The sequence below is a fragment of the Ferrimonas gelatinilytica genome, from assembly GCF_039544205.1.
Taxonomy (GTDB): Bacteria; Pseudomonadota; Gammaproteobacteria; order Enterobacterales; family Shewanellaceae; genus Ferrimonas; species Ferrimonas gelatinilytica.
In genome coordinates this window covers 1-55,103 of record NZ_BAABLF010000012.1, presented here as the reverse complement: position 1 = coordinate 55,103, position 55,103 = coordinate 1, and the positions used below count along the sequence as shown (strand labels likewise).

Genomic DNA, 55,103 nt, shown 5'->3' with positions numbered 1-55,103 from the left:
GGCCGGTTTCCTTTCACTGGCCGGAATAAATATTTGCTTTAAAAAGGAAGCGGTACTGTGGATCCCATTCAGGCGATCGTCCTGGCCATTATCCAGGGCCTGACCGAATTTTTACCTATCTCCAGCTCAGCCCACCTGATCCTCCCTGCCCAGTTGTTGGGTTGGCAGGACCAGGGCCTGGCCTTTGATCTCATCACCCACGCCGGCACCCTGGCGGCGGTGATCATCTATTTCCGCCGTGATGTGGCCCTGCTGCTGGGCAACTGGTTTGGTTCTTTGGTCGGGCGGCACAACGAGCACAGCCGCATGGCGTGGCTGATCGTCCTGGCAACCATTCCGGCTGGCCTGGCCGGACTGTTCTTCAACGAGATCATCTCCACCCAGTTGCGCAGCACCACGGTGATCGCCTGTACCACCCTGATCTTCGGGCTGCTGCTCTGGTTTGCCGATGCCACTGCCTCCGAGCGCCGTGATTTTGCCCAGGTAACCTGGCAGATCGCACTGCTGATCGGTTGTGCCCAGGCGCTGGCGCTGATCCCCGGTACCTCCCGCTCCGGTGCGACCATCACCGCGGCCCTGCTGCTCGGGATGACCCGATTGAGTGCAGCGCGCTTCTCCTTCCTGCTCTCGATTCCGATTACCCTGGCCGCCAGTGGTTACGAGTCCCTGAGTCTGTGGCAGTCGCCCCAGCCTGTGGACACGACCCCGCTGCTGCTGGGCTTTGTGGTTGCCTTCATCTCCGCTTACGCCTGTATCCACCTGTTCCTGAAAGCGATTGGCCGCATGGGGCTGATGCCTTTCGTGATCTACCGTTTGGCGCTGGCGGCGGTGCTATTTGCCTTCTTCGTCTGAAGCGCTGGATAGCTTCAGCCAGAGACAGAGCAAGAAACGGCAGCCCGAATGGGCTGCCGTTTTGCTTTGGGTCCGATAAGGGTCACTGCCTTTCGGTGGCTTCGGCCTTGAGCACCTGCAGCCGCTCAAGGCGCCTTTGTGTCAGCGCTTCACGGATCTGGGCTCCCTGGTGTCCCTCAGCAATCACCGCTTTGACGTCGATTCGGTTCGCCTCAGCCAGGGCGCGTGATAGGTAGTCTTCGGCGGGGTAGGGGTCCTTGCTGCGGCCCGGACGGCCGATGGCGTCCAAGCGGCAGGCGGTTAGAAGCTGCTGGAAACGGGCCGGTTTGCGCCAGGCATCACAACGGTCAAATAGCGCCAGCAGGGTGGAGGGTTTCAACTCCAGGGCGCGGTGCACCTTGAGGTGCTGCTCACACACATGAAGGGCCAAGTCGCGCCACTCGTTCGGAACCTTCAGACGCCGGCAGAGTTGCTGCAGTGGCTCAACGCCGGCCTGCTCATGCCCGATATGGCGGGGCCACTGTGCCTCGGGCGTCAGTGCCTTACCCAGATCATGGGTGAGCACGGCGAAGCGCACCGGTCCCTCCGCTTGCTCCGTCGCCGCCTGCTGCAGCGCCAGCAGGGTGTGTTGCCAGGCATCCAAACCGCCGTGGTAAGCCTCGGGTTGCGGAACACCGCGCAGCGCCTCCAGCTCGGGAAACAGCACCGCAAAGGCACCACACTGGGCCAGCACCTCGAAATACTGCTGCGGGCTGGCTTCCCCTAGAGCCCGCTCGGTCTCCTGCCATACCCGCTCGGCGGTGAGGTGGCTCAGTTCCCCACTGGTACTGAGCTGGGTCATCAACGCCAGGGTCTCCCCTGCGATGGTAAAGCCGAGGGAGTGGAAGCGAGCGCAGAAGCGGGCGATACGCAGCACACGAAGCGGATCTTCCACGAAGGCGGGTGAGACATGGCGAAGGGTTCGATCCTGGAGATCCGCCAGGCCGTTATGGGGGTCGTGGAGGGTACCGGCTTCATCCATCGCCATGGCATTGATGGTGAGATCCCGGCGTACCAGATCCTCCTCCAGGGTGACCGTCGGTGCGGCATCAAAATCAAAACCGCCGTAGCCGACGCCGGATTTTCGCTCGGTGCGGGCCAGGGCGTACTCCTCGCCACTCTCCGGATGGAGAAAGACCGGGAAACTCTTACCCACCTGCCGGTAACCGGCGGCCTTCATTTCGTCGACGCTGGCCCCGACCACCAAGTGGTCACGGTCTTTGACCGGTAAGCCCAGAAGTTGATCGCGGACCGCCCCCCCCACCAGATACGTTTTCACTCAGACCTCTGAATTGCGGTTATCGATAACCGTCCGAGTATACCGTGATTTTGACAAGGGCCGGGTATGACCGTACCTTTTAGAGCATCCTACCATTCCCTAAGATCGCCATGTACAAAGGGTTTTATGGGCTGAATGACAGCCCCTTCTCCATCGCCCCCAATCCTGCGTTCCTCTTTCTCAGCGCACGCCACCGAGAGGCTTTGGCACACCTGACCTATGGCCTGGGCGAGAACGGGGGGTTCGTGCTATTGACCGGTGAGGTTGGGACAGGCAAAACCACGGTCTCACGCACCCTGCTGTCCCAGTTGCCCGCCGATACTGATGTGGCCTTTATCCTCAATCCGGCGCTGACGGAGCTGGAGTTGCTGGCGACCCTCTGCGATGAGCTCAAGATCCAGTACGATGAGCCGCCGACCCTGAAGCAGTTGACTGATAAGATCAGTGCCTACCTGTTGGCCAACCATCAGGCCGGTCGCAAGACCCTGATGGTGATCGATGAGGCCCAGCACCTAAAGGCGGATGTCCTCGAGCAGCTGCGGTTGCTTACCAACCTGGAGACCGATACCAGAAAGCTGCTGCAGGTGATCCTGATCGGTCAGCCGGAACTGCAGGCACTGCTCCGGCGTCAGGAGCTGCGTCAGCTGGCTCAGCGGATCACCGCGCGCTACCACCTGCTGCCACTGGGGCCGAGCGATGTGGCAGCCTATGTCAGCCACCGTCTGCATATCGCCGGACGGTCGCAACCGCTCTTTAAAGCTTCTGCCATCAAGGCACTGCACAAGGCCAGTGGCGGCGTTCCCCGGGTGATCAACCTGATCTGTGAACGGGCGCTGATGGGGGGCTATGCCGCCCAGCGGCCGATGCTGGGCGCCAGGGAGGTCGAGCAGGCGGCTGCCGAAGTGCTGGACCGCCCACAGGTTTCGCGCCGGCCCTGGGGATGGTGGGCGGCGACGGCGGCCTCGGCCCTGTTGGGGTTCACCCTGGTACAGGCCAGCTGGTCGACACCGCCGCCGGTGCCCCAGCGCAGCGTTGCCCAGATCCAGCTGGCGGATCTGCCCGGCGACGAGTTGCAGGCGATGCAGGCGCTGTTTTTCCACCGGGGCCTGCCGGTGCCCGCGGAGCAACCCTGTCAATACGCCCAGAGTCAGCAATTGGCTTGCCTGCATGGGGATGCCAGCTGGCAGCAACTGCTGCAGTGGGATCGTCCCGCAGTGATTGGCCTGCTGGATGAAAAGAACCATCGGCGTTACGCCGCCCTGCTTGGGCATCGGGATGGTCGCTGGTTACTGCAGATGGGGGAGCAGCAGTTTTGGCTTGATCAGGACGCCTTTCTTCATCGCTTCAATGGACGTTACACCCTGTTGTGGCAGCCGCCACAGGGCCTTCCGGCGCTGATCGGCCCCAATGCCCCCCTGACACAGATCCAGTGGCTGGAGAATCGATTGGCACCGCTGCAAAATCGCAGGCCCCGGTTGATGCAGGGATTCGATCTGGCCCTGGATCAGGCGGTAAGGGAGTTCCAGCAGTCCCAGGGGCTGCGCACAGACGGTTTGGCAGGACGCCAGACCCTGGAATGGTTGAGCTTCCTTGGCCGACAGGAAGGGCCACGCTTGTCTGAGACAGTGAATAAGCCGGCCCGGCTCGGGACAGATATCGGGCCCGAAGCCGGGTCCATCGGAGGGAGAGATTAATGTCGTTACTACTGGATGCGGTCACCCGTCATCGCCACGGGGAAGCCCTGAAAGAGGGGCTGGAGCCGGCGATGCTGGCCGCGTTGCCCCAGCCTCGCTCATCGCGACGTTTTCGCGGGATTTGGTTGGCGCCCTTCGTTGGGGGAGTGCTTGGGGCGGGCCTGGCGGCCGCCCTGGGGAACTTGCCACAACCGAGTCTCCCTTCGGCTCCGGACACGCCCTCATCTTCGATTGAGCTGGCACAGCGCGTTGCGATGCCACTGCCGGTGAGCCTGCCCTCCGATATCGCCGAGGAGAGCGGCAGCGCCGATGAGGTGCCCCTAGCGGGGCTACCGGTGGCCGTGATCCCGCCGCCCTCCGCGCACGTGGCCAAGGCGAGGCCCCAAACTGCGGCACCGGATAGGCTGGAGGAAGCCGTCGTGAGTCCGCCGGACCTGGTCCAGGCGTTCGAGGCGGTGTTGGCGGATCTTGGCGGAGAGGTCCTTCCGGAGTCGCTCGACAGGCCTGCGGCGGCCGAGGTGGCGGTGACGGGTACGGAGCCGCCCCCTCTGGATCCGGAGCTGCAGCGTCGATTGGCGCAGGTGCAACGGGAACTTGCCGAAGCTAAGGGGCAGCCACAGCCCCCCGCCCCCATGCCGGACAACAGCAGCGTGCCCAAACTGGGACAGATGCCTTGGTCGTTCCAGAAGCGCCTGCCGGACCTGACCGTCACCGCCCACGTTTATGCGACCAAGCGGGAAGATCGTTGGCTCAGGGCAAACGGCCGGGAGTTGCAGGAGGGGGATGAGGCGGCGAACGGATTGACGGTGGTGGAGATCCTGCCGAGCGAGATCGTGCTGGAGATGGATCAGCAGCGCTTTAGGATCCCGGCACTGGGTAGCCTCTGACGCTCAGCGAAGGGGGCCGTTCAGCACGGCGCCCTGTTGCAGTGCACGGTGCGCAAAATGCCAATCCCAGAAACGACAAAACCCACCGAGAGGTGGGTTTTGTCTTATGTGGTCGGTGTGAGAGGATTTGAACCTCCGACCCCTTCGTCCCGAACGAAGTGCGCTACCAAGCTGCGCTACACACCGAGATGATGTTTCCCAGCCCGGCAAGGCTGCAGAAGAGATGTGGTCGGTGTGAGAGGATTTGAACCTCCGACCCCTTCGTCCCGAACGAAGTGCGCTACCAAGCTGCGCTACACACCGATAAAGGTGGTCGGTGAAGAGGGATTCGAACCCCCGACCCTCTGGTCCCAAACCAGATGCGCTACCAAGCTGCGCTATTCACCGACAAGTTCTGTTATTCGGTCCCGTAACAGGCGGGTCGCCTCTGGTCCACTCATCCCAAGAATCAGGATGCGCTACCAAGCTGCGCCATTGACCGACAATGCAGAGCCTTTTAGGGCACACCAGCGGCGGCTCCATTCACTCTGCAACGGCGGCATAGTTTATCGATTTTACGTTGCTGCGCAAGGCTTAGTTTGGGGAATTTGACCAAGCGCCGCTTTTCTCACCGCCGCGAGAGGGAGAGGGCCAGTATATAGCCTAACTGAATAAGTGCATGGCAAAGGCTATTTAGTTAGGAATAAGCGTGGCGCTATGCTGGGATTCTGGTCAATAAAGGAGCCATTTAGTGTCCAAACTCTCTCTATCCGATGTGGTGAACCTGCCTACCACGGCGGCTGAGCCGGTGGTCCTGGTGGGCGCCGGCCCGGGCGATCCGGGGTTGTTGACCCTACATGCCTACAGTGCCCTGCAACAGGCGGACGTGGTGCTGCACGATGCGCTGGTCAGCGAGGCGATCCTGGCTCTGCTGCCTGAGCGGGTGGAACGGATCCCGGTGGGTAAGCGGTGTGGCACCCATAGCATGGACCAGCGGGAGATCGAGCGTGTGATGGTGGCCAAGGCGGTCAGCGGCCGTCGCGTGGTGCGCCTGAAAGGGGGCGACGCGATGATGTTCGCCCGAGTTGGAGAGGAGATGATGGCGCTCAAAAGGGCCGGGGTTCCCTATCGAGTGGTGCCCGGCGTGACGGCTGCCAGCGCCTGCAGTGCCTACGGGGCGATGCCCCTGACCCACAGGGCGCATTCGCAGGGGGTTACCTTGATCACGGGGCGTGGAAAGGGAGGCGCGGAGATAGAGGATTGGCGGCCCTACGTGGCGTGCGGCCACACCCTGGTTATCTACATGGGACAAAAGCGGGCGGCGTCCATCCGGGATGGCCTTCTGCAGGCAGGAATGTCACCTGACTACCCAGTGGCGATCGTGGGTCAGGCCAGCCAGCCGGGCCAGCAGCGTCTCATCGGCACTTTGTCCAACCTGGCGGAACTGGCGGCCAGTGAAACGCTCCCCTCTCCTGCCGCCATTGTCGTCGGAGAGGTGGTGGGACTGGCCCCGGAGTTGGATTGGTTCGAGCCTGGGGACCCAGACTGCCTGGATGAGATTCGCAGGGCGGTGGTATAACGGAGACCAGGAAGGGGGGAGCGAGTGAGGATCACTCCGCACTGGCTGCCGGCGTCTCTGGGGTCTCTGTGGTGGGGGACTCCACCAGCCATTTCAGTTTCGACAGGCCCTGCTCGAAAGGGTCGCCGATCATCGTCCCCGTCAACAGGGCCAGGAAGGGCCCCACTATGGGGGAGTCGATCTCCCCCTCCATCTGCCAATACACCCGCGTTTGCTCTGGGGCTACCCGTTGAAATCCCACTTGTGCCGGATAGACTTTGGCACTGTTGCCGTAGCGGATCTCGTAGCGGATCCCGAAGCGGGGATCCGAGGCCACGATCGTCATCTGTCCCCCTCCACTGTCATCCTCCCAACTCTGCTGGGCGCCGATCCCGCTGGCGGGCGTGCCAATAGTGAAGCGGGTGTTTGGGTCACTCCAGGGGGCCCAGAGGGGCCAGAGAAACAGCTCGTTGAGGTAGGGGTAGATCGATTCTGGCGGAGCGGCGATCTCGATTTCCCGATAAACGCGAAAGTCGCGGGGCAGGGCAAGGCCCAGAATCACCAGCACGGTGATTACTATGAGCAAGATTTTCAGCCCTTTGATCATCGGATGTCCCCTTCCATCGTAGAGCCTTGAGCTTAGCCGATAGGCTCCCAAATACCGCCGTGTCGGCGAGGGTAAGTGACGGCTGGCGTGGCAACCTCCAAAAAGGCTCAGCCTGGACAGGTTCGGAATCCCCGCTGCCAGGCGCAAAACCTTGGTGTGCGACTAAGCTTGGAGTATGCGCTGGATATGGTTTGCTATCGCCCTGCTCACGGGCTGTGCCACCTCTGTGCCGGTCGCTCCCCCGGCACTGTGGCATGACGAGGGCTTTGATCCGACGGTTTCGGTTCCGAGGCCGCAACAGGTATTTGAGCGCTCACCGGCCATGAACCAACTGGTGCAGACCCTGGCCCGATCCCACAACCCCCAACAGGCTCTGGCGGATTACCTCTTCGAGGAGGGGCGGCTGGAGTACGATAGCCGCTGGACGCGGAACGCTGCCGAGACCTTCGCGGCCGGGGCCGGCAACTGCATGTCACTGGTTTTGATGACCACCGCCCTGGCGGATGCGCTGGATCTGCAGGTGCAGTATCAACTGGTGGAGGCACCGCCGGTGTGGGATCGTCAAGGGGGACTCTACCTGATCAATGGTCACGTCAACCTGCGGCTCACCCCTCGTCGAAAAGCGGACCGGATCCTGCTCTCCAGTAACGCCACCACCATCGACTTCCTGCCTGGTAACCAACTGCGCGGATACGATATCCGAGTGCTCTCAACGTCGGAGCTGCTGGCACGCTACTACAACAACATGGCCGCGGAAGCGATGGTCGCCGAGGAGCGAGACCGGGCCTATGCGCTGCTGAAGATGGCTCACCAGCAACACCCGGATTACGCAGCGGTATGGAATACCCTGGGGGTGCTTTACCGGCGTCATGGCATGGAGCGGGAGGCGGAGCAGGTGTATCGCTATGCCATCCAACTGCCTGAGTCGGAGCTGGATGCACTGCACAACCTGGCCATTTTGCTCGCCAGCCAGGGGCGGTTGCAGGAGTGGCAGGCGGTGCATGCCCGGCTGGAGTTAAAGCGGATCCGCAATCCCTATTACTATTTCGACATGGGCGAGCAGGCGCTGCAGGCGGGCGAATTCGATGACGCGGTTCGGATGTTTCAGCGTGCTTTGGCGCTGGCGGAGTACCGTCACGAGTTTCACTTCGGTCTCTCGCGGGCCTATTACCGCAATGGCCAGCGCCGGCTCAGTGAACGCCACCTCAAGGAAGCGGAGAAACTGGCCCCATCAGATCAGAAAAAGCGCTACCAGCAGAAGCTGGTAGCGCTTCGTCGCCACTAGGAGACCGGGCGAGGCGTATCGACGTAGTGTTACTTCTGCTCGTAACGCTCTGCGGAGCTGAGGATCTCCGCCCGAGCCGCGGCGGCGTCATCCCAACCGTCCACCTGCACCCACTTCCCGCTTTCGAGCTCCTTGTAACGCTCGAAGAACTGCTTGATCTGCGCCTTGAGCAGCTCAGGCAGGTCGTTCACGTCCTGGATGTGGTCATACTCCTGGGACAGCTTGGTGTGGGGAACGGCGATCACCTTGGCATCCTCACCGGACTCGTCGGTCATCTTTAGCACCCCGACCGGGCGGCAGCGGATCACGGAACCGGGTTGCAGCGGGAAGGGGGTGGGAACCAGCACATCCACGGGATCGCCATCCAGGGAGAGGGTGTGGTTCACATAGCCGTAGTTGGCCGGGTAGAACATGGGGGACTTCATCAGGCGGTCCACGAACAGAGCGCCACTGTCCTTGTCCACTTCGTACTTGATGGGGTCGTGATTGGCGGGGATTTCGATGATGACGTAGATGTCATCCGGCAAGCTCTTGCCCGCAGGGACGTGATTCAAACTCATGCAGCCACTCCTTGATTTGAGCTGGAAGAAAGTGCCGCAAGTATACATGGCCCCTTATCCCGTGATAAGGGGCACGTTTTGCCGAAAAGTGGGCGCTTAGGCCTGGCTGTGGTAGCCGAGGCAGGCGGCCACTTCATCGCGGGAGCCGAGGATCACCGCGACCCGCTGGTGGATCGCTTCCGGCTGCAGGGTGAGGATCCGCTCGTAGCCGGTGGAAGCGCTGCCACCGGCCTGTTCCACCAGCATTGCCATGGGGTTGGCTTCATACATCAGGCGCAGTTTGTAGGGCTTGGCCGGGTTCTTGGTGTCGGTCGGGTAGGTGAAGATCCCGCCCCGGCACAGCACGCGGTGGACGTCGCCCACCATGGCGGCGATCCAGCGCATGTTGAAATTCTTACCCCGTGGTCCGGTGTCGCCCGCCAGCAGATCGGCGATGTAGCTCTGCATCGCCGGTTGCCAGAAGCGCTGGTTGGAGGCGTTGATGGCAAATTCGTTGGTTTCTGCGGGGATGGTCATAGCATCCTCCACCAGCAGAAACTCCCCGGTATCCGGATCCAGGCTGAACAGGCTGGTGCCCTCCCCGGTGGTCAGGGCCAACACCGTGGCCGGGCCGTAGAGGACATAACAGGCGGCCACCTGGTTGATCCCCGGCTGCATGAAGGCGGCTTCGCCCTTACGGTCCGACGCCGGCAGGACGGAGAAGATGGTGCCGACCAGGGAGTTGATGTCGATATTGGAGGAGCCATCGAGCGGGTCGAAGCTGACCAGGTAGTGGCCGTCGGCATGGGCGTCCACGGTGTGATCTTCCTCCTCAGAGGCCATCGCTTTGACCGAAGGCTCTGCCGCCAGCCGCTGCTTGATCAGGTCATTGGCGATCACATCGAGCTTCTTCTGGGTCTCTCCCTGCACGTTTTCCGTTTCGGTGGCGCCCAGTACCCCGGCCAGGGCACCGCGGCGCACCAGTTGGCTGATCTCGACGCCACACTGGGCCAGGGCTTGAAGCAGAGGTTGCAGTTGCGGGTCGACGCCGCGCTCGGTCAGGAATTGACTCAGGCTTTGCATATGAGGAGGGTCCTAAAGTGGTTCACAAGGGCGGGCTAATGATAGCGAAACCGCTGGGGAAAAGCAGCGCTCAAGCCTGGCCCTGAGGCAACTAATCGACTCATAACCATCTGAATTACAGCAGAGCAACAAAATTGGCTTGAAGTCTGACGCGATGTAGCATGGGTGAGTCTTGGAAAATTGGATGCCAATAAGGGAACAAGTCATGGATAAGACAATTTACAGTGCATTGCTGGCGGCGACGGCCCTGGTCGGTTGCGGGGGCTCTTCAGATGGGAGTGACAGTGGGAATCCGGGTCCGGCAGAAGGGGTGCTCCACGTCGAAACGACGAGCTACAACTATTGCGGTATCGAGTCGCCAATGGCCGGCGCCGAGGTGGTGATCCACCACTTAGATGGCCGGATTCTCTCGACGGCAAAAACCGATTCAGAGGGGCAGTTGAGCCTCTCCTGGCCGCAGGGCGGGGCGCATGTCAGTTTGATTGGCGAGGGGACGGACCAAGATGGTAGCGCGGGAACCCTGGTGCAAACCTTTGTGGACTGGCGCTCCGGTGACACCATCGAGCGCTATTTCCCCAACATGGCATCCAAGGCGGGGTGCCACTGTCGGGATGTCACCATCGAAGCCAATGACCTGGTTTCAAAGTACTGGGACAGTGAAATTCGGCTCACTTACCAAAATGGTATCTTCTCCCAAGCTCAGAGGCTGTCGGAGAGGCAGCAACTGAATCTCTGCCAGAGCGAAGGGCAGTGGCAGCCCATCGATCTGGTCCTGGATGGGGCAAACAGCACCGGTGAGGTACTGGCGACGCTCATCGAGGTGGATTGGGATAGCAACCCGACTTTGGTGCTGGCTCCCGAGGTGTTTGCCGATGCCTCTGGTGTTGGCGAGCGGGTCACCTTGACCGTCAATGTGCCGGACTACAACACCATGACCTTCGGGCTCACGGCCGACGGGGAGCGGGTCCATCGTTATTATGGCCGTACCTGGAAAGAGCCCTACTACTTCCCCGGGTCGAGCACACGCAGCCTGGTGTCCGCCTATTCGCATGACTACCTGGATGCTGCTGAGTTCGGGGGGGTCACCTATTTTCATTTGGAGCGGGAGCGAATCGAAGAGGGGGCTGCCACCATTGTTCTGCCGGAGGATCCCTCCCCGTTCCTGAACGAATCGGTCAAGCTGCTGCGGGGCATGACCGAAGATGCGGCGTCGAGTTACGATTTCAAGCACTTCAGTCCGGGAAAAAATTTGGCACTGGTGACCCTTTATGACCAGGCGGGTCCCACGATGTGGCAGGTGGAGGCTCCGCTGAAAGGGACGGTTCCGGCGTTGGAGCTGCCGGATGCGGTGATGCACTCGCTTGAGCAGCTCTCCGCCCCAATGCTGGAGGTATTCCTCTACGGCTACAACAATGGCTTGAATGCGCACGACTATCGCAGTGAGATCCGAAAGTCCGAGCCGAATGATCCCAGCTTCTTCGATCGCTACGAGTACCAGATCCTCCTGCTTCCCCTGTAAGGGGGGAGGCAGGAGTCTGAACTCTGCATCGGCTGTGATGCGGTCGTCCGGTGAGCTTCATCGACTCAATCGCTGATCCTAAATAGGCTCCCCTTTCGTGTAAGCCCAGAAGCCTCAGGCTTTGTTCCGGCTCTTAGGAACTCGGGCCGAGAGCCCAGTCCCTAAGAACTTGGTGCTCGACTGCACTAGGTTGTCCTCGCGAACGGTTGGGTAAAGCACAATTCAAAACAGTTCGTTAGACGAAAAACGGCCCTCGAAGGGCCGTTTTTTGTTGTCGGGCGATCAGCCCTTTTGGCGGGTGCGCCAGACGATGCTGCCCAGGGCGAAGGCCGCCAGGATAAAGCAGTACCAGGCGTAGCCCACCAGGGTAAAGGGTGAAAGGGCGAAGGTGGAGGCCAGCAGCAGCGCCTGGGCACCGTAGGGCAGCAGGCCCTGGATAATGCAGGCGAAGATGTCCAGGGTGGCGGCGGCGCGGCGCGGGGAGACACCATGCTGCTGTGCCAGCTCCTTGGCCACCGGGGCGGCGACGATGATCGCCACGGTGTTATTGGCGATGCAGGCGTTGGTGCTGGCCACCAGGGCGCCGATCCCAAGCTGGGTGCTGGCGGCGCTGCTGCGCTTACCCAGCAGGGCGGTGATCTTTTTGGTCAGCCAGGTGAGGCCCCCCTGTTGGGTCATCAGTGCAGCGAGGCCACCCACCAGCATCGACAGCAGGAAGATCTCCTGCATGTTGCTAAAGCCGGCGTAGATATCTTGGCCGAAGGTCATCAGGCTGTAGTCGGTACCTATCATGCCGGTCAGACCCGCCAGCAGGATACCGATGGTGAGGACCAAAAAGACATTCAGGCCCAGTACCGCCAGCACCAGGATGGTCAGGTAGGGCAGGACTTTGGTCAGCTCCAGCGTCTGCGGCGCCAGCTCAGCCTGCCCGGAACCGGCCAGGGTAAAGAGCAGCAGGGCCAGCAGGGCGGCGGGGGCAGCCAGGCGGATGTTCTCCCGGAACTTGTCCTTCATCTCGGCGCCCTGGGTGCGGGTGGCGGCGATGGTGGTGTCGGAGATGATGGAGAGGTTGTCACCGAAGATGGCGCCGGACAGCACCACACCGGCCATCAGGGCCGGCTCGATCCCCGCCTGCTGGGCGATTCCCAGTGCCACAGGGGCAACGGCGGCAATGGTGCCCATGGAGGTGCCCATGGAGGTGGCGATAAAGCCACAGATGAGAAACAGACCAGGCAGCAGCAGGGAGGCGGGGATCAGGGTGAGCCCCAGAGCCACGGTGGCGTCCACCCCGCCGGTGGCCTTGGCCACCGCCGCAAAGGCGCCCGCAAGGAGGTAGATCAGGCACATGGCAATGATGTTGTGGTTGCCGATCCCCTTCATGAAGGTCTCGATGGCGTCGTTCAGGCGCTGCTTGCTCAGGGCCAGAGCCAGGATGATGGCCGGCAGGATCGCCACCACAGGGGAGAGCTGGTAGAACGCAAACTCGGTACCCTGCAGCTGGAAATAGACGCCGGCACCCACGAACAGGGCGAGGTAGATCATCAGCGGCAGCAGTGCCAGGGCAGAGCTTCTGGTCACTGGGGTGGCGGTGGCCTGGATGGAACTCATGGTCGATTCTCTTTCAAAGGGAACGGGCATCTCCTTGCGCGTTTTTTGCCGTTGACGGGTCCTTTGTCACGGGGAGCGGCAATGTAGGTTTTTTCTGGCCGCCTGTCAATATGGACGTCTAAACGTCCTAACTTCCAGATCCACCGTGCAGGTGGCGACCGGGATCCGTTACAATACCGTTTTTATCGAGACGCACGGATTTTCTATGCATATCCACATTCTCGGGATCTGCGGCACCTTCATGGGGGGCATTGCGCTGTTGGCGCGCTCCGCGGGCCACCGGGTCACCGGTTCGGATCTCAATGTCTACCCACCGATGAGCACCCAGCTTGAGCAGCAGGGGATAGGACTGATCGAGGGTTACGATCCCGGTCAGCTGGATCCTGCGCCGGATCTGGTGGTGATAGGCAACGCCATGAGCCGGGGCAATCCCTGCGTCGAAGCGGTGCTGGACCGCGGCATCAGTTACACTTCTGGTCCCCAGTTCCTGGCGGATCACATCCTCAAGGAGCGGTGGGTGCTGGCGGTGTCCGGTACCCATGGCAAGACCACGACCGCCTCGATGCTGGCCTGGCTGCTGGAGGATAACCAGCTGGCCCCTGGGTTTCTGATCGGTGGCGTGCCGAGAGAGTTTGGGGTTTCCGCCCGCATGGGGGAGACGCCCTTCTTCGTGGTGGAGGCGGATGAATATGATAGCGCCTTTTTCGATAAGCGCTCCAAGTTCGTGCACTACCGCCCCCGGACTCTGGTGATCAACAATCTCGAGTTTGATCATGCCGATATCTTCGATTCCCTGGCCGATATCCAGCGCCAGTTCCACCACCTGATCCGCACGGTGCCTGCCAGCGGCCAGATCCTTTACCCGGACGGCGTCGATGCGGTGTCGGAAACCTTGGCGATGGGGTGCTGGAGTGAAGCCGTGCCGCTGGAGAGTGAAGCGGGCTGGCAGACCCGCAAGCTCAACGAGGAGGGCAGCCACTTCGAGGTTCTGTTCCAGGGCGAAGTGCAGGGGGAGGTCCGCTGGGACCTGATTGGCGATCACAACATCAGTAATGCCCTCGCGGCCCTGGCCGCTGCCCGACATGTCGGCGTCCGGCCGGCAGACGGCATCACTAGCCTGGCCCGCTTTGCCGGGCCCAAGCGACGTCTGGAGCTGCGTGGTGAGGTTGCCGGGATCCGCCTCTACGACGATTTCGCCCACCACCCGACCGCCATCGCCACCACCCTGGCGGGCTTGAGGGCGAAGCAGGGAAGCGGTCGTATCCTGGCGGTGCTGGAACCACGATCCAACACCATGAAGCAGGGGGTTCACAGCGACACCCTGGCGCCGTCTCTGGCACAGGCGGATGCCGCCTTTATGCTCAGGCCCGATGAACTGGCATGGGATCTGGCAGCGGCTATGGCCGAAGCGCCGATCCCGGTCACCCTGGCCTCAAATGTGGCCACGCTGGCGGAACTGGTCCTGGCGGCGGTAGAGCCCGGTGACGTGGTGGTGGTGATGAGCAACGGCGGTTTCGGTGGGATCCACGATCTGTTGCTGTCTCAGCTGGAGGCGACCTATGCCGCAGCGTGATGAAGCCATCACTTTGGCGATCACCGGGGCCTCTGGCGCCCCCTATGCTCTGCGCCTGCTGGCGTGTCTGTTACACTCCGGCCTCCGGGTTCACCTGATGATCTCCTCCGCCGCACGGGTGGTGTTTGCCGAGGAGGAGGGGCTGAAACTGCCTGCAGCACCGGAGGCTTGTGAGCGGATCCTGGCCCAGCGTTTCAGCGCTCGGGCGGAGCAGCTGAAGGTGTATGGCAAGACGGAATGGTTTTCGCCGGTGGCGTCCGGTTCCGGGGCCCCACGACGCATGGTGATCTGTCCCTGTTCAACAGGCACTCTGGCGGCGGTGGCTACCGGAATGAGCAATACTCTGATTGAACGCGCGGCGGACGTGGTGTTGAAGGAGCGTGGCCAACTGCTGCTGGTGCCGAGGGAGAGTCCCTACAACGCCATTCACCTGCAGCATATGCTGACGCTGACCCAGATGGGAGCCACCATCATGCCGGCGTCACCGGGGTTCTACCACGAACCAAAGCGTATCGAGGATCTGGTGGATTTCATGGTCGCCCGGATCCTGGATCACCTGAATATCGAACATCGGCTGATGGCCCGCTGGGGCTATGGCCAAAACTCCAAACCTGAACATAACCAAGGCTGAAAAGCAGATGACTGAATTGATGAAGCACACCCTGGAGGAGATGATCTCTCAGGATGAGATCAATGCCAAACTGGATGCGCTGGCAGAGGTGATCAACCGTGACTATGCCGACGTCGACAACCTGTTGCTGGTGGGTCTGCTCAAGGGCTCTGTAGTCTTTATGTCCGATCTGGCCCGTCGCCTGACCTGTGACGTCCGTATGGACTTCATGACCGCCTCCTCTTACGGCGGTGGCACCGAATCCTCCGGCGAGGTGAAGATCGTGATGGATCTGGCCAACAACATCCATGGCAGGCATGTGATGCTGGTGGAAGACATCATCGACACCGGCCGTACCCTGTCGAAAGTCCGGGAGCTGCTGATGACTCGCCATCCGGCCAGCATCAAGATCGTCACCTTCCTCGATAAGCCCTCCCGTCGCGTCGTGGATGTGCCGGTGGATTACGTTGGCATAGCGATCCCCGATGAGTTCGTGGTGGGCTACGGCCTGGATTACGCCGAGCGTTACCGTCAGCTGCCCTACATCGCCAAGGTGGTTCCGGCCTAAAGCCCGTCAAGCTGGTCTGAGCTTTACTCCCGGAACGGGGCGCCACTCTGGCGCCCCGTTTGGGTTTCAGGACCGAACCCTCCTTGCCGAACTCGGCATGCCGTATCGCCACTGGGCGCCAGGTTGCTGGATATCTGCTCAGTCGGATGTTTTTAGGGAAAAAGCGCTTTACCTTTAGGCCGGCTTCCTTATAATCCTCACTCGTTCGCTAGGGGCATAGCTCCAATTGGTAGAGCACCGGATTCCAAATCCGGGTGTTGGGGGTTCGAATCCCTCTGCCCCTGCCATCTCTAGCGAGAAAGCCCGCTGAATAAGCGGGCTTTTTTGTGTCTTTTTTCCGTTGATGGTGCGCTTTGGGCGGTAAAACTGTGGTGTTTTCTCTCCCCTATGAGGCTGTTTCGTCGCCGGTAAAGTCCAATCTTCCTTGCTGGCCACGATTTAAAGTCAAATAAAAAGCCGCTATTCAGCGGCTTAATAAAAGGCTTCTGGATGCTGGAACTCGTCCAGGATCCATGGCTTAGGAATTACTTCTCGGCATTTTGCATGAAGTCTTCGCTGAAGTCGGTTTCCCAGTACTTGTAACCCTGCACGGTTGCCTGTGCTGCGGCGCCCATCAGGTTAACTTGATAGGTTTTTACACCTTTGATGTCCACGGACTGATTGGCCGAGGCCTGGTCACCTTTCTCCTCATATTTCGCACTGGCTTCCGCCTGCGCCTGGCCCTCATAGCCGGCTTCTTTGAAGCGCTTGAGGGCATCGCGATTCATGAACGCCTGAACAAAAGCCACCTGCTTCCAGCCGATCCCGGCACCGGCACCGGCAGTGGCGAAGCGGTAGTAGGATTTGTGACCGCCGTCGGTCAGCAAGCAGACGCCACCTCCCGTGGAGAGGGCGAACAGGTAGCTGTTGCTGCCGGTGCAAACCACATGGCCGACCGATTGATTCACCGTGGTTCGGGCCGCTGGATGTTGCTCATAAATTTTTGCCAGCGCCGCCTGGGTCTCTTTCTCTGTATTGTTTTTTTTCGCTTCAGGGGTGTTCCCTGTGGCGCAAGCGGTTAATCCGAGTGTTGCCGCAACGGCTACAAGTGTTTTAAAACGCACGATTTTCAATGCCCCATATCTAAGATGCGGCGAATATAAGCAAAGTGCGTGGATTGGAAAAGCGGCAAGGGCAGGGTGGTGTGGTATTGCTACAGCCTGGCTCGATGCCGGCAACGAGCTGGTTACGGCTGTTACTCAAAACCAGTTTTTACCCCGTCTCTGGTAACACCGGGCAAGTTGCCCTGATGGACCTTCCTTCCGGCAACGGAAAGCTTTAGTCGGCGGTTTCAGCTGACAAAATCGTTCTTTGTCTGTGCTTCCGAGGCCCGCCCGGTTTAGGAGGGATAGAGGCAATATGGGTGGCCGCTACGCTTGGGTCTTGACTACCACCTGCTGATAGAAATCCTCCAGCAGCGGATTATAGGGGTGGGCCACGTCCATCCGTTTTAGGTAGTAGGGCAGGAGCGCTTTAGGGACAGTCAGCGGCAGTGACAGGGTATCCAGATCCATGCCGTTGTCCCTGGCGATCACCTCCTTCTGTCGCTGGCTGAGCCGCGGGTTTGGGATCAAGGTGCAGGTCACGCTCTGCTGCCACTCCCGATCGTCCGCTTTTCGGATCCGGGGGCGGCTGTCATCCAGCGAAGCCGGGCCGCGAAAGCGGCTGATCACGAAGTCCCGGAAGGCCTGGTTTTTCTCGCACCAGGCCCGGACATGCCAGCGAACGCCGTTGAACACCAGGGTGTGTGGATGGATTAGACGGGTGGGGTCATCCGCAGGCGCTACCGAACTGAGCGAGTCGTAGTGCACCTCCACCGCCAACCCCTCCCGGGCAGCCTGAACCAGAGTGCGGACCACCTGTGGATCCACATGGCGTGAGGGCACGTCCAGCACCTCGGTGCCTCCCAGTTTGAGGCTCAGGAACGACAACACCCCGCCAAGATCATCGTGTCGATCCAGCAGTTGCAGGTATTCATGAGCGTGCCCCTGACAAAACTGGGGGCGAAACTGATCGGTGGGCTTGTACCCTTTCAGGCTGCGGTCGTACTCGAGTCCGCCCCGGGCAAACGCCTTCAGGTAGTGGTTGATGTCCTTCGATGCCTGCTGACGACCGATGCCAAAGGCCTGGCAGAGGTGGTTGGTGGTCAATCGCCCCTCCCACTGCGCGATGATCTCAATCAGGCGAAAGCGCAGTTGGAGGTCCAGTTTGATATCGGTGTTGTGCATATCTGCTCGATCAGTGGACATGTTTATGTAGCCAGTAATGACATGTATACATTGGCTACATATGCTTTGTCTATCACCACGGAATCGAAGGAGCGCATCATGTTGACACCCCATGCACACCAGCGCATGCAGCAGCGGGCCATCCCAATGGCCTCCATCGAACTGCTGCTCGCCTTTGGGCAGTCCGATTTTCATCGGGGCCGTGAAGTGGTGTTCTTTGGCAAGGGAGCCTGGCAGAGGGCGAAACGCTGCATAAGTCGGATCCCAGAACGGTTTCGACGCCACTACCTGGTGCTTGATGGGGGCGAGGTGGTGACTGTCGGGCACCGCTACAGACACTTTAGGAGGGATCGCCGATGAAACTCGTCTGCAAAGTCGCGTTGCTGGGGCTGTGGGTGGTGCCCTCGCTCTGTGCCGTGGAGTGGCGGGTACCCGCGTACCGCTGCAGCTCCACCTCGCTCATCAAGGTGGGCGATGACACCGGGATACTGTTCAGTCTCTGCGGTCGTCCGAACTTTATTGAACAACTGGAGTACCCGGAGGGCGGCATCGCCCTTAGCCGCTACCACTTTCATCGCCGCAACGGTCAGGCGGTGATCATGGAGGTGCAGGGGGGGCGGGTGACGGCCATCTACCGGGTGCGGCGATAATGGAAAGGGAGAGGGAATCGTGATGGAACAACGGTATGACAAGGCACAAGGGGCGCTGCTGGGGCTGGCGCTCGGGGATGCGCTGGGCACCACTTTGGAGTTCCAGCCTAAGGACAGCTATGCGCATCTGACGGATCTGGTGGGCGGCGGGCCCTTCCGGTTAGCGCCCGGCCAGTGGACCGACGACACCGCCATGGCGCTCTGTTTAGCTCAGAGCCTGGTGGAAACCGGGCGCAACGATCTCGCCGACCAGATGCATCGTTATCTGCGCTGGTATCGTCAAGGGGAAAACTCCTGTACCGGCGAGTGTTTCGATATCGGCACTACCGTGGCCCAGGCGCTGAACCGCTTCGAGGCGGACGGCAACCCGATGGCGGGCAGCGACGGGGAGTGGAGTGCCGGTAACGGCAGCCTGATGCGGCTGGCGCCGGTGGCGCTGTTCCATCATGGGTCGGATCTGGCGACGGCCCTGAATGCTGCGCGACTTTGCAGCATCACTACCCATGCCGAGCCGCGGGCCATCGCTGCCTGCGAGTTGATGACCTACCTCCTGCACCGATTGCTCAATGCCGGCACCCGGCCGGACAAATCAGCGCTGTTGTTTCGGCCCAGCCCCGAGCTGGAGGCCGTGCGGCAGGACTGGCATCCGGAGATCCAGGCCATCGCCAATGGCGATTACCGGGACAAGGCGCGCAGCGAGATCTTCGGCACCGGTTACGTGGTGCAGTCGTTGGAGGCGGCGTTGTGGTGTTTCACGCACAGCGACGGCTTCCGCGAAGGCGCGCTGCTGGCGGCTAATCTCGGCGATGACGCGGATACGACGGCTGCCATCTTCGGGCAACTGGCCGGCACCTATTATGGACGCTCGGCCCTGCCAAACGCCTGGCTCGACCGGTTGGCCTGGCGTGAGCGGATAGAGAGGTTGGCGGTGCAGCTTTGCGACGGGCCAGCCCGTGCAAACGAGAGTCAGCCCATCATGCAACACGGCGCCTGATGCGGTACCGGAGTCGTCAGAGCGCGCCGACGTTGGCAGCAGGGGGTTAGGTCGGCTCGCGTTAGGGGATTTCCCCCTTGGCTGCCTCGCCCGCCGGGTTCCTTGTGATACCCTATGGCGATGACCGACTCTCTCCTCTCTCCCCGCCAGGTGGCTGCGCTGCAGCAGATGGGCGTTACCCCTTACCGCCGTGTTCAACCGCTGGCTGAACTGGCGTTGGTGACCGACGCCGAAGATCCCCTTGCGCACCCGCTGGTGCGCGACGTGTTGCGCTACCTGGCGATTGAGCCTGCGCAGTGTGTGGTGGTGACCAGTGCCGACGAGGCCAGAGCCAAGCGCCGCTGGCACCTGGATCAATACCGGGTTGCGACCGCAACAGAGTTGCGCTCACTGCCGCTGTCGGAGCTCTGTGGCAGCGTCGAAGCGAAGCGGCGTCTCTGGCAGGGGTTACAGCGTTGGCAGTGACCTTCGCCCCCCTGGGCACCGATTGGCTCTCCCCCGAACGGCTGGATCGACTCTACGAAGTGGAGCGTTCCGCCCACCCTTACCCCTGGAGTCGGGAGACGTTAGCTTCCTCGCTGCAACCGCCCTACTGGGGTGAAGTGTTGTTGGTGGAGGATGGGGGAGCGCTGGGGTTTTGCCTGTTTCAGCAGGTGCTCGATGAGGTGACCCTGATGAATCTCTGTGTTGTGCCAACGAGGCAGGGAAGCGGCTTGGGACGTGCCCTGCTGGAGCGGGGCCTGGAATCGGCCAGGGCGCGGGGCGCACGGTTCTGCTACCTGGAGGTACGCGCCGGCAACGCCGCGGCGGTAGGGCTCTACCGGAAACTGGGGTTTCAGGAGGATGGCCGACGCAAAGGCTACTACCCGGGGGGCGCCGGGCGGGAGGACGCGGTCCTGATGTCCCAGGCACTGGATTAACCCCCGCTGCAGATACAGGAAAGGCCCCAGATGGGGCCTTTCTTGATCGGGCAGGGGCTACTTCACTTCCTTGCCCTGCGCCTGCAGATCCGCATGGTAGCTGGAGCGAACCAGTGGGCCGCAGGCCGCGTGGGCGAAGCCTATCTCATGGGCATACGCCTTGAGCTCGTCGAACTCCGCTGGCGGCACGTAGCGCTTCACCGGCAGGTGGTGGCGGCTCGGCTGCAGGTACTGCCCCAGGGTCAGCATCTCCACGTCGTGGGCGCGCAGGTCGTCCAGTACCGAGCGGATCTCCTCGTTGGTCTCCCCCAGCCCCATCATCAGCCCGGACTTGGTGGGCACATCCGGGTGCTGCTGCTTGAACTTCTTCAGCAGTTCCAGGGACCACTGGTAGCTGGCGCCAGGACGGGCCATCCGGTAGAGGCGCGGTGCGGTTTCCAGGTTGTGGTTGAGCACATCCGGCGGCGTATCCTTGAGGATCTCCAGCGCTCGGTCGATGCGACCGCGGAAGTCCGGCACCAGGATCTCGATCTTGATGTGGGGATTGAGGGCACGGATCTCGCGGATGCAGTCGGCAAAGTGCTGGGCGCCACCGTCACGGAGGTCATCCCGGTCCACCGAGGTAATCACCACGTACTTCAGCTTCATATCCCGGATGGTGCGGGCCAGCTTGACCGGCTCCTGGGGGTCCGGCTTCAGCGGACGGCCATGGGCCACGTCACAGAAGGGGCAGCGGCGGGTGCAGATCGCCCCGAGGATCATGAAGGTGGCGGTTCCGTGGTGGAAGCACTCCGACAGGTTGGGGCAGGAGGCCTCCTCACAGACGGAGTGCAGGCCATGCTTGCGCATCGCACTCTTCACTTCATCGATGCGCTCGCTGGTCGGCGGCAGCTTGATCTTGAGCCAGTCCGGCTTGCGCAGCATCTCATCGCGGTTGCTGGGCACGACTTTGACCGGGATCCGCGCCACCTTGTCGGCGTCGCGCAGCTTGACGCCTGGCTGCAGGCGTACGGGGGATTCAGACATGGGGCATTCCCTCTACTTGTTGTACGTGCTCATAACCGAGGCGGTTGACCATGATATCGATAAGCTCCCGGCCCGCCTGTTCGACCGTGTCCGGCCCGCCGAGAGCCCTGGTCTGCACCATCTCCATTCCGGCATAGCCGCAGGGGTTGATGCGCAGGAAGGGGGCGAGATCCATATCCACGTTGAGTGCCAGACCATGGAAGGAGCACCCTTTGCGGATCCGCAGTCCCAGTGACGCCACCTTGCGCCCTTCGACATAGACGCCGGGGGCATCAGGACGGGCTTGGGCGATGATCTCATGGTGCGACAGCAGCTCAATGAGGCTCTGCTCAATTTCGGTCACCAGCTGGCGCACCCCCAGTTTATGGCGCTTTAGGTTCAGCAGCGGGTAGGCCACCAGCTGACCAGGACCGTGGTAGGTGATCTGGCCCCCTCTATCCACCTGCACCACCGGGATCTCGCCGGGTGCGAGCAGATGCTCCGCCTTGCCGGCCTGGCCCTGAGTGAAGACAGGATCGTGCTCCACCAGCCATAGCTCGTCGGCACAGCTGTCGTCGCGTTGATCGGTGAAGGCTTGCATGGCGCGCCAGACCGGTTCGTAGGGCTGGCGTCCGAGATGTCGAATGATGAGGGTGCTGGCAACCAAATGAAAACCGCTCTTGGCTGAAATAGGGTTGTCAGCATTATACCGATGGTCTGACCCAATGCCAGAGAGATCACACTTTTAAAGGACCCCTCGAACTCCATCAATTTTTGCCAGCTCGGTGTAGAGCAGTTCAACATGCTCCTTGCTGGTAACGGTGCAGGTCACAGTGACTGACAGATAGGTGCCCTTGGAGGAGGGCTTCTGGGTCGGGGTGTAGTCACCAGGGGCGTGGCGCTGCAGCACTTCCACTACCCGATCCGACAGGGTCTCATGGGCAACACCCAGCACTTTAAACGGAAAGGCGCAGGGAAAATCCAGCAGTTCATCAAATTTGGTTTGCATCTTACTTACTCCGGCAAAACGTCAGATGGCCGTAAATTGGGGGTGATTATATCAAAATTCAAGCCCCGACTGGGGCCGCGGCCCCAACGAAGCTGGGGCGGTCCGAAGACCGCCCCAGGGTTACCAAGTGAAGTGGCTGATTCAGTTGAAGAAGGAGAGAAACAGCAGCTTCAGGTAATCCAGCAGCTTGGAGAACCAGCTGCCCTCTTCGACATCTTCCAACACCGTCAGCGGATAGGTGGCGATGTCCTGGCCGTCCAGCTTGAAGTAGAGGGTTCCGACCCGATCACCCCGGTACAGGGGGGCCTTGAGCTCCTGGTCCAGTTGGAAATCCGCCTTGAGCTGGTCCGCCTGGCCACGGTAGATCGTGACCGGTGTGTCTTCCAGTACCCCGAGTTTTACCTCCGGCTTGTTGCCGTAATAGAGCGGCTCGGCAACGAACTCCTCACCGGCCTTGTAGGGGGTGACGGTCTCGAAGAAACGGAAACCGTAGTTAAGCAGTTTCTTGCTTTCCGCTTCGCGGGCCTGGGGGCTCTTGGTGCCCATCACCACGGCGATCAGGCGCATGTCACCGCGGGTGGCAGAACTGACCAGGCTGTAGCCGGCGTTGCTGGTATAACCGGTTTTGAGGCCATCTACATTGAGACTGCGGTCCCACAGCAGGCCGTTACGGTTGTGCTGGCGGATGTTGTTATAGGTGAACTCACGCTCCGAGTAGAGGTGGTAGTGCTCCGGGATATCGCGAACGATCGCCTGGCCCAGCAGGGCCATGTCGTAGGCGGAGGTGAGTTGGTCCGATGCGTCGAGGCCGTGGCTGTTGGCAAAGTGGGTACTCTGCATCCCCAGCTTGGCGGCCCAGGCATTCATCAGATCCGTGTAGGCGGACTCGGTGCCGGCGATATGCTCAGCGATGGCGACACAGGCATCGTTACCGGATTGGATCACCATACCGCGGTAGAGATCCTCCAGCTTGACCTGGGTGCCGACCTCGATCCACATCACCGAGGAGCCGGGAAAGTTCTTGGCCCAGGCTTTTTCGGAGACGGTCACCATGTCCTCCAGGGCGGCGTTGCCACTGTTGACCTCTTGGCCGAGGACGTAGGAGGTCATTAACTTGGTGAGGCTGGCCGGGGCCCGCTGCTCGTTGGCGTTGTTCTCCGCAAGGATCCGCCCGGTGTTGTAATCCATCAGCACATAGGAGCCGGCGGCAACGGTAGGGGCGTTGGGGATCACCATGGGGGAAGCGGACGCACTGGCGCAGGCGAGGACAGTGGTTAGGGTGGCGAAGGTGCGTTTGATCAAATTCATGTCGTTGTGAACGGTTTCCTGATGATGACGGCGTGGCTATCGCGGGGTGCGTCGGCTGATTCAGCGCGCACTCGATTTCGCGGGCGATAGGGTCGGGGCCGTGACGGTGAAAGCCTGGTTGTAGCCGGATGCCTTCAGGGTCTCCAGCCAACGCTGGCTCTCCTGACGGTCGGCAAAGGGACCTAGCTGGAGTTTATACAAGCTGTCCTGCAGAGTCACCCGTGCTGGAAGGGAAGTTTCTCCCTGGATCTGCCGTTTTAGCCGATCAACGTTGCTTCTGTCCGTACTGGCGGCCAGCTGGATGTAGAACGTCTCACTGGGCTCGGGGGGCCGCGGGGTTGGCTCCGGCGCCAGGTGGATCGCCTCCACCCGCACCCGGGCGGTACCGCTTTTGAGCACACCCAGGTGCCAGGCCGCGGCGTAGGAGAGATCGATCTCCCGGTCCGGATGGAAAGGGCCTCGGTCATTGATACGCACGATCAGCGATTTATCATTTTCAAGGTTGGTGACCCGGGCATAGGTGGGCAGGGGGAGACTGCGATGGGCGGCGGAGAAGCTGTACATGTCATAGGTCTCACCGTTGGAGGTGAGGTGACCATGAAATTTGGCACCGTACCAGGAGGCAATCCCCTCCTTGATGTAGCCCTCTGCGCTGTCCAGCACTTCGTAGTGGATCCCCCACACCTGGTAGTCCCGGTTCCCGCCCCGGCTCAGGGGTTCATAGCGCGGCTGAAGCGGCTCAAGGTGGCTCAGGTCCGGTGCCTGCGCTGGTGGCCGGTCTTGCTTCATCTGGTAGCGGCTCTCAGGCTCCGGAGGAGGGGTGCTGCTGCACCCCCAGAGCGTCAGTAGAGCCAGGCCGGCAACCGACTTACTGGCTTTCATCGCCCGCCTCGTGCATCCCCTGCTTCAACTGCTGGCTGAACTGCCACACCGCCATCGCATAGAGGGGACTGCGGTTGTAGCGGGTGATGGCGTAAAAGTTCGGGTGCACCAGCTGGTACTGGAACTGCGCCTCGTCGACCTCAAGCCGCACCACCCCAACTGGGCCGCTGGTGTTGGCGGGCAGTCTGGCCCCCTGCTGTTGAAGAATCTCGGTACTGTGGCGAAGCGGTTTACCGTCCCACAGTAGGGCGTCGTCCAGTGCGCCGTCCGCCAATGTCAGGGGGCTGGCGACCGACTCCCCCGCCTGCCAGCGGTGGCGGGCAAAGTAGTTCGCCACTGAGCCGATGGCATCCGCCGGGTTGGTGAAGAGATCCCGTTGCCCATCGCCGTCAAAGTCAACGGCGTAGGCCTGGTAGGAGGAGGGGATAAACTGCCCCAGGCCCATGGCGCCGGCGTAGGAGCCTTTGGGTTCGGTCAGCGACCAGCCCTGCTGTTGGGCCAGTTGCAGGAAGTGTCCCAGCTCTTTGCGGAAGAAGGTCTGTCGCGGCGGGTAGTGGAAGCCCAGGGTGTAGAGGGCATCCAGCACTGAGTAGTTGCCCAGGTAGCCGCCGTAGAAGGTCTCGATGCCGATGATCGAAACCACGATCTCAGGCTCCACCCCGAAGCGTTGGTAGGCCTGCTCCAGCAGCGCTTCATGCTCCTGCCAGAAGGCGAGGCCCGCGGCCAGTCGCTTCTCGGTCAGGAACAGGGGGTAGTACTGGTACCAGGGTTTGGCTTCCCAGGGGCGGGTGATCGCGTCGATGACCGCCTGGTCTTTCTGGGCCAGTTCAAGGGCCTGCTCCAGGTAGGCGCGGTCGAGCCCCTCGGCCTGCCATTGGCTAACGAACTCGGTCTCTGCATTGTTGGCCAAGGCGCCGCCACTGAGCAGGAGGCAGAGTAATCCCTTACGGATAAAGCGCATAGTGTGTCCCTAGCGTGAAATAAAACGTCGATGGGTATGGATGGCCATGAGGATGCCAAAGCCAGCCATCAATGTCAGCATTGATGTACCGCCGTAACTGATCAGTGGCAGGGGAACCCCCACCACCGGCAGCAAGCCGGAAACCATGCCGACATTAACGAAAAGGTAAACAAAAAAGGTCAGGGTCAGGGAACCAGCCACCAAACGGGAAAAGGCGGTTTGTGCCTGACTGGCGATCACCAGGCCCCGGCCGATGATGAACAGGTAGAGGGCCATCAGCAGCAGGATGCCGACAAAGCCAAACTCCTCGCCGAGGACGGCAAAGATGAAGTCGGTGTGGCGTTCTGGCAGGAAGTCCAGCTGTGATTGGGTGCCCTGCAGCCACCCCTTACCCTCCAGTCCGCCGCTGCCGATGGCGATCTTGGATTGAATGATGTGATAGCCGGCGCCGAGGGGATCCTTCTCCGGATCCAGCAGGGTCAGAACCCGGGTGCGCTGGTAATCCTTCATCAGGAAGAACCAGAGCACCGGCAGGAAGCTCAGCAGAAGCAGGGCACAGACGCCGATCACTGCCCAGCTCATGCCGGAGAGAAAGAGCACGAAAACGCCGGAGGAGGCGACCAGAATGGAGGTGCCCAGATCCGGTTGGGAGGCGATCAGCAGGGTAGGCACCAGCAGGATCAGGGCACCGCCAAAGAGGTAGCGCTTACGTGGTGGCAGAGGAAACTGGCTGATGTACCAGGCCATCATCAGGGGGAACGCCAGTTTCATCAGCTCCGACGGCTGGAACTCCATGAACCCCAGGTTGAGCCAGCGTCTGGCGCCCTTGTTCACTTCACCGAACAGGCTCACCATCACCAGCAGACCGATCCCGAGGATAAAGATCGGCAGCGCCCAGCGCCGGTAGAATTCGGGGTTGAGCTGGGCCAGCACGAACATCACCAGCAACCCTAGGGTGACCCGCACCAGCTGGCGCTCCAACATGGCGGCACTCTCGCCACTGGCGCTGTAGAGCACCAGCATACCGAACCCCATCAGCAGCAGCAGGCCGAACAGCAGGGGCAGGTCAAGGTGCAGGCGCGTCCACAGGTTGGGACGCTGGATCACTTTGGACATTATTCCGCTTCCTCACTCTCGACCGGCGGTTGATCCCAGGGAGCGACATAGTCGGGATCCAGGTAGTAATCAAACATGGCGCGGGCTACGGGGCCGGCGTTGGCGCCCCCCCAGCCTGCGTTCTCCAGTACGATGGCGATGACGATCTCCGGTGCATCGTAGGGGGCATAGCCCACGAAAAGGGCATTGTCCCGCAGGTGCTCCGACACCGATTCGTCATCGTAGTCGGCGTCCTCCGCCAGTCCGAAGACCTGGCCGGTACCCGTCTTGACTGCGGAGGTGTAGGGGGCATCGTTAAACTGGCGATAGCCGCTGCCACCGCGTTGGTGCGCGGTCAGGTACATCGCATGTTGGACCTGCTTCCAGGCTTCCGGGCGCTTAAGCTCCATCGGCGGACGCTGCTCGGGCAACTGATCCTCCCGCTCATCATCCTTCCCCAGGGCCTTGAGGAAGTGGGGCACGAAGCGCTCGCCACTGTTGGCGAGGATGGTGGTGGAGAGCGCCAGCTGGAGCGGCGTTGCGGTCCAGTAGCCCTGGCCGATCCCCACAGAGATGGTGTCGCCGATGTACCAGGGCTCCTTGTAACGGATCCGCTTCCAGTCCCGGGTCGGCATGTTGCCAACGGCCTCCTCCAGGATATCCACGCCGGTGCTCTGTCCGAAACCGAACTGATACATGAACTGGCTGATGTCGTTGATGCCGGTCTTGTAAGCCAGATCGTAGAAGTAGGGGTCGCAGGAGTGGGCGATCGCCATATTGAGGTCGACCCAGCCATGGCCCCACCGCTTCCAGTCCCGGTAGCGACGGTCTACGCCGGGGATCTGCCACCAGCCGGGATCCCAGATCTTGGTTTTCGCCGTGATGTGTCCCTTCTCCAGTCCCAGCAGGGCCAGGTGTGGCTTCACCGTGGAGGCGGGGGCGTATTGCCCCTGGGTGGCGCGATTGATCAGCGGCCGGTTCTTGTCGTTGAGCAGGCGGTTGTAGTCACCGCCGGAGATCCCGGAGACGAAGAGGTTGGGGTCGTAGCTGGGGCTGGAGACCAGCGCCAGGATCCCGCCATCGCGGGGATCCATCGCCACCACGGCGCCGCGTCGACCGTCTAACAGTCTTTCCGCGTGTTTCTGCAGGCCGAGATCCAGGGTCAGGTAGAGATCCTGGCCGGAGGTGGGCGCGGTAGCACTCACAGTTCGAACGATTCGGCCACGGTTGTTGACCTCCACCTCCTGCATCCCGGGCTCACCGTGCAGCTGGCGCTCGTAGAATCGTTCGATCCCCTGCTTACCGATGTTGCGGCTAGCGGCGTAACGGGCCCGCTCACCCTCCTGCTCGATCCGCTCCTGATCGCTGTCGTTGATGCGGGAAACGTAACCCAATACGTGGGTGAGGCTGGCGCCGTGGGGGTAGAAGCGTTTCAATCCCGCCTGCACTGAGAAGCCGGGGAAGCGATGCTGGTTGACGCTGAAGGTGGCGACCTGGGCTTCGGTGAGCTGGGCAATTACCGTCTGGGGACGGAAACGGCGGGCAGTCTTCAGCCGCTCCTCCAACTGCGCTCGCCGCTCTGGCGGCAGCGGCAGGATCTCCGAGATCGCATCAAGCTGAGCGGTGAGATCTTTCACCCGCTCCGGGATCACCTCCAGGGAGTAGACTGGCCGGTTGTCTGCTAGCAAGGCACCGTGGCGATCGTAGATGAGGCCGCGATTGGGGGCCACCGGGATAAGCCGAATACGGTTGTCGTTTGAGCGGGTCTGGTAGTCGGCGTGATTGTGGATCTGGATCGAGTAGAGGTTGACCAGCAGCACCACCATCAGGCCGATCACCAGGGCGAAGCCGACGATGGCACGGCGGGAAAACAGCGCCGCTTCGGCGGCGTGATCTCGGAAGGCGACCCGTTTCTTAAAGCGTTTCATTCGCGGTGATAGGGGTGATTATTATTGATACTCCAGGCCCGGTAGAGACTCTCTGCCATCAGGATCCGCACCAGGGGGTGGGGCAGGGTCAGGTTGGACAGGGACCAGCTCTGCTCCGCCGCCTGCTTACAGGCGGGGGCCAGCCCCTCAGGGCCGCCAATGAGAATTGCGACATCGCGACCATCCATCTGCCAACGCTCCATCTGCCGTGCCAGTTGCGGGGTATCCCAGGGTTTTCCGGGGATATCCAGGGTGACAATACGGCATCCCTGCGCCGCCGCCAACATCGCCTCTCCCTCCTTCTCGAGGATCCGGGCGATATCTGCATTTTTACCGCGCTTTCCCGCCGGGATCTCCACCAGTTGCAGTGGCAGATCGCGGGGGAAACGACGTTGGTACTCGTTGAAACCTGCGCTTACCCAGGCAGGCATCTTGGTGCCAACGGCGATCAGTCTCAGCTTCATTGCTTATTCCGGGCGGGCGGCCCAGAGCTTCTCCAGCTGGTAAAGGTCACGGGTCTGTTGCTGCATGACGTGAACGATCACCGAGGAGAGATCCACCAGGGCCCATTCGCCGGCGTCCTTTCCTTCCATCCCCAGCGGGGCGTGGCCAGAATCTTTCGCTTCAACGTAAACGTTTTCGGCGATGGAGCGGACGTGGGTTTTGGAGGTGCCGGTACAGACAACCATGTAGTCGGTCACGTCGCTGCGGTCAGAGACATCCATGACCACGATATCGCGGCCCTTCATATCTTCAATTTTTTCAATCACAAAGTCTTTCAGTTCGGAAGCTTGCACCGAATTTACCTCAGTCAGGAGAATCACAAAGCGGCGTATTATAGCGATTTGTCCGCGCCGCCACCATCGTCGCGCGGATAGAGCCGATGCTGCTCGATATAGGCCAGTACCGCCGGTGGCATCAGGTAGTGGGGGAGCAGCCCTTGTTTCAGCTGGTGTCGCAGGGTGCTGGAGGCGATCTCCAGCGGCGTGACCGGCGTCAGCAAGATCCCGCCACCGAGCTGCTGATGCAGCTGACGAGGGCTTTGTAGCCGGTGCCGGGCCAGCCAGGGGGCGGCGGGGCTGTCGGACGCCAGCGGGTGCCCCGGGCGATGGCACACCACCAGGTGGGCCAGCTCAAGGATGCGCTCCGGTCGGTGCCAGCGGTGGAACCCCAGCAGGGAGTCCATGCCGACAATGAAACAGAGGGGCTGACGGGGGCGCTCTGCCCGGAGGCTTTCCAGGGTGTCGACGGTAAAGGAGAGATCCTCCCGGTTAAGCTCGCGATCATCCACCACCAGGCCGGGAACCCCCTCAATGGCCGCGTTGACCATCGCCAGTCGATGTTCGGGGCTGACCCCCGGAGTGGCCTTGTGAGGCGGAAGCCGGTTGGGCAGCATCAGCACCTGTTCGAAATCCAGCGTCTGGCCCACCTCGTAGGCGCAGCGGAGGTGGCCGTTGTGGACAGGGTCAAAGGTGCCACCGAAGATCCCGAGGGGGCGCCCCTGAACAGCGGTCATGACAGGGCCTCCATCAACGGCCGGTAGCGGCCATCGAAGCGGGCGCAAAGGTCCGCCAGGGCCAGCCATTGGCTCTGTTCATCGGCCCCCGCCTGCTTGATCGCCCGCTCCAGCGCGCCAAGGGCAGCCAGGGCGTTGCGGATCTGGGCATCGTCGAGTCGCTGCATCGCGTCCCGGTAGAGCCCCTGGCGCTTCTCCCAGATCTTCTCCTGCTTCATCGCCTGGGGCAGGGGCTGTCCCTGCTGGCGGGCGGCGGCGAGCCGGCCCAACTGTTGCCACTCCCGGTTCAGGGCCCAGCTCACCAGAGTCGGTGCGGTGCCCTCCAGCTGAAGCTGGCTGAGCATCTTCATGCCCCGGGGCAGCGCCCCGGCCAACAGGGCATCGGTGAGCTGGAATACGCTGTAGCGGGATTGATCCTCAAGCAGCCGTGTCAGCAGCGGGAGCTCGATCCGGCCACCGTCGCTGAGCAGGCCCAGCTGGGCCAGTGCCTGATCCGCCGCCAGAAGGTTGCCCTCGAAGAGGCTGGCGAAGTGTTCAAGGGCGTCGGGCGTCAGCTGCGCCTGGTGGCGCCGGGCGCGCTCCTGCAACCAGCGCAGGTAGTGGCGTCCTTCCGGCGTCAGCGCCTGGATATGCAGGCCCACTTTATCGAGCGCCTTGAACCATTTGGTATTGGTCTGTTCGCGACCCGCCTTGGGACCATGCAGCAGCAGGAAGGTCTCCTTTTGCCCCTGCAGGCGCTCTGCCAGCTCCACCAGGGCGGCACTGCCGTCGCTACCGGGCTTCAGGTTGGGCAGTTCCAGCTCGATCAGTCGGCACTGGGCAAACAGGGAGAGGGACTGGGCCTCCTGCAGCAACCCCTGCCAGTCGAAGGGGGAGCCCTGAACCAGAGAGAGTCGCTCCTCCACGCCGTAACCTTGGAACAGTGCCTGCCGAAGGGTGTCACGACACTCTTCGCGGATCAGGATATCGTCCCCCAGTACCAGGATGACGGGGGGCAGGGCGCTGAGGTGCTGACCCAGCTGGCTGGCAAAGATCCTCATGAAGCGGTGTCATCCCCTTGGGGGCTGTTGGAGGTTTTATCGTTGCGGATGGTGGCCAGGGTACGGAGGAGCCGGTCGGCGGCCTGCTCGCGCATCTCCTCCAGCAGCAGCTCCAGCTCCCGGGTTTTGGCCAGGGCGGTGCGGGGATCATCCAGGTAATCCCGACGGATCTCCACGTTGAAGCGCTGGGGCTCCTGCTCCGGCAGGATCACGCTGAAGCGCACCGTGTAGATCAGTTCATATTCTGCCACCTGGCCAGAGGGGAACAGCGACAGGGTGCTGCGCTCGAGGCGGTCATCATCCAGTCGAAGCATGGGAGCGGTCTCATCCTCCACCAGGGTGATCTGGTGCAGACGCAGACGCTCGCGGACCAGGCGATGAAGCTCGCCATAGTGGTCATCGCTGCGCAGCTGCATCTGGTTCAGTTCGTCAGGGATGAGGTAGCTGCCCTGCAGGTGGAAGCCACAGCCGGTCAGCAGGGTTGCGCAGAGCAGCAGAGAGAGTAGGGGTCGAAACAAGGGCTCATTTCCTTTTTGTCACGAAGAGTTCGGGCACCATCACCTTTGGCCAAAAAGGCACCCGAGGGTGCCTTTTTACGATGGTCTTAGTTGGCGACGATGTTGAGTAGCTTGCCCGGTACGTAGATCACCTTGCGTACCGTCTTGCCCTCGGTGAAGTTCTGTACATTGGCGTCCGCCAGGCCCAGGGCCTCCACGGTCTCCTTGCTGGCATCGGCGGCTACGGTAAGGCGCGCGCGCAGCTTACCGTTTACCTGAACCACGATCAGCTTCTCCTCCTCCACCATGGCCTCGGCGTCCGCCTGGGGCCAGCGGGCATCGTCGATGCTGTCGCTGTGGCCCAGGGCGCTCCAGAGTACGAAGCTGGTGTGCGGGATAATGGGGTAGAGCATCACCACCAGGGCATCCAGCGCTTCCTGCAGCAAGGCGCGATCGTTGTCGCTGGTCTGCGGCGCTTTGACCAGCTTGTTCATTAACTCCATCACCGCGGCAATGGCGGTGTTGAAGGTCTGGCGGCGGCCGAAGTCGTCGTCCACCTTGGCGATGGTTTGATGCAGGGCACGACGCAGGGCTTTCTGCTCGTTGGTCAGAGCGGCGACGTCCAGTGCCGGTGCGGCCCCCTTGTTGATGTGCTCGTGGGCCAGTTTCCACAGGCGTTTGAGGAAACGGTGTGCCCCTTCAACACCGGACTCCTGCCACTCCAGGGTCAGCTCCGGCGGTGCGGCGAACATCATAAACAGTCGCACGGTATCGGCACCGTACTTCTCCACCATCTCCTGGGGGTCGATGCCGTTGTTCTTCGACTTGGACATCTTGGTCATGCCGGTGTGCACCAACTCACGCCCCTCGCTGTCGGTGGCCTTGATGATGGCGCCCTTGCCATCACGCTCCAGGGTGACCTCGGTGGGCGATACCCAGACCCGCTGACCGTTGTCGCCAACGTAGTAGAAGGCATCACAGAGCACCATGCCCTGACACAGCAGGCGCTTGGCCGGCTCGTCGGAGTTGACCAGACCGGCATCCCGCAGCAGCTTGTGGAAGAAGCGGAAATAGAGCAGGTGCATGTTGGCGTGCTCGATGCCACCGATGTATTGGTCCACTGGCAGCCAGTAGTTGGCCTTAGCCGGATCCAGCATGCGATCATCGGTGCCGACGCTGGTGTAACGGGCGTAGTACCAGGAGGACTCCATGAAGGTGTCGAAAGTGTCGGTTTCCCGGGTCGCCTTCTGGCCGTTGATGGTGGTTTGTGCCCAGGTTTTGTCCGCCTTGATGGGGCTGGTGACGCCGTCCATCACCACGTCTTCCGGCAGGATCACCGGCAGTTCTTCCGCCGGGACCGTCACGGTTTCGCCGTTTTCCAGGGTCGCCATCGGGATGGGCGCCCCCCAGTAACGCTGACGGGAAACCCCCCAATCGCGCAGGCGGAAGTTGGTGGTCTTGTGGCCTTTGCCCAGGGTGTCGAGCTTGGCAGCGATCGCCGCCAGGGCGCCATCGAAGTCCAGTCCGTCAAACTCACCGGAGTTGAAGAGAATGCCCTTGTCGGTAAAGGCCTGCTCGGAGATATCCAGCTCGCCCTCCAGTGGCTTGACCACAGGTTCGATGGCGATGCCGTACTTGGTGGCAAACTCGTAGTCACGCTGGTCGTGGGCCGGTACCGCCATCACGGCGCCGGTGCCGAAACCCATCAGGACGAAGTTGGCGACGAAGATCGGAACTCTCTTGCCGGAGAGGGGGTGGATAGCGTGCAGGCCGGTGGCCATCCCCTTCTTCTCCATGGTGGCCAGTTCCGCTTCCGCCACCTTGGTGTTTTTGCACTCGTCGATGAAGCGAGCCAGTTCGGCATTATCTCGGGCGGCCTGCTCTGCCAGGGGGTGACCCGCGGCAACGGCAACGTAGGTGACCCCCATGACGGTGTCCGGCCGGGTGGTGTAGATCGCCACCGACTCCTCGCTGCCATCGACATCAAAAGTCATCTCGATCCCTTCGGAGCGACCGATCCAGTTTCGCTGCATCGTTTTGACCATCTCCGGCCAGCCGTCAAGCTGGTCCATATCCGCCAGCAGCTGATCGGCGTAGTCGGTGATCTTCACGAACCACTGGGGGATGTCTTTCTGGATCACCGGGGTGTCACAGCGCCAGCAGCAGCCGTCCACCACCTGCTCGTTGGCGAGGACGGTTTGATCGTTCTCACACCAGTTGACGGAGCTGACCTTCTTATAGACCAGGCCCTTGTTGTAGAGCTCGGTGAAAAACCACTGCTCCCAGCGGTAGTAGTCCGGCTTACAGGTGGCCAGCTCACGGCTCCAGTCATAGCCAAAGCCCAGCATCGCCAGCTGGCCCTTCATATACTCAATGTTGTCGTAGGTCCAGGGAGCGGGCGCTGTCTTATTGTTAATGGCGGCGTTCTCCGCCGGCAGGCCGAAGGCATCCCAGCCAATAGGCTGCATGACATTCTTACCCTGAAGACGCTGGTAGCGGCTGATCACGTCGCCGATGGTGTAGTTGCGAACATGCCCCATGTGCAGCCGGCCGCTGGGGTAGGGGAACATCGACAGGCAGTAGAACTTCTCCTTGTCGGCCTCCTCTTTCGCGGTGAAAGTGTTGTTTTCGGCCCAGTGCGCTTGCACCTTGGGCTCTATCTGCGCGGGGTTGTATTGCTCTTGCATCGACACGTCGGGAGTCCACTTGAAATTTTGATTTCGGGCAGGGAATGGCCCATAAAGATCTGCATAGAATAACGCAGTAGCCGGATAAGCAACAACCAGAGTTATCCGGATTTTGAGCTAATCTCACGCAAGCCCTGGCCACGCTAATGGAGGCACTATGGATACCGATAATGCTGCGCTGATCCGCAAATATGAATTCCTGCTGAAGGATATGGAACGGCGCTACCGGCAGGATCCGGACCTGACGCTGGGGCAGCTTGATGAGGTGCTTAAGCAGAGCCGAACCTACGCCGCTCTGGAGCAGGAGCTGTCGGAGAGTGAACTGGACCTGGTGGAGTCCTTTCTGCGCCGGGACCTGTCGGACTACGCACAGCGCCATGCTCAGGAGCAGTTTGAAACCGAGGGGGACAGTGTCTTTACCCTGGGACTGGAAAACACCATGTGGCGCTGGCTGGCGGAGATCACCGATCGCAGCCAGCTGGAGTGGCATGAACTGGGCGAGGAGTTGCGTCATCATGGCAGTTACGAGGCCGGCGAGGTGGTGGGGCTCGGTGAACTGGTGTGTGACAGCTGCGGTCACAGCATGTCCTTTCTGCACCCGACCCCCATCCCTCCCTGCCCCAAATGCGATGGTGTGCGCTTCTCCCGTCGTCCCCTGGAGCCCTAAAGCTCGACCACCGTGATGGTGGTAATTTGTCGAACTGTTATTTCGTTGTTATCGGCATTGAGGCGTAATAATTCCGATATGTTTGTCACTGCTGCTTGCGGTGGAGGGATCGGCTAAGGCGGTTGATCCCCAATTCTTTCTTTCTCCCACGTCGCCTCGAACCGCTATTTTATTGCCACCTTGTGGCATCTTTTCGCTACAGGTTGCCTTGCGGTTAGCCGATTGTTCCGCTACCTCCCCGTTGATATACCTATGGCTTCGCAAAGCAGTCTTGAGAGGAAGTTTATGAGCCATATCTCAGAGGGGCGCCCATCGCTGCGCCTCGCTTTGTTGTTGCTGTTGTCCACCCTGATGGTGGTCTCCTGCGGCGGCGATAACGACAATAACAACAGTGAACCGGAAATCCCGCCAACCGACCCCGGCCCGAATCCGGGACCGGACCCAGGTCCAGATCCGGGCCTAAATCCCGGTCCTGATCCAGGTCCAGATCCGGGCCCAGACCCCGATCCCATTGAATGCGGCGAGAGGGACCCCCTGCCGGTGATCCCCTGTGGCGTTGGCTTTGGCATGGAGACTCCCGCGGGCAGCGGGCGCCATGAGGGCACCCCGAAAGCCATCGTTTACAAGGTGACCAACCTCAATGCCAGCGGTGAAGGCTCCCTTAAGGCCTGCACCGACGCCAGCGGGCCCAGGGTCTGCGTCTTCGAGGTCAGTGGCACCATCGACCTGACGGATCCCGGCTTGCTGGATGTTCGCAACCCCTACATCACCATCGCCGGACAAACTGCGCCCTCACCGGGGATCACCCTGCGTGGTGCTTCCGTCCGCTGGGAGGCCCATGATGCGCTGATCCAGCATATCCGGGTCCGCACCGGCGATGCTGTCCAGGGACGAACTCCCGGAGACCGGGATGGGATCTACGTTATCGGCAAAGGAGATGATCCTAGCCGTCGTCCGGAAAACGTGGTGTTTGACCATGTCTCCGTGAGCTGGGGGCTGGATGAAACCTTTACCGTGAAGGACAGCGCCAAGAACGTCAGTGTGCTCAACAGCATCGTCAGTGAAGGGCTGTGGCGTAACATGCACCCGAAGGGGGGACACTCCAAGGGCTTGATGGTCTCCGCCGAGAAGATGCTGGTACAGGGTAACCTGATCGCCCACAACGACGATCGTAACCCGCTGGAGACCTCGCCGAGCATCATCACCGCCAACAACGTCACCTACAACGGACGACAGGTGGGGATGCGGCTGTCACCGCTGGACAACAATGATGCGCACGACGGTAAGGTGCGAACCACCACGGTGGTGGGTAACGTCCGCCTGGAGGGGCCCAATGCCTCCCAGAGCAACAATGCTTGGGTATCGGTGGATGAGAAGCGAAGTGGCAGCAAGATCTACGTCCACGACAACCTGTGCGATGGATGGGATGGGGGCGATGTCTGGTCCTGTGCCAAGGTCAGCAGCAGCTTCCAGGACAGTTTTAAGGCCAGCGAACCGCCGCTGTGGATTGAGGGCCTGGAGGTGTTGCCGGCCACACAAACCCTCGAGCATGTGCTGCAAAACGCCGGAGCCCGCCCGAAGGACAGGGACAGCGTCGATGCCCGCGTGGTCTCCGAAGTGCGCAGCGGCGGCGGTGAGATCCGCAACTGTGTGGGCCCCGAGACCATCCTCTATCCGGACTACAGCGTCAGCAGCGCCGGCAGTGACTCTTTGACCGGAAAAATCCCGGACTGTGACGGCAGCAAGTCCAGTGCCTATGTGGACCGCATCATCGAAGTGTACGCAGGCAGTGGTGCTGGCCAGGAGCGTGTCATCGAGAGCTACAGCTGCAGCGATAACAACCTGACGGTGAAGCTGAATCAGGGCTGGGACACGGTGCCGGAAAGTGGCGACAAGGTGCGCATTCACATCGATTGCAGCAACAACGCCGGTGGTTGGCCGCAGCTTGAGGAGAACCGACGAGAGCTTGAGATCCCGGCGAACTACAACGAGGTGATGGAGTCGGGCTATACCCGCCTCGAGGAGTGGCTGCACAGCTTCTATGATGAGGTGCAGTAAGCGGCTTCCCGGCATGGACAGCGGTGAACCTTGCTGTCGTGGTAAAAAGCCCTTTATGAAAAACGCCGGCAGATTCTGCCGGCGTTTTCTTATTTCGTGTCCAAGCGGTTGTACCAGACTCTGCCCAACGCTTCGCACTCTCTGCCGTGACTGGCACGCTGTAGACTCTTGGTCGCTCGGCCCAAGAGCTCAGTTTTTCAAGGCGCTTAGCCCCCAGTGCCTTGGTAACGGGAGAGAGACGCGGTATCTGACACCAGTCGGAACCGATATCTTTATCCTGGATCAGTCGATCCGCTTGTACTTGACCCGGTGTGGCTGGGTAATGTCGATCCCCTGCTCACGCTTCATCCAGTCGGCGTACTCGTTGAAGTTGCCCTCGAAGAAGTTAACCTTGCCCTCGTCCCGGTAATCGAGGATGTGGGTGGCCACCCGGTCCAGGAACCAGCGGTCGTGGGAGATCACCATGGCGCAGCCCGGGAACTCCAGCAGGGCGTTCTCCAGAGCCCGCAGGGTTTCCACGTCCAGGTCGTTGGTGGGCTCATCCAGCAGCAGCATGTTGCCACCGGTCTGCAGCAGCTTGGCCAGGTGCAGCCGGCCGCGCTCACCGCCGGAGAGTTCCCCAACCCGCTTCTGCTGATCAGACCCTTTGAAGTTAAAGCGACCCACGTAGGAGCGGGCGGGGATCTCGAAGTTGCCGATCTTGAGGATATCCTGACCGTTGGAGACCTCCTGGAACACGGTCTTGCTGTCGTCCATGCTGTCACGGAACTGATCGACCGAGGCCAGCTTGACGGTATCACCCAGGGTAATGCTGCCGTTGTCCGGTTGCTCCTGGCCGCTGAGCATGCGGAACAGGGTCGACTTACCGGCCCCGTTGGGACCGATGATGCCCACGATGGCGCCCTTGGGCAGGGTAAAGGAGAGGTCGTCGATCAGCACCCGGCCGTCATAGGCTTTGCCCAGGTTGGCAACCTCCAGAACCTTGTCACCCAGGCGTGGTCCCGGCGGGATGAAGAGTTCGTTGGTCTCGTTACGCTTCTGGTAATCGGCGGAGTTAAGCTCCTCGAAACGGGCCATGCGAGCCTTGGATTTGGCCTGGCGCCCCTTGGGGTTTTGGCGGACCCACTCCAGCTCTTTCTGGATAGATTTCATGTGGGCTTTCTCCTGGGCCGCTTCCTGCTCCAGGCGGGCTTCTTTCTGCTCCAGCCAGGAGGAGTAGTTGCCCTCCCAGGGGATCCCCTCACCGCGGTCCAGCTCCAGGATCCAGCCGGCGGCGTTATCCAGGAAGTAACGGTCGTGAGTGATCGCCACAACGGTGCCGCTGTACTCCACCAGGAAGCGCTCCAGCCAGGCTACGGACTCGGCATCCAGGTGGTTGGTGGGCTCATCCAGCAGCAGCATGTCTGGCTTATCCAGCAACAGACGGCACAGTGCGACGCGGCGGCGCTCCCCCCCGGAGAGATGCTCAATCTTGGCATCCCAGGGTGGCAAGCGCATGGCGTCCGCGGCCCGCTCCAGGGCGTTATCCAGGTTGTGGCCATCCTTGGTAGCGATGATCGCCTCCAGCTCGCCCTGCTCCTTGGCCAGGGCATCGAAGTCCGCGCCCTCCTCGGCATAGGCGGCATAGACCTCGTCCAGTCGGGTCAGGGCGTTCTTGACGTCCGCCACCGACTCCTCGATCACTTCGCGTACGCTCTTGGTCAGGTCCAGTTGCGGCTCCTGGGGCAGGTAGCCGACCTTGATCCCGGGCTGGGGACGGGCTTCACCTTCATACTCGGTGTCCACGCCGGCCATGATCCTCAGCAGCGTCGATTTACCGGCACCGTTGAGGCCGAGGACACCGATCTTGGCGCCAGGAAAGAAGGAAAGGGAAATGTCTTTAAGGATATGGCGCTTGGGCGGAACTACCTTGCCCACGCGCAACATGCTGTAGATGAATTGAGCCATCTTTAACCCGCAGTTGAACGAAAAGAGGGGGCAAATTTTACCCCAAGCCGCACGGTTTCGCTGCCCCTATCTTGACCCAATGTACTCTGGGCCCAGATAGGGGCCTCGACCCGTATGATCGTCCGCTGCGGGCCCCTCTTCCCCGCCTAAGGGCCGGCAGGCTGGAAGTGAGAAGTGTTCGCAGGTTTAACATTTGTGGCTAAAAATCCGGAACTTTGCAAAGAAAACGGGATGAGAAGCAACTTTTTTCCTCCAGCGCATTGATAGACTGTGCCGAGCCAAGAGTCGTGTAAATAAGAACCATTTCTAAGTGGCCGGCTCGAATTTTTATCAATTTGTAGGTTTTAGGTATGAACAACGCCAAGTTAACTCTTGTCTGCGCTGCGGTAACCGGTGCGTTCGGTGTCCCGGAAGTGATGGCCGAGGTCTCCCCGGCGGAATCCCGTAAAGATGTTGAGGTGATGGTGATCTCCGGCTCCCGTATGGAGCAGAGCCTCGACAGCGTTGCCGGCTCGGTGGTGGTGATCGACGAGGAGTCGATCCAGCGCAACATGAGCACAGATTTCTCCTCCCTGTTCCGCAACGAAGCGGCGGTGGATGTCAAAGGGGGGGCCGGTAAGCCCACCTCGGTCACTATTCGCGGCATCGGTGGCAACCGGGTGATGATGGTCAAAGATGGCGTCCGGGTGAACAACCAGTACGCCTCGCCGTTGGGTCCCGGTGCCGAGGGGACCGGTCGTGGCCTGACCGAAGTGGAAACCTTGAAACAGGTTGAGGTGGTGAAGGCCGCTGCATCCGCTATGTACGGTTCCGATGCCCTGGGTGGCGTGGTGGTGATGAACACCAAAGATGCGTCCGATTACCTGCTGGGGGATGCACACTACTTCTCCGCCAATGCCGGTTACACCGGGATGAACAACGAGTGGAGCGCCGGCTTTACCGGTGCCGCGGCCTACGGCAACTTTGAAAACCTGCTGACCTATCAATACCGTGAAGGTGAAGAGCAGCAGAACTATGACGGTACCCTGCCGGACAGTGACTTGGTCACCAATAGTGTGCTGTTCAAGAGCAAGTACCTGTTCAACGATTACACCAACCTTCAGTTGACCCTGGATTACCTGGATCAACAGCTGGATCGTTGGGAGCAGAAAGAGCGTAACGGCGTACGTAACGAGGACAGGGACATCGATCGCGGTACCCAGGCCTTTAACGGCTCCCTCCGTCTGCGCTCAGAGCGTCCGACCCTGCTGCATGACAGCCTGGATGTGGTGCTTTACTACGGCTACACCGATCAGAATGAGCACCGGGACTACTTCGGTTTCGCCGACGGTGAGCGTACCGATATGACCCAGTTCCGGGATTACAATTTCGAAGAGTCCCGCTACGGTCTGGCCAGCACTTTCGCTAAGCAGATCGGCAACGAGGGTTACAGCCATAACCTGACCTTCGGCCTGGACGTGGAGCAATCCACCATGAAGCGCCACCGTACCTACTACACCCCGGGTGAGGGCGGCTGGGTGGGCGAGGACCAGTTTGCGTTCGCCGATACCGACAGCCTGCGCGTGGGCGCCTTTATTCAGGATGACATCACCCTGCTGGATGGTCGCCTGAACCTGATCGCCGGCCTGCGCTATGACTACTTCCGCAACACGCCGGATGCCCAGATGGCGGAGGATTTCGGCCGTGACCCTGCCGACTTCGAGCAGATGAGTGACGGTTTCTGGTCGCCCAAGCTGGGCCTGGTGTACCACATTACCGACGCGGTGAGCGTCTACGGTCAGTACGCCTACGGTTACAAGATGCCGACGCCGGATCAGAAGTGGGGTGAGCTGGAGATCCAGGATGGCCGCATGCCGTTCCCGGTGGAGATTATGCCCAACTACGATCTGGAAACCGAAGAGTCCCATACCTTGGAGATCGGTGTCCGGGGCAACCACCAGAACACCTCCTATGAGCTGACCGGTTTCTACACCCAGGCCAATGACTACATCGACTGGGAGTTTAAAGATGCGCCTACCTGTACCCCGACCGGTTGGGGCGTGCCCTTCCCGATCTTCGGCCCATGGTGTGAGGACCCCAATAAGCTGGATCCCGTCTTGGCGCTGCAATACGACTACGTGAACCGTGACCAGGTAAAGATTTACGGCTTCGAGGGGCAGGTGAGCCACTGGATCAATAACGATCTGGAGCTGTGGGGTAATATCGCTTACACCTATGGCACCGATCATAACGGTGACTTCCTTAACACCATTAGCCCGCTCAAGGGCAGCCTGGGGGTCAATGCATACACCCAGATCGCCAGCAAACCCACCACCGTGGGCGGGGTGGTGCGTATGGCCAGCGGCATGGACCGCGTTAAAGAGACCCCGGTGATCCCGGTGGAGGATCCGCTGTACGATCCTAAGTACAACGAGGTCTACACCACCGACGGCTATGCGGTCGTGGATGTTACTGTCGGCGTCGAGCTGACCGATAATTGGCAGTTGCGTGCGGGTGTGTTCAACCTGCTGGACAAGGAGTACATTGATTACGCCGATGTGGCGGGTCAGTCCAAGTACCTAATGGACAACATGGGGGCACCGGAGTCCAACTTCACCCAGCCGGGCCGCTACTTCAACGTTAACGTGAAGTACCAGTTCTGACCTTTGGCGATCGCCGCCTGAGCATCAAGCCGGACCCTGCGTCCGGCTTTTTCTTGGGCGGCGTTTTGTTATGACGGGATGCGAGGATGAGATGCGGTCACTGACGACGGCGGAGCCCGGGAAGGTTCGAAGTCGGTCCAAACCAGCAGTGGATCCGACAGAGGACAAACCCGGTTGCGCTCCCGGCTTTCAGGTCGCCAAAGTGTGATCTTGGGGGGGGTAATTTTGCCCGGTGTGGTGAGGATGCTCACAATCGCTTGGGATAATGGGATTCAAAAGGTAAAATGCGCCACCTTAGGAACGCTTTATTACTTTACCTACCTTACTTACCGGCCAGGAGAGCAGGATGTTCGAACGCAGTATGAATATCGCGGACTTTGATCCCGAGTTGTGGCAAGCGATGGAAGCGGAGCGGGTGCGCCAAGAGGAGCACATTGAGCTTATCGCCTCGGAAAACTACACCAGCCCGCGCGTATTGGAAGCCCAGGGTTCTCAGCTGACCAACAAGTACGCCGAAGGCTATCCGGGCAAGCGTTATTACGGTGGCTGTGAGCACGTCGATGTGGCGGAGCAGCTGGCGATCGATCGCGCCAACGCGCTGTTCGGGTCCGAGTACGCCAACGTCCAGCCGCACTCCGGTTCCCAGGCCAATGCCGCCGTCTTCATGGCCCTGCTGCAGCCCGGCGATACCGTCCTGGGGATGAGCCTGGCCCACGGTGGTCACCTGACCCACGGCGCCTCCGTCTCCTTCTCCGGCAAGATGTACAACGCGGTGCAATATGGGATCAACCCGGACACCGGCGCCATCGATTATGATGAGATCCGCGCCCTGGCCAGGGAGCATCAGCCGAAGATGATCATCGGCGGTTTCTCCGCCTACTCCGGCATCATTGATTGGGCCGAGTTCCGCGCCATCGCCGACGAAGTGGGTGCTTACCTGTTCGTGGACATGGCCCACGTGGCAGGCCTGGTGGCGGCGGGGGTTTACCCGAATCCGGTCCCCCATGCCCACGTAGTGACCACCACCACCCATAAGACCCTGGGCGGTCCCCGTGGCGGTTTGATCCTCTCCGCCATTGGCGATGAAACCCTCTATAAGAAGTTCAACTCCGCGGTGTTCCCTGGTGGTCAGGGTGGCCCGCTGTGTCACGTGATCGCCGCCAAGGCGGTGGCTTTCAAGGAGGCGCTGCAGCCGGAGTTTGCCCAGTACCAGCAGCAGGTGGTGAAGAATGCTCAGGCGATGGCGGACGTATTCATTAACCGTGGCTATGACGTGGTTTCCGGTGGTACCCAGAACCATCTGTTCCTGCTGGACCTGATCAGCAAGGACATTACCGGTAAAGACGCCGATGCGGCCCTGGGTCGGGCCAACATCACGGTGAACAAGAACTCCGTGCCGAACGATCCCCGTAGCCCCTTCGTCACCTCCGGCCTGCGGATCGGCACCCCGGCGTTGACCCGCCGTGGTATCGGCGAAGCGGAAGCCCGGGAGCTGACCGGCTGGATCTGCGACATCCTGGATAACTTCGGCGATGAGTCCGTCGTGGAGCGGGTGAAGCAGCAGGTGGTGGAGCTCTGCGCCCGCTTCCCTGTTTATCGCTAAGGGTTCACCGGGACGACGACGTCCCCAGAAAAACAAGCCCGCCTTCTGGCGGGCTTTTGTTTGCCTCTACCTTACTCTGGCGGACAAAATTCGGTATTCTTGCCCGCACCTTTTTACCCTGTTTGCGGAGACGCCATGCACTGTCCCTTTTGTGCTGCCAGCGATACCAAAGTGATCGATTCCCGCCTGGTGGCGGATGGCCACCAGGTGCGCCGGCGCCGGGAGTGCCTCACCTGCCATGAGCGCTACACCACCTTCGAGTCTGCGGAGCTGGTGATGCCGCGGATCATCAAGCAGGACGGCACCCGCCAGCCCTTCGATGAGGAGAAGCTGCGTCGGGGTTTGCAGCGGGCGCTGGAGAAGCGTCCAGTGGGCACCGAGCGGGTGGAACAGGCGGTGAGCAAAATCAAGTCGGCGCTGCGTGCCACCGGTGAGCGGGAGGTCCCCTCCAGCATGCTCGGTAACCTGGTGATGGAGCAGCTGGTGACCCTGGATAAGGTGGCCTACATCCGCTTTGCTTCGGTGTACCGTGGCTTCGATGATCTTGCCGAGTTCGGCGAGGCGATCGCCCGCCTGGAAAAACGTTAATGAATGATGCGGGTTTCAGCGCCACCGATGCCACGCACATGGCCAGGGCCATCGCCCTGGCTAAGCGGGGTTGGCTCACCACGCGGCCAAACCCCAGGGTGGGGTGTGTGCTGGTCAACGAGGGTACCGTGGTGGGCGAGGGCGCCCATCTCAAGGCGGGCGAACCCCATGCCGAAGTCCACGCCCTGCGTGCCGCCGGTGCACACGCTCGTGGTGCCACCGCCTACGTCACCCTGGAACCCTGCAGCCACCATGGCCGTACGCCCCCCTGTGCCGAAGCGCTGATCGCTGCCGGCGTTGCTCGGGTGGTGGTGGCGATGGTGGACCCGAACCCCCAGGTGGCGGGGCGTGGCTTGCGGATGCTGGAGCAGGCGGGGATCCCCACCTCTGCAGGCCTGATGCAGGCCCAGGCCGAGGCGCTCAATCCCGGCTTTATCAAGCGGATGAAAACCGGTCTACCTTGGGTCCGGGTCAAGCTGGCGGCCAGCATTGATGGCCGTACGGCCCTGGCCAATGGCGATTCCAAGTGGATCACCGGCCCACAGGCGCGGGCTGACGTTCAGCGCCTGCGAGCCCAGAGCGACGCGGTGATCACCGGTGCCGACTCGGTGCTGGCGGACGATCCCAGCATGAATGTCCGCCACCAGGAGTTGGGTAGCTGGCGCCAACGCATCAGTGCCGAGCAGCTGATGCAACCGCTTCGGGTGGTGGTGGATGGCGAGGCCCGACTGGCCCCGCCGCTGAAGTTGCTCCGTTGTGAGGGGCCGATCTTGTTGGCCAGCCACCGCGGCTACCCGGCCATTTGGCCCGATGGCGTCACCTGCTGGCAGGGCCCGCGTCAGGCCCAGGGCAAACTGGATCTTTCGGCGCTGCTGACAGAGCTGGGCCGCCGTGAAATCAACGAGGTGCTGGTGGAAGCCGGCGCCGGTTTGGCTGGCGCTTTCATCAGCGCCGGTCTTTGGGACGAACTGGTGCTTTACCAGGCCCCGAAGCTGATGGGCAGCGGCGCCCGCGGTCTGCTACAGCTGCCCGATTTCCCCGCCATGGCGGCGGTGGACACCTTGACCTTTAGCGATGTCCGTCGCGTCGGCGCGGATCTGCGCCTGACGCTGACGCGGCAGGAGAGATAACACCATGTTCACTGGCATCGTGGAAGCCGTTGGCACACTGCGCAAACTGGAGCCTCGGGGCGGCGATCTCCGGGTTACCGTCGACACCGGCAAGTTGCCGTTGGAGGACGTGAAGCTGGGCGACAGTATCGCCACCAACGGCGTCTGCCTCACCGTAGTCAACCTGGGGGCGGATCACTTCGTGGCGGATCTGAGCGCCGAGACTCTGGCATTGACCAACTTCGACCACTATGGCGTGGGCCAGAGGGTCAACCTGGAGCAGGCGGTGACCCCGAGCACCCGCTTGGGGGGCCACCTGGTCAGCGGCCATGTGGACGGCGTGGCCGAGGTGGTCAGCCGGCACACCAGGGCGCGGGCCATCGAGTTTTGGCTGCAGGCGCCCGCCGAGTTGGGCCGCTACCTGCCCCACAAGGGCTCGGTCACCATCGACGGCGTCAGCCTCACCCTCAACGAGGTGGATGGGGCCCGTTTTCGCCTGACCATTGTCCCCCATACGGCGGTGGAGACCACCCTGGTGGATCTGCAGCCCGGTGCCTCTGTCCACCTAGAGGTGGATCTGCTGGCCCGATACCTGGAAAAACTGATGCAGCCCCAGGCCGACAGCGCGCACCCCGCGGGCGGCCTGACGCTGGAAACCCTGGCCCGAAGTGGCTTTGTAAAGTAAGGAAATCACCGCGATGGCGTTGAATCGAATTGAAGAGATCATCGAAGACATTCGTCAGGGCAAGATGGTGATCCTGATGGATGATGAAGATCGGGAAAATGAAGGGGATCTGATCATGGCCGCTGAGGCGGTCACCCCGGAGGCGATCAACTTTATGGCCAAGTATGGCCGCGGCCTGATCTGCATGCCGATGAGTGCCGAGCGTTGCGACAAGCTGGGCCTGCATCAGATGGTCAGTCGCAATACCGAGCAATACGGCACCGCCTTCACCGTCTCTATCGAAGCGGCGGAAGGGGTCACCACCGGGATCTCCGCGGCGGATCGCGCCCGCACCATTCAGGTGGCTGCGGCGGAGGACGCCAAGCCGTCCGATCTGGTCCAGCCGGGCCACATCTTCCCACTGCGGGCTAAGGATGGGGGCGTGCTCAACCGCGCCGGCCACACCGAAGCTTCGGTGGACTTGGCCCGTCTGGCGGGCTTCGGCGCGGCGGCGGTGATCGTCGAGATCCTCAACGAGGACGGCACCATGGCGCGCCGCCCCCAGCTGGAAGCCTTCGCCGCCGAACACGACCTTAAGGTGGGGACCATTGCGGATCTGATCGAATACCGCAACCTCAACGAGACCACCATCGTTCGCGAGACCCAGTGCACCCTGCCCACTCGCCATGGCGAGTTCGAGCTGATCGGCTACCGGGACACCATCGACAACCAGCTGCACATCGCGCTGGTGAAGGGGGAGGTGACCGACAACTGCCTGGTACGGGTTCACCTGAGCGATCCCACCCGGGATCTGCTGCAGGCCACCATCAATGGCCCCTCCACCTGGCCGCTGGATCGCGCCATGGCCCGCATCTCCGCGGAAGGTGGGGTGCTGGTGTTGCTGGGCCGGGAGATGGACAGCGATAGCCTGCTGGGGCAGTTGAAGGCGTTTGCCGCCCAACAGCGCGGGGATCAGATCGGTGCCAAGCGCTCCGATGAAGCCACCCGCACTGTCGGCGTTGGCTCCCAGATCCTGGCGGATCTCGGGGTGCACCGCATGCGTCTGCTGTCGAGCCAGAAGCGCTATCACGCTCTCTCCGGCTTTGGCCTGGAAGTCACCGAATACGTCGAAGAATAAGCGCACCGGCCGCTGGGAATTTTTCCTCGCGGTTATGCTATGATACGGCAACTTTTTGGCCCGTTCGGCGGGCCTTGAGCAAGAAATGGATAACAACATGAACGTAATCGAAGGCAACATCGAAGCCAAAGGCGCTAAAATCGCCTTGGTGGTATCCCGTTTTAACAGCTTTATCGTCGACAGCCTGCTGGAAGGGGCGGTAGACACCCTGAAACGCTTTGGTCAGGTCAACGACGAAGACATCACTGTGGTTCGGGTACCAGGTGCTTTCGAACTGCCGCTGGCGGCCCGTCGCCTGGCCGCGAAAGGCCAGTACGATGCCATCATCGCCCTGGGCGCGGTGATCCGCGGTGGCACCCCGCACTTCGACTTTGTCGCCGGTGAGTGCAACAAGGGACTGGCCCAAGTGATGCTGGAGTTTGATACTCCGGTTTCCTTCGGCGTGTTGACCACCGATACCATCGAACAGGCCATCGAGCGCGCCGGCACTAAAGCCGGTAACAAGGGCGGCGAAGCGGCCCTGGGCGCGCTGGAGATGGTCAATGTCCTAAACCATCTGGCTGACTGAGCCTGATTGGAGATTTGTGTGAAGCCTTCTGAGCGTCGTAAAGCCCGCCAACTGGCGGTTCAAGCCATCTATTCCTGGCAGATGAGCGGTAACGCCATCGCCGATATCGAACACGAGTTCCTCACCGAGCAGGATGTGCAGGGGGCGGACATCGCCTACTTTCGCGAACTGCTGGCGGGAGTCGCGGCTCAGGCCACGACCCTGGACAGCAAGCTGAAGCCGAATCTGGCTCGTTTGCCGGAAGAGGTGGACCCGCTGGAGATGGCGATCCTGCGCCTCGGGGCTTACGAGCTGCTGCATCGCGATGACGTCCCCTACAAGGTGGCGATCAATGAAGCGATCGAGCTGGCGAAGGTGTTTGGCGCCGAAGAGAGCCACAAGTTCGTCAACGGCGTACTGGATAAACTGGCGATCGCCATCAACCGCTGAACGGCGGCATAAAAAAGGAGCGGCCACAGTGATGTGGCCGCACTGCGTTATGGTCAACGACGAATTTTCCCTGATTAAACGCTACTTTACCCGTCCAAACCATCGTAAGGATGTGATTTTTGGCGTGGGGGACGACGCCGCCGTGCTATCTCTGCCGTCGGGCAGTCAGCTGGTGGTCTCCACCGATACCCTGGTTGAGGGAACCCACTTCCTGCCAGAGATCGATCCGGCGGACCTGGCTTACAAGGCGGTGGCGGTCAACCTCAGCGACCTGGCGGCCATGGGGGCGGAACCCGCCTGGATGACCCTGGCGCTGACCCTTCCGGGAGTCGATGAGCCCTGGCTCAAGACGTTCTCCGAGAGCCTGTTCGAGATCGCCCGTTACTACGGCATTGCCCTGGTGGGCGGAGACACCACCCGTGGCCCCCTGAGTATCACGCTGACCATCCACGGCCATGTGCCCCAGGACAGGGCGCTCTATCGCAGCGGTGCCCGTGTTGGTGACTGGATCTACGTCACCGGTACCCTGGGGGACAGCGCCGCCGGACTGCGCTGCCTACAGGGGCAGTTGAGCGCCTCACAGAGTCACTGTCAGGCGCTGGTTCGCCGACACCTGCGCCCCCGTCCCCGGGTGCTGGCGGGCCGGACCCTGCGTGGGCTGGCCAGCAGCGCCATGGATCTTTCCGATGGACTGGCATCCGACCTGACTCATATCCTCAATGCCTCCGCAGTGGGGGCAGTGATAGAGCTGGATCGGCTGCCGCTGTCGGAAATCCTGCTGTCGGTTACCGAGCGCGAAACGGCCCTGCCCTGGGCACTGGCCGGGGGGGAGGACTACGAACTGCTGTTTACGGTTCCGGAAGCGCAGCGCGGTGCCCTGAAACGGGCGATGTCCGAAGCGGGCACTCCTTATACCCGGATCGGCCAGATCACCGCCGGTGTCGGCATCGACTACCAGCGCAAGGGCAAGTCAGTCGAACTGAACCTGTCCGGTTACAACCATTTCGAGGAACACCCATGAGTCGTTTACCCGGGATCCGAATGCGCAACCCGGTGCACTTCCTGGCACTGGGCTTTGGCCTGGGCTTGGCACCCAAGGCACCGGGTACCTTTGGAACCCTGGCGGCGTTGCCGTTCTTCCTGCTGATGGCGGATCTCAGTGTCCCGGTTTACCTGGGGATCTTGTTGGTGATGGCGCTGGTGGGGATCTACCTGTGCGATCGCACCGCCCGGGACATGGGGGAGCATGATCACCCCGCCATCGTCTGGGACGAGGTGGTGGGGATGCTGATCGCGACTCTCTGCCTGCCCGTCGGCTGGGGCTGGCTGCTGGCGGCCTTCCTCGCCTTCCGTTTCTTCGATGTGCTCAAACCCTGGCCCATCAAGCTGCTGGATCGTCATGTCCATGGCGGCTTCGGCATCATGATCGACGATGTGCTGGCGGGGATCTTTGCCCTGGCAGTGATCCAAGGGGCGGCGTACTACCTCGTTTAATCGGGCTTACTAACAGGCAGGCCTCTGGCTCTGGCTTCCGTTAACAAAGGGGGCCAGAATTTCTAGGTTCTAGGTTCTAGGTTCTAGGTTCTAGGTTCTAGGTTCTAGGTTCTAGGTTCGAGTTCCTGGTTCCTAAAAGCCAGAAGCGTGCCGTTGCTATTTCCTCGGCTGAATATGGGTCTTTAGGCAGAGACAGGCCTAAGTTACGCGCACACTCTCATCTTCCCTTGCTCCCCAAGCCGAGTCCTGTAAAGGCTCGGCTTGGCTTTGAAGGTTGGCTCTAATTTTAGCGTTTAAGCTCTTTGGGGCTTCTCCGAAATCCAGAGCTTGATGTGGCCCTGAACTACGACGACGCCGTTGGTGTCGTAGGCTTTGACGTCCACCAGCATGTCACCCACCTGCCACTGCTCCGGGGTAACTTCGGCGACACAGAGGATGTCGGTGCCCGCCTTGGCGGTGTAATCGACGCTCATCCCCTTGGGGATCCATCGCAGGTGTTGGGGAATGGAGGCTTCTGCCATGGTACCCATGGCCATCTCCAGGCCATTACAGATGGCGATCACGTGGACGGTGCCGATATGGTTCTGGACGCCTTTGCGCTTCTTGATCAAACACTCGCAGCGGTTCTCTTCCAGTGACTTGATGTAGGGATGAATGGTGCCAAAGTAGGGCGCCATGCGTGCCACCATCTTTGAAAAGATGCGCTGACCGAGGGGCAGTCGGGAGAGCTTCTTGTACAGCGCCATGACGCTGTTGAGTTTTTTGTCCGTCATAATCCATTATGTTGTTCGGGTGTTCTGGTCCGATGAGATTAACACTGTTACAACACACCCGCTATCCGGTTGGCGCCCAACGGCATTGACGCCTAGAGAGAGCCTGTCCTGTTGCTCCTGTCTTCGCCCTCATTCCCCTTCGTCCTTCGTCCTTCGTCCTTCGTCCTTCGTCCTTCGTCCTTCGTCCTTCGTCCTTCGTCCTTCGTCCTTCGTCCTTCGTCCTTCGTCCTTCGTCCTTCGTCCTTCGTCCTTCGTCCTTCGTCCTTCGTCCTTCGTCCTTCGTCCTTCGTCCTTCGTCCTTCGTCCTTCGTCCTTCGTCCTTCGTCCTTCGTCCTTCGTCCTTCGTCCTTCGTCCTTCGTCCTTCGTCCTTCGTCCTTCGTCCTTCGTCCTTCGTCCTTCGTCCTTCGTCCTTCGTCCTTCGTCCTTCGTCCTTCGTCCTTCGTCCTTCGTCCTTCGTCCTTCGTCCTTCGTCCTTCGTCCTTCGTCCTTCGTCCTTCGTCCTTCGTCCTTCGTCCTTCGTCCTTCGTCCTTCGTCCTTCGTCCTTCGTCCTTCGTCCTTCGTCCTTCGTCCTTCGTCCTTCGTCCTTCGTCCTTCGTCCTTCGTCCTTCGTCCTTCGTCCTTCGTCCTTCGTCCTTCGTCCTTCGTCCTTCGTCCTTCGTCCTTCGTCCTTCGCCCTTCGAGCCAGAGACCGTTAGCGCCGCCTGCGCCGGACTTTGGCGTTGAGGCGTTGCCCCCGAAGTGATGCATAAGAAAAGGCTGTGTCCCAATGAAGTGTTGAAGCCCCCGCTAGCAATGACAGTCAATGGGACTGGATATTCCGCCAGCTCTTCGCCGACTTGGAGTCGCCCGAACGAAGTGGCCAAAGACCAGGTCGAAGGCCAGGATGGCCTGAGTGGCTCGCGAAGATAGGGATATCGACTCGAGCCAGAGCCGCAGACTTTGGCCACGAAAGAGAGGGTTAGCGACGACCGGAGGCAAACGGAGGGTTCCAAGGGGGCGGGACGCCCCTTTGGTTGCAGCCGGCAACCCGGCAAAGTTATTGCCGGTAAGTGTTGGAAATAATTAAAGGGTTAATAAAAACGACAGCTAACTCGGACAGAGCCTAAGAAAACCCCCGCAGCACCTTTTGGGTGGCGGGGGTTTTGTGTGGCTGTAGACGGGCACAGTGTCCGGGTTGCCGTTGCTTAGGCTGACCTTCAAGCCTGCTCGCGGGGGGCAGTGGCGGATGGGGTTTGTGCATCGGCAGGGGGTTGGGCCTCGGCCTCGCGCTCGGCTTTGCTGATGTACTTGGTCTTATTGCCGGGGTTGGCCTTGGCATTGGCCTTCTTCAGCTTCTTCTTCAGGATCTGGTTGATCTTCTTCTTACGGTTCATGGTGAAATCTCCGCTGGAGCATGGAATGGGTCAGGGGGCCGTCGCGAAATCTGGGGGTGGCTAAATCATGGCGCGAAATGGTGCAGAGTCCAAACGGGGCCGATGAGCGGTTCGGAACTCGAAAGCCTAATCTGCCCCCCCTAGGCGCAGGTGCCCTTGGCAACCTCGCAGCACGACCCGACCTATAGCCATGAAAAAGGCCCGTCCTGGGACGGGCCTCTTATCACTGACGGGCTCAGTGGTGGCCGTGGCCGCCGCAGCAGTCGTCGCCCTTGGCACAATCACCGGAGCCGCCGCAGCAGCCGTGATCGTCATGGTCATGGTCGTGGCTGTGGCAGCCGCCGGCGGCGTGAACATGGCCGTGGGCCAGCTCTTCCTCGGTGGCTTCGCGGATCTCCATCACTTCGATGTCGAAGTGCAGGGACTGGCCGGCCATCGGGTGGTTACCGTCGACAACGACGGCGTCCTCTTTAACTTCGGTAACGGTGACAGGACGCGGGCCCGCTTCGGTCTCGGCCATGAAGCGCATGCCCGGTGCGATGTCATCCACCCCTTCGAAGGCGGACAGGGGAACCTCCTGGATCAGGCCCGGCTCAATGGCGCCGTAGGCCTCTTCCGCTTCGACGTCGGCGCTGAAGCTTTCACCAACCTGTTTGCCGGTCAGCTGCTTCTCGAGCCCAGGGATCATGTTCTGGGCACCGTGCAGGTACTGCATCGGCTCGGCGCCGAAAGATTCTTCCAGCAGTTCGCCTTTGGCGTTGCGCAGGCGGTAGTGCAGGGTGACTACGGTTTTGGCGTCGATGATCATCGGACGTCTCCAGTTAGGTCAAAAAACGGCATCTTAAGGGAAGCGGGCCGTCGACACCATGATCCCGTTATCAAAATGTGGTCCGTAACCGGCAGCTGCGGTTGTAGGGGTAGAACTCGGGGATCTGATCCTGCTTGATTCTGTCCTGCAGGGTGCGCCAGTACTCGGGAGTGAGCAGGTTGGCGTGGTGGCGCATGAAGGCATCACGGATCGGCTTTCGCGCCAGCAGGAAACGGCCAAACTCCTCCGGAAAGATATCCATGGGCGCCACCGAGTACCAGGGCTCTGCCGCCCACTCATCCTCCGGGTAGCGAGGCTTGGGGATCGCCCGGAAGTTGCACTCAGTCATGTAGCTGATCTCGTCGTAGTCGTAGAACACCACGCGGCCATGGCGGGTCACGCCGAAATTCTTAAACAGCATGTCCCCGGGGAAGATGTTGGCGCTGGCCAACTGCTTGATCGCCAAGCCGTAATCCATCATTGCGGCGTCCAGCTGCGCTTCGTCCGCCTCGTCCAGGTAGATGTTCAGCGGTACCATGCGGCGCTCCACGTAGAGGTGGCGAAATACCACCTGCTCCTCGCCGATCTCCAGCTCCGAGGGGGCCACCCGGGCCAACTCCTCCAACAACTCAGGATCGAAGCGGTGACGGGGGATGGCGAAGTTGCTGTACTCCTGGGTGTCCGCCATCCGGCCAACCCGGTCGTGCTGCTTCACCAGCTCGTACTTCTCCTTCACCTGAGCCTTGTTGCTGTCCTTGGGCGGGGCAAACTCATCCTTGATGATCTTAAACACGATCCGCAGTGAGGGCAGGGTGAACACCGCCATCACCATGCCGCGGATCCCCGGTGCCACCACGAACTGGTCATGGCTGCGCTCCAGGTGGTTCAGGAAGAGTCTGTAGAACTCGGTTTTGCCGTGCTTCTGGAAGCCGATGGCGGTGTAGAGTTCATCCCAGGTCTTGTTGGGCATCAACTGCTTCAGGTAGCTGGTGAGCACTGAGGGGCGCTCGGTGTAGACCATGAAGTAGGCCCGGGTGAAGCTGAACACGATGGAGAGGTCGTCATCGCTGGTGAGTACCGCATCGATGTAGAGGCCGCCGCTGCCGTGGCGGATCGGCAGACAGAGGGGAACAAAGCCCTTGGGGCCGATGAGGCGGCCCACTAGGTAGGCCCCCTGGTTACGGTAAAAGACGCTGTCCACCAGCTCGATACGCTCCAGTCCCTGCTCCTCCACCAACGGGGCCAGGCGTTGCCAGAGCAGTTCCAGGTCCCGCTCCAGATCCTCGAAGGGCACAATGAAACGGGCTGGGGCCAGCAACTCGGCGATCGCCCCGGTAGGGTTATCTCCCAAGTGGCGCCACTGGCTGATGGTTTCCGGCGCGAAGGGCGGGCGTGAAGGCGCATCGGTGAGCAGGTAGAGGTGCTGGTTATCCAATCCACGATGTTGAAACAGGCGGGAGAAGAGGGAGTTAAAGAAAGTTTCCGCCAACTCCGCCTGGGGGTGGCCCCGCAGCAGGCGGGTGTAGGCTGCCTTGGTATCCCGCCATAGCTCGGTGGAGATCACCGGCGTATCCAGCTGCTCCAGCAGGGACTGGATCAGCTGGTTCACTTGCTCGCTGTAGAGGCGGATCCGCGCTTTCTGGGCGGTTTGCACCGCGCCCCAGTCCTGGCGGATGAAGCGATCCTTAGCCTCCAGGGTGATCCGGTTATAGAGCCTGAGATGCTTATCGAAACCGGCCAGGATCCGGTAGGCCAGCTGGGTCGAGTTGTAGCGGGTCATGAGGGGGGCCTCCCTGCGTGTCGGCGGATATGACTCGTCAGTGGTTTAAGCTACTGTGCATCGCCTTGCTTCTCAATGGGAAAGCGCTACCCTTGGCGGCCAAATAGGGAGGAGTGATGGCAGAGCTTTATTTTATTCTGGTGGCCCCGGCCCGAGGCGAGAACGTCGGCGCGGCGGCCCGGGCGATGAACACCATGGGGTTTGAGCGCCTGCGGGTGGTGGGCTCAGAGGCCCACAACAGTGAGGAAGCCCAATGGCTGGCCCACGGCAGCCAGCATATCCTGGCTCAGGCACAGGGGTTTGAGACCTTGGCGGAGGCGGTAGCGGATCTGGACCTGGTGCTGGCCACCACGGCCCGGAAGCGGGGGGACAAGCGTCGTCTGCACTCCCCGTCGGAGGCGGCGGGGCGGGTGCGTGCACTGGCGGGCAGCGTCGAGAAGGTCGGACTGGTGTTTGGCTGTGAAGCCTCGGGGCTGAGCAACGCCGACCTGGCGCTGGCGGATCTGCTCACCACCATCCCCCTGGCCAACCCCTACCCCTCCCTAAACCTGGGGCAGGCGATCATGCTCTACGCCTACGAATTCTCCCAGGCCACGCTGCCCACCGAGCCGGTGGCGGACGAGGCCCAGTTTTCCGCCCTCAAGGCCCGCTCCATGCGCCTGATGGATCGTCTGGCGGTCAATGAGGAGGAGGCGCTGCGGCGCTGGCTGGCGGACAGCCTGGGTACCCTGAGCCAGCGGGATGTGGCGATGTTGCACCTGTTGATGGGCGACATTGAGAAAGCGATCACCACCAAGGGGGAGTGAGGCGCGGCTCTTCGTTTTAAGGTCTCGGTTCCAGGAACCAGGTTCTAGGAACCAGGTTCTAGGAACTAGGAAGTAGGAACTAGGAAGTAGGAACTAGGAACTAGGAACTAGGAACTAGGAGCTAGGTGTAGACTTCCAACACGTTGTTCACACCAAGTCGGCTGACTGGTGGTTTTCTATCCAAGCTCCCGTGGGGTCTGACGTGGTTATACCAT

The 55,103-nt window shown here is 61.2% G+C and carries 54 protein-coding genes and 4 tRNA genes (1 of these 58 running past the window's edge); 29 read left to right on the top strand and 29 right to left on the bottom strand.

All coding sequences use genetic code 11. The annotated features are described in order from the left end of the window. A protein-coding gene (folK, locus tag ABD997_RS09840) for a 2-amino-4-hydroxy-6-hydroxymethyldihydropteridine diphosphokinase (RefSeq protein ID WP_345316836.1) crosses the window boundary here: on the top strand, positions 1–29 show its 3' end. The gene continues 460 nt to the left of window position 1, outside the view; only the last 29 of its 489 coding nucleotides appear in the window; its start codon lies off the left edge, out of view; it ends in the stop codon at positions 27–29. Between the two features lie 28 nt (positions 30–57). Further along, a complete protein-coding gene (locus ABD997_RS09835; RefSeq protein ID WP_345316835.1) occupies positions 58–852 on the top strand; it encodes an undecaprenyl-diphosphate phosphatase in 795 nt (264 codons plus the stop codon). An 82-nt stretch (positions 853–934) separates the two neighbouring features. On the opposite strand, the gene ABD997_RS09830 is transcribed toward ABD997_RS09835, so the two are convergent. Continuing rightward, the gene (locus ABD997_RS09830) at positions 935–2,170 is read right to left on the bottom strand and encodes a multifunctional CCA addition/repair protein (RefSeq protein ID WP_345316834.1); all 1,236 of its coding nucleotides are present in this window, start codon (positions 2,168–2,170) and stop codon (positions 935–937) included. Positions 2,171–2,280: 110 nt separating this feature from the next. On the opposite strand from ABD997_RS09830, the gene ABD997_RS09825 reads away from it, so the two are divergent. Then, positions 2,281–3,864, top strand: a complete 1,584-nt coding sequence (locus ABD997_RS09825; RefSeq protein WP_345316833.1) for an AAA family ATPase — start codon at positions 2,281–2,283, stop codon at positions 3,862–3,864. Beyond that, a complete protein-coding gene (locus tag ABD997_RS09820) occupies positions 3,864–4,751 on the top strand; it encodes a general secretion pathway protein GspB (protein ID WP_345316832.1) in 888 nt (295 codons plus the stop codon). Before ABD997_RS09825 ends, ABD997_RS09820 begins: the two co-directional genes overlap by 1 nt. Before the next feature lie 109 nt (positions 4,752–4,860). On the opposite strand, the gene ABD997_RS09815 is transcribed toward ABD997_RS09820, so the two are convergent. The 3 genes from ABD997_RS09815 to ABD997_RS09805 form a co-directional block, all read right to left on the bottom strand. Then, positions 4,861–4,937: transfer RNA gene (locus ABD997_RS09815), tRNA-Pro, on the bottom strand. Between the two features lie 40 nt (positions 4,938–4,977). Next, positions 4,978–5,054 (bottom strand) — tRNA-Pro (locus ABD997_RS09810). Between the two features lie 7 nt (positions 5,055–5,061). Then, positions 5,062–5,138: transfer RNA gene (locus ABD997_RS09805), tRNA-Pro, on the bottom strand. Between the two features lie 343 nt (positions 5,139–5,481). Here ABD997_RS09805 and cobA point away from each other — a divergent pair. Beyond that, positions 5,482–6,309, top strand: a complete 828-nt coding sequence (gene cobA / locus ABD997_RS09800; protein WP_345316831.1) for a uroporphyrinogen-III C-methyltransferase — start codon at positions 5,482–5,484, stop codon at positions 6,307–6,309. Positions 6,310–6,340: 31 nt separating this feature from the next. Here cobA and ABD997_RS09795 read toward each other — a convergent pair whose 3' ends face one another. Next, positions 6,341–6,895, bottom strand: coding sequence for an SRPBCC family protein (locus ABD997_RS09795; RefSeq protein ID WP_345316830.1), 555 nt, complete (start codon positions 6,893–6,895; stop codon positions 6,341–6,343). 175 nt (positions 6,896–7,070) lie between these two features. Here ABD997_RS09795 and ABD997_RS09790 point away from each other — a divergent pair, with 175 nt between their 5' ends. Beyond that, on the top strand, positions 7,071–8,180 hold the full coding sequence (locus tag ABD997_RS09790; RefSeq protein WP_345316829.1) for a tetratricopeptide repeat protein: 1,110 nt from the start codon (positions 7,071–7,073) through the stop codon (positions 8,178–8,180). Between the two features lie 29 nt (positions 8,181–8,209). On the opposite strand, the gene ppa is transcribed toward ABD997_RS09790, so the two are convergent. Beyond that, positions 8,210–8,740, bottom strand: coding sequence for an inorganic diphosphatase (ppa, locus tag ABD997_RS09785; RefSeq protein WP_345316828.1), 531 nt, complete (start codon positions 8,738–8,740; stop codon positions 8,210–8,212). Between the two features lie 96 nt (positions 8,741–8,836). Beyond that, a complete protein-coding gene (locus tag ABD997_RS09780; protein ID WP_345316827.1) occupies positions 8,837–9,802 on the bottom strand; it encodes a class 1 fructose-bisphosphatase in 966 nt (321 codons plus the stop codon). Positions 9,803–10,007: 205 nt separating this feature from the next. On the opposite strand from ABD997_RS09780, the gene ABD997_RS09775 reads away from it, so the two are divergent. After that, on the top strand, positions 10,008–11,321 hold the full coding sequence (locus ABD997_RS09775; RefSeq protein ID WP_345316826.1) for a hypothetical protein: 1,314 nt from the start codon (positions 10,008–10,010) through the stop codon (positions 11,319–11,321). A 282-nt stretch (positions 11,322–11,603) separates the two neighbouring features. Here the strand turns inward: ABD997_RS09775 and ABD997_RS09770 are convergent, their stop codons facing one another. Next, positions 11,604–12,929: a Na+/H+ antiporter NhaC family protein gene (locus ABD997_RS09770; protein WP_345316825.1), complete on the bottom strand. Its 1,326-nt coding sequence runs from the start codon at positions 12,927–12,929 to the stop codon at positions 11,604–11,606. Between the two features lie 205 nt (positions 12,930–13,134). On the opposite strand from ABD997_RS09770, the gene mpl reads away from it, so the two are divergent. The 4 genes from mpl to ABD997_RS09750 all read left to right on the top strand — a co-directional run bounded on the left by mpl (position 13,135) and on the right by ABD997_RS09750 (position 15,967). Continuing rightward, positions 13,135–14,502 carry a UDP-N-acetylmuramate:L-alanyl-gamma-D-glutamyl-meso-diaminopimelate ligase gene (gene mpl / locus ABD997_RS09765; RefSeq protein WP_345316824.1) on the top strand — a complete coding sequence of 456 codons (1,368 nt, stop codon included), beginning with the start codon at positions 13,135–13,137 and terminating at the stop codon, positions 14,500–14,502. Next, positions 14,489–15,133, top strand: coding sequence for a flavin prenyltransferase UbiX (locus ABD997_RS09760; protein WP_345316823.1), 645 nt, complete (start codon positions 14,489–14,491; stop codon positions 15,131–15,133). The genes mpl and ABD997_RS09760 overlap by 14 nt, the downstream gene beginning before the upstream one ends. A 19-nt stretch (positions 15,134–15,152) precedes the next feature. Next, positions 15,153–15,680: a hypoxanthine phosphoribosyltransferase gene (hpt, locus tag ABD997_RS09755; protein ID WP_345316868.1), complete on the top strand. Its 528-nt coding sequence runs from the start codon at positions 15,153–15,155 to the stop codon at positions 15,678–15,680. Positions 15,681–15,890: 210 nt separating this feature from the next. Next, a tRNA-Trp gene (locus ABD997_RS09750) sits at positions 15,891–15,967 on the top strand. Positions 15,968–16,204: 237 nt separating this feature from the next. Here the strand turns inward: ABD997_RS09750 and ABD997_RS09745 are convergent. Both ABD997_RS09745 and ABD997_RS09740 read right to left on the bottom strand, forming a co-directional pair. Then, positions 16,205–16,627 carry a lipid-binding SYLF domain-containing protein gene (locus tag ABD997_RS09745; protein ID WP_345316822.1) on the bottom strand — a complete coding sequence of 141 codons (423 nt, stop codon included), beginning with the start codon at positions 16,625–16,627 and terminating at the stop codon, positions 16,205–16,207. Between the two features lie 462 nt (positions 16,628–17,089). Further along, positions 17,090–17,947 carry a helix-turn-helix transcriptional regulator gene (locus ABD997_RS09740; RefSeq protein WP_345316821.1) on the bottom strand — a complete coding sequence of 286 codons (858 nt, stop codon included), beginning with the start codon at positions 17,945–17,947 and terminating at the stop codon, positions 17,090–17,092. A gap of 99 nt (positions 17,948–18,046) precedes the next feature. On the opposite strand from ABD997_RS09740, the gene ABD997_RS09735 reads away from it, so the two are divergent. From ABD997_RS09735 to rimI, 5 genes are all read left to right on the top strand, one after another. Beyond that, positions 18,047–18,307: a hypothetical protein gene (locus tag ABD997_RS09735; RefSeq protein ID WP_345316820.1), complete on the top strand. Its 261-nt coding sequence runs from the start codon at positions 18,047–18,049 to the stop codon at positions 18,305–18,307. Then, positions 18,304–18,597, top strand: coding sequence for a hypothetical protein (locus ABD997_RS09730; RefSeq protein ID WP_345316819.1), 294 nt, complete (start codon positions 18,304–18,306; stop codon positions 18,595–18,597). The genes ABD997_RS09735 and ABD997_RS09730 overlap by 4 nt, the downstream gene beginning before the upstream one ends. 22 nt (positions 18,598–18,619) lie before the next feature. Then, positions 18,620–19,591: an ADP-ribosylglycohydrolase family protein gene (locus ABD997_RS09725; RefSeq protein ID WP_345316818.1), complete on the top strand. Its 972-nt coding sequence runs from the start codon at positions 18,620–18,622 to the stop codon at positions 19,589–19,591. Between the two features lie 120 nt (positions 19,592–19,711). Continuing rightward, positions 19,712–20,056: a DNA polymerase III subunit psi gene (locus tag ABD997_RS09720; RefSeq protein ID WP_345316817.1), complete on the top strand. Its 345-nt coding sequence runs from the start codon at positions 19,712–19,714 to the stop codon at positions 20,054–20,056. Continuing rightward, a complete protein-coding gene (gene rimI / locus ABD997_RS09715) occupies positions 20,053–20,511 on the top strand; it encodes a ribosomal protein S18-alanine N-acetyltransferase (RefSeq protein WP_345316867.1) in 459 nt (152 codons plus the stop codon). The genes ABD997_RS09720 and rimI overlap by 4 nt, the downstream gene beginning before the upstream one ends. 57 nt (positions 20,512–20,568) lie before the next feature. Here the strand turns inward: rimI and lipA are convergent, their stop codons facing one another. From lipA to leuS, 14 genes are all read right to left on the bottom strand, one after another. Beyond that, the gene (lipA, locus tag ABD997_RS09710; protein ID WP_345316816.1) at positions 20,569–21,537 is read right to left on the bottom strand and encodes a lipoyl synthase; all 969 of its coding nucleotides are present in this window, start codon (positions 21,535–21,537) and stop codon (positions 20,569–20,571) included. Beyond that, positions 21,530–22,183 carry a lipoyl(octanoyl) transferase LipB gene (gene lipB, locus ABD997_RS09705; RefSeq protein WP_345316815.1) on the bottom strand — a complete coding sequence of 218 codons (654 nt, stop codon included), beginning with the start codon at positions 22,181–22,183 and terminating at the stop codon, positions 21,530–21,532. The genes lipA and lipB overlap by 8 nt, the downstream gene beginning before the upstream one ends. 78 nt (positions 22,184–22,261) lie before the next feature. Then, positions 22,262–22,525, bottom strand: coding sequence for a DUF493 family protein YbeD (gene ybeD, locus ABD997_RS09700; protein WP_345316814.1), 264 nt, complete (start codon positions 22,523–22,525; stop codon positions 22,262–22,264). Positions 22,526–22,666: 141 nt separating this feature from the next. Next, entirely contained in the window at positions 22,667–23,833 is a 1,167-nt protein-coding gene (locus tag ABD997_RS09695; RefSeq protein ID WP_345316813.1) for a serine hydrolase, read from the bottom strand. 60 nt (positions 23,834–23,893) lie between these two features. Continuing rightward, positions 23,894–24,715, bottom strand: a complete 822-nt coding sequence (locus ABD997_RS09690; protein ID WP_345316812.1) for a septal ring lytic transglycosylase RlpA family protein — start codon at positions 24,713–24,715, stop codon at positions 23,894–23,896. Next, on the bottom strand, positions 24,702–25,676 hold the full coding sequence (gene mltB / locus ABD997_RS09685; protein WP_345316811.1) for a lytic murein transglycosylase B: 975 nt from the start codon (positions 25,674–25,676) through the stop codon (positions 24,702–24,704). The genes ABD997_RS09690 and mltB overlap by 14 nt, the downstream gene beginning before the upstream one ends. Before the next feature lie 9 nt (positions 25,677–25,685). Further along, positions 25,686–26,792: a rod shape-determining protein RodA gene (gene rodA, locus ABD997_RS09680; RefSeq protein WP_345316810.1), complete on the bottom strand. Its 1,107-nt coding sequence runs from the start codon at positions 26,790–26,792 to the stop codon at positions 25,686–25,688. Next, entirely contained in the window at positions 26,792–28,699 is a 1,908-nt protein-coding gene (mrdA, locus tag ABD997_RS09675; protein WP_345316809.1) for a penicillin-binding protein 2, read from the bottom strand. The genes rodA and mrdA overlap by 1 nt, the downstream gene beginning before the upstream one ends. Continuing rightward, a complete protein-coding gene (rlmH, locus tag ABD997_RS09670) occupies positions 28,696–29,163 on the bottom strand; it encodes a 23S rRNA (pseudouridine(1915)-N(3))-methyltransferase RlmH (RefSeq protein ID WP_345316808.1) in 468 nt (155 codons plus the stop codon). Before rlmH ends, mrdA begins: the two co-directional genes overlap by 4 nt. Before the next feature lie 3 nt (positions 29,164–29,166). Further along, positions 29,167–29,496 (bottom strand): ribosome silencing factor, encoded by a 330-nt coding sequence (gene rsfS / locus ABD997_RS09665; RefSeq protein ID WP_345316807.1) that lies wholly within the window; start codon positions 29,494–29,496, stop codon positions 29,167–29,169. 38 nt (positions 29,497–29,534) lie between these two features. Beyond that, positions 29,535–30,215, bottom strand: a complete 681-nt coding sequence (gene nadD / locus ABD997_RS09660; RefSeq protein WP_345316806.1) for a nicotinate-nucleotide adenylyltransferase — start codon at positions 30,213–30,215, stop codon at positions 29,535–29,537. Continuing rightward, positions 30,212–31,255 carry a DNA polymerase III subunit delta gene (gene holA, locus ABD997_RS09655; protein WP_345316805.1) on the bottom strand — a complete coding sequence of 348 codons (1,044 nt, stop codon included), beginning with the start codon at positions 31,253–31,255 and terminating at the stop codon, positions 30,212–30,214. Before holA ends, nadD begins: the two co-directional genes overlap by 4 nt. After that, entirely contained in the window at positions 31,252–31,773 is a 522-nt protein-coding gene (locus ABD997_RS09650; RefSeq protein ID WP_345316804.1) for an LPS-assembly lipoprotein LptE, read from the bottom strand. Before ABD997_RS09650 ends, holA begins: the two co-directional genes overlap by 4 nt. A gap of 86 nt (positions 31,774–31,859) precedes the next feature. Then, on the bottom strand, positions 31,860–34,439 hold the full coding sequence (gene leuS / locus ABD997_RS09645) for a leucine--tRNA ligase (protein ID WP_345316803.1): 2,580 nt from the start codon (positions 34,437–34,439) through the stop codon (positions 31,860–31,862). A gap of 157 nt (positions 34,440–34,596) precedes the next feature. On the opposite strand from leuS, the gene ABD997_RS09640 reads away from it, so the two are divergent. After that, positions 34,597–35,106 (top strand): zinc ribbon-containing protein, encoded by a 510-nt coding sequence (locus ABD997_RS09640; RefSeq protein WP_345316802.1) that lies wholly within the window; start codon positions 34,597–34,599, stop codon positions 35,104–35,106. A 285-nt stretch (positions 35,107–35,391) separates the two neighbouring features. Continuing rightward, the gene (locus ABD997_RS09635; protein ID WP_345316801.1) at positions 35,392–37,164 is read left to right on the top strand and encodes a pectate lyase; all 1,773 of its coding nucleotides are present in this window, start codon (positions 35,392–35,394) and stop codon (positions 37,162–37,164) included. A gap of 282 nt (positions 37,165–37,446) precedes the next feature. Here the strand turns inward: ABD997_RS09635 and ettA are convergent, their stop codons facing one another. Next, positions 37,447–39,111, bottom strand: coding sequence for an energy-dependent translational throttle protein EttA (gene ettA / locus ABD997_RS09630; protein ID WP_345316800.1), 1,665 nt, complete (start codon positions 39,109–39,111; stop codon positions 37,447–37,449). A 350-nt stretch (positions 39,112–39,461) separates the two neighbouring features. Between ettA and ABD997_RS09625 the strand changes: the two genes are divergently transcribed. The 10 genes from ABD997_RS09625 (at position 39,462) to ABD997_RS09580 (ending at position 49,346) form a co-directional block, all read left to right on the top strand. Next, complete coding sequence (locus ABD997_RS09625; protein ID WP_345316799.1) at positions 39,462–41,753, top strand: TonB-dependent hemoglobin/transferrin/lactoferrin family receptor; 2,292 nt, start codon at positions 39,462–39,464, stop codon at positions 41,751–41,753. Between the two features lie 346 nt (positions 41,754–42,099). Further along, a complete protein-coding gene (gene glyA / locus ABD997_RS09620; protein WP_345316798.1) occupies positions 42,100–43,356 on the top strand; it encodes a serine hydroxymethyltransferase in 1,257 nt (418 codons plus the stop codon). A 135-nt stretch (positions 43,357–43,491) separates the two neighbouring features. After that, the gene (nrdR, locus tag ABD997_RS09615) at positions 43,492–43,944 is read left to right on the top strand and encodes a transcriptional regulator NrdR (protein ID WP_345316797.1); all 453 of its coding nucleotides are present in this window, start codon (positions 43,492–43,494) and stop codon (positions 43,942–43,944) included. Continuing rightward, the gene (gene ribD, locus ABD997_RS09610; protein ID WP_345316796.1) at positions 43,944–45,074 is read left to right on the top strand and encodes a bifunctional diaminohydroxyphosphoribosylaminopyrimidine deaminase/5-amino-6-(5-phosphoribosylamino)uracil reductase RibD; all 1,131 of its coding nucleotides are present in this window, start codon (positions 43,944–43,946) and stop codon (positions 45,072–45,074) included. Before nrdR ends, ribD begins: the two co-directional genes overlap by 1 nt. Positions 45,075–45,078: 4 nt before the next feature. After that, positions 45,079–45,738 carry a riboflavin synthase gene (locus ABD997_RS09605; RefSeq protein WP_345316795.1) on the top strand — a complete coding sequence of 220 codons (660 nt, stop codon included), beginning with the start codon at positions 45,079–45,081 and terminating at the stop codon, positions 45,736–45,738. A gap of 13 nt (positions 45,739–45,751) precedes the next feature. Continuing rightward, positions 45,752–46,855, top strand: a complete 1,104-nt coding sequence (ribBA, locus tag ABD997_RS09600; RefSeq protein WP_345316794.1) for a bifunctional 3,4-dihydroxy-2-butanone-4-phosphate synthase/GTP cyclohydrolase II — start codon at positions 45,752–45,754, stop codon at positions 46,853–46,855. 97 nt (positions 46,856–46,952) lie between these two features. Then, the gene (ribH, locus tag ABD997_RS09595; RefSeq protein WP_345316793.1) at positions 46,953–47,423 is read left to right on the top strand and encodes a 6,7-dimethyl-8-ribityllumazine synthase; all 471 of its coding nucleotides are present in this window, start codon (positions 46,953–46,955) and stop codon (positions 47,421–47,423) included. Between the two features lie 18 nt (positions 47,424–47,441). Then, positions 47,442–47,852, top strand: coding sequence for a transcription antitermination factor NusB (nusB, locus tag ABD997_RS09590; RefSeq protein WP_345316792.1), 411 nt, complete (start codon positions 47,442–47,444; stop codon positions 47,850–47,852). Between the two features lie 31 nt (positions 47,853–47,883). After that, positions 47,884–48,873 carry a thiamine-phosphate kinase gene (gene thiL / locus ABD997_RS09585; protein WP_345316866.1) on the top strand — a complete coding sequence of 330 codons (990 nt, stop codon included), beginning with the start codon at positions 47,884–47,886 and terminating at the stop codon, positions 48,871–48,873. Continuing rightward, positions 48,870–49,346: a phosphatidylglycerophosphatase A family protein gene (locus ABD997_RS09580; RefSeq protein ID WP_345316791.1), complete on the top strand. Its 477-nt coding sequence runs from the start codon at positions 48,870–48,872 to the stop codon at positions 49,344–49,346. The genes thiL and ABD997_RS09580 overlap by 4 nt, the downstream gene beginning before the upstream one ends. 293 nt (positions 49,347–49,639) lie before the next feature. Here the strand turns inward: ABD997_RS09580 and ABD997_RS09575 are convergent, their stop codons facing one another. The 4 genes from ABD997_RS09575 to aceK form a co-directional block, all read right to left on the bottom strand. After that, positions 49,640–50,119, bottom strand: coding sequence for a hotdog fold domain-containing protein (locus ABD997_RS09575; RefSeq protein ID WP_345316790.1), 480 nt, complete (start codon positions 50,117–50,119; stop codon positions 49,640–49,642). A gap of 1,198 nt (positions 50,120–51,317) precedes the next feature. Continuing rightward, positions 51,318–51,494, bottom strand: coding sequence for a DUF2986 domain-containing protein (locus ABD997_RS09570; protein WP_345316789.1), 177 nt, complete (start codon positions 51,492–51,494; stop codon positions 51,318–51,320). Positions 51,495–51,729: 235 nt separating this feature from the next. Then, positions 51,730–52,302: a peptidylprolyl isomerase gene (gene slyD, locus ABD997_RS09565; RefSeq protein ID WP_345316788.1), complete on the bottom strand. Its 573-nt coding sequence runs from the start codon at positions 52,300–52,302 to the stop codon at positions 51,730–51,732. A gap of 70 nt (positions 52,303–52,372) precedes the next feature. Next, positions 52,373–54,082: a bifunctional isocitrate dehydrogenase kinase/phosphatase gene (aceK, locus tag ABD997_RS09560; RefSeq protein WP_345316787.1), complete on the bottom strand. Its 1,710-nt coding sequence runs from the start codon at positions 54,080–54,082 to the stop codon at positions 52,373–52,375. A gap of 116 nt (positions 54,083–54,198) precedes the next feature. Between aceK and ABD997_RS09555 the strand changes: the two genes are divergently transcribed. Beyond that, positions 54,199–54,888, top strand: a complete 690-nt coding sequence (locus ABD997_RS09555; protein WP_345316786.1) for a tRNA/rRNA methyltransferase — start codon at positions 54,199–54,201, stop codon at positions 54,886–54,888. Positions 54,889–55,103: the final 215 nt, after the last annotated feature.

Excerpts from the sequence above, each read along its gene's own strand:
- ABD997_RS09695 (WP_345316813.1), bottom strand. The coding sequence starts at position 23,833 with ATGAATTTGATCAAACGCACCTTCGCCACCCTAACCACTGTCCTCGCC.
- ABD997_RS09720 (WP_345316817.1), top strand. The coding sequence starts at position 19,712 with ATGACCGACTCTCTCCTCTCTCCCCGCCAGGTGGCTGCGCTGCAGCAG.
- ABD997_RS09790 (WP_345316829.1), top strand. The coding sequence starts at position 7,071 with ATGCGCTGGATATGGTTTGCTATCGCCCTGCTCACGGGCTGTGCCACC.
- lipA (WP_345316816.1), bottom strand. The coding sequence starts at position 21,537 with ATGTCTGAATCCCCCGTACGCCTGCAGCCAGGCGTCAAGCTGCGCGAC.
- rlmH (WP_345316808.1), bottom strand. The coding sequence starts at position 29,163 with ATGAAGCTGAGACTGATCGCCGTTGGCACCAAGATGCCTGCCTGGGTA.
- ybeD (WP_345316814.1), bottom strand. The coding sequence starts at position 22,525 with ATGCAAACCAAATTTGATGAACTGCTGGATTTTCCCTGCGCCTTTCCG.
- glyA (WP_345316798.1), top strand. The coding sequence starts at position 42,100 with ATGTTCGAACGCAGTATGAATATCGCGGACTTTGATCCCGAGTTGTGG.
- slyD (WP_345316788.1), bottom strand. The coding sequence starts at position 52,302 with ATGATCATCGACGCCAAAACCGTAGTCACCCTGCACTACCGCCTGCGC.
- mrdA (WP_345316809.1), bottom strand. The coding sequence starts at position 28,699 with ATGAAACGCTTTAAGAAACGGGTCGCCTTCCGAGATCACGCCGCCGAA.
- ABD997_RS09780 (WP_345316827.1), bottom strand. The coding sequence starts at position 9,802 with ATGCAAAGCCTGAGTCAATTCCTGACCGAGCGCGGCGTCGACCCGCAA.
- ABD997_RS09770 (WP_345316825.1), bottom strand. The coding sequence starts at position 12,929 with ATGAGTTCCATCCAGGCCACCGCCACCCCAGTGACCAGAAGCTCTGCC.
- nadD (WP_345316806.1), bottom strand. The coding sequence starts at position 30,215 with ATGACCGCTGTTCAGGGGCGCCCCCTCGGGATCTTCGGTGGCACCTTT.
- ABD997_RS09825 (WP_345316833.1), top strand. The coding sequence starts at position 2,281 with ATGTACAAAGGGTTTTATGGGCTGAATGACAGCCCCTTCTCCATCGCC.
- ABD997_RS09625 (WP_345316799.1), top strand. The coding sequence starts at position 39,462 with ATGAACAACGCCAAGTTAACTCTTGTCTGCGCTGCGGTAACCGGTGCG.
- holA (WP_345316805.1), bottom strand. The coding sequence starts at position 31,255 with ATGAGGATCTTTGCCAGCCAGCTGGGTCAGCACCTCAGCGCCCTGCCC.
- mpl (WP_345316824.1), top strand. The coding sequence starts at position 13,135 with ATGCATATCCACATTCTCGGGATCTGCGGCACCTTCATGGGGGGCATT.
- ABD997_RS09760 (WP_345316823.1), top strand. The coding sequence starts at position 14,489 with ATGCCGCAGCGTGATGAAGCCATCACTTTGGCGATCACCGGGGCCTCT.
- ABD997_RS09605 (WP_345316795.1), top strand. The coding sequence starts at position 45,079 with ATGTTCACTGGCATCGTGGAAGCCGTTGGCACACTGCGCAAACTGGAG.
- aceK (WP_345316787.1), bottom strand. The coding sequence starts at position 54,082 with ATGACCCGCTACAACTCGACCCAGCTGGCCTACCGGATCCTGGCCGGT.
- ABD997_RS09640 (WP_345316802.1), top strand. The coding sequence starts at position 34,597 with ATGGATACCGATAATGCTGCGCTGATCCGCAAATATGAATTCCTGCTG.
- leuS (WP_345316803.1), bottom strand. The coding sequence starts at position 34,439 with ATGCAAGAGCAATACAACCCCGCGCAGATAGAGCCCAAGGTGCAAGCG.
- ABD997_RS09555 (WP_345316786.1), top strand. The coding sequence starts at position 54,199 with ATGGCAGAGCTTTATTTTATTCTGGTGGCCCCGGCCCGAGGCGAGAAC.
- ABD997_RS09775 (WP_345316826.1), top strand. The coding sequence starts at position 10,008 with ATGGATAAGACAATTTACAGTGCATTGCTGGCGGCGACGGCCCTGGTC.
- ppa (WP_345316828.1), bottom strand. The coding sequence starts at position 8,740 with ATGAGTTTGAATCACGTCCCTGCGGGCAAGAGCTTGCCGGATGACATC.
- ABD997_RS09580 (WP_345316791.1), top strand. The coding sequence starts at position 48,870 with ATGAGTCGTTTACCCGGGATCCGAATGCGCAACCCGGTGCACTTCCTG.
- ABD997_RS09690 (WP_345316812.1), bottom strand. The coding sequence starts at position 24,715 with ATGAAAGCCAGTAAGTCGGTTGCCGGCCTGGCTCTACTGACGCTCTGG.
- ABD997_RS09730 (WP_345316819.1), top strand. The coding sequence starts at position 18,304 with ATGAAACTCGTCTGCAAAGTCGCGTTGCTGGGGCTGTGGGTGGTGCCC.
- rodA (WP_345316810.1), bottom strand. The coding sequence starts at position 26,792 with ATGTCCAAAGTGATCCAGCGTCCCAACCTGTGGACGCGCCTGCACCTT.
- nrdR (WP_345316797.1), top strand. The coding sequence starts at position 43,492 with ATGCACTGTCCCTTTTGTGCTGCCAGCGATACCAAAGTGATCGATTCC.
- hpt (WP_345316868.1), top strand. The coding sequence starts at position 15,153 with ATGAAGCACACCCTGGAGGAGATGATCTCTCAGGATGAGATCAATGCC.
- ABD997_RS09740 (WP_345316821.1), bottom strand. The coding sequence starts at position 17,947 with ATGCACAACACCGATATCAAACTGGACCTCCAACTGCGCTTTCGCCTG.
- mltB (WP_345316811.1), bottom strand. The coding sequence starts at position 25,676 with ATGCGCTTTATCCGTAAGGGATTACTCTGCCTCCTGCTCAGTGGCGGC.
- ribH (WP_345316793.1), top strand. The coding sequence starts at position 46,953 with ATGAACGTAATCGAAGGCAACATCGAAGCCAAAGGCGCTAAAATCGCC.
- ABD997_RS09635 (WP_345316801.1), top strand. The coding sequence starts at position 35,392 with ATGAGCCATATCTCAGAGGGGCGCCCATCGCTGCGCCTCGCTTTGTTG.
- ABD997_RS09575 (WP_345316790.1), bottom strand. The coding sequence starts at position 50,119 with ATGACGGACAAAAAACTCAACAGCGTCATGGCGCTGTACAAGAAGCTC.
- ettA (WP_345316800.1), bottom strand. The coding sequence starts at position 39,111 with ATGGCTCAATTCATCTACAGCATGTTGCGCGTGGGCAAGGTAGTTCCG.
- ribBA (WP_345316794.1), top strand. The coding sequence starts at position 45,752 with ATGGCGTTGAATCGAATTGAAGAGATCATCGAAGACATTCGTCAGGGC.
- ABD997_RS09725 (WP_345316818.1), top strand. The coding sequence starts at position 18,620 with ATGGAACAACGGTATGACAAGGCACAAGGGGCGCTGCTGGGGCTGGCG.
- thiL (WP_345316866.1), top strand. The coding sequence starts at position 47,884 with ATGTGGCCGCACTGCGTTATGGTCAACGACGAATTTTCCCTGATTAAA.
- ribD (WP_345316796.1), top strand. The coding sequence starts at position 43,944 with ATGAATGATGCGGGTTTCAGCGCCACCGATGCCACGCACATGGCCAGG.
- ABD997_RS09820 (WP_345316832.1), top strand. The coding sequence starts at position 3,864 with ATGTCGTTACTACTGGATGCGGTCACCCGTCATCGCCACGGGGAAGCC.
- ABD997_RS09795 (WP_345316830.1), bottom strand. The coding sequence starts at position 6,895 with ATGATCAAAGGGCTGAAAATCTTGCTCATAGTAATCACCGTGCTGGTG.
- ABD997_RS09570 (WP_345316789.1), bottom strand. The coding sequence starts at position 51,494 with ATGAACCGTAAGAAGAAGATCAACCAGATCCTGAAGAAGAAGCTGAAG.
- ABD997_RS09735 (WP_345316820.1), top strand. The coding sequence starts at position 18,047 with ATGTTGACACCCCATGCACACCAGCGCATGCAGCAGCGGGCCATCCCA.